This is a genomic window from Dehalococcoides mccartyi 195 (assembly GCF_000011905.1).
Lineage (GTDB): Bacteria > Chloroflexota > Dehalococcoidia > Dehalococcoidales > Dehalococcoidaceae > Dehalococcoides > Dehalococcoides mccartyi.
This window is the reverse complement of record NC_002936.3, coordinates 633,781-691,451: the sequence shown is the minus strand read 5'-3', so window position 1 is coordinate 691,451 and position 57,671 is coordinate 633,781. Positions and strand designations below refer to the sequence as shown.

Annotated in this window: 55 protein-coding genes, 7 tRNA genes and 1 riboswitch (2 of these 63 only partly in view); of the genes, 33 read left to right on the top strand and 29 right to left on the bottom strand. The window is 48.7% G+C overall.

Annotation, left to right across the window (positions count from 1 at the left end):
- Both rplT and hpt read left to right on the top strand, forming a co-directional pair.
- Nucleotides 1-353 carry the 3' portion of a 50S ribosomal protein L20 gene (gene rplT / locus DET_RS03915; protein WP_010936485.1) on the top strand. 7 nt of this gene lie to the left of the window's left edge, so only the last 353 of its 360 coding nucleotides appear in the window; its start codon lies beyond the left edge, outside the window; the stop codon is at nt 351-353.
- A gap of 108 nt (nt 354-461) precedes the next feature.
- Nucleotides 462-1,883 carry a hypoxanthine phosphoribosyltransferase gene (gene hpt / locus DET_RS08880; RefSeq protein WP_080505022.1) on the top strand — a complete coding sequence of 474 codons (1,422 nt, stop codon included), beginning with the start codon at nt 462-464 and terminating at the stop codon, nt 1,881-1,883.
- 387 nt (nt 1,884-2,270) lie between these two features.
- Here hpt and DET_RS03905 read toward each other — a convergent pair.
- Both DET_RS03905 and DET_RS03900 read right to left on the bottom strand, forming a co-directional pair.
- Nucleotides 2,271-2,347 (bottom strand) — tRNA-Arg (locus DET_RS03905).
- Nucleotides 2,348-2,381: 34 nt separating this feature from the next.
- Nucleotides 2,382-2,939, bottom strand: coding sequence for a COG2426 family protein (locus DET_RS03900; RefSeq protein ID WP_041223355.1), 558 nt, complete (start codon nt 2,937-2,939; stop codon nt 2,382-2,384).
- Nucleotides 2,940-3,104: 165 nt separating this feature from the next.
- Here DET_RS03900 and dxs point away from each other — a divergent pair, with 165 nt between their 5' ends.
- The 7 genes from dxs (at nt 3,105) to DET_RS03860 (ending at nt 11,307) form a co-directional block, all read left to right on the top strand.
- Nucleotides 3,105-5,006 (top strand): 1-deoxy-D-xylulose-5-phosphate synthase, encoded by a 1,902-nt coding sequence (dxs, locus tag DET_RS03895; RefSeq protein WP_041223354.1) that lies wholly within the window; start codon nt 3,105-3,107, stop codon nt 5,004-5,006.
- Between the two features lie 100 nt (nt 5,007-5,106).
- Complete coding sequence (locus DET_RS03890; protein ID WP_010936480.1) at nt 5,107-6,300, top strand: phosphoglycerate kinase; 1,194 nt, start codon at nt 5,107-5,109, stop codon at nt 6,298-6,300.
- Nucleotides 6,293-7,498: a 2,3-bisphosphoglycerate-independent phosphoglycerate mutase gene (locus tag DET_RS03885; protein ID WP_041223353.1), complete on the top strand. Its 1,206-nt coding sequence runs from the start codon at nt 6,293-6,295 to the stop codon at nt 7,496-7,498. Before DET_RS03890 ends, DET_RS03885 begins: the two co-directional genes overlap by 8 nt.
- 11 nt (nt 7,499-7,509) lie before the next feature.
- A complete protein-coding gene (gene tpiA / locus DET_RS03880) occupies nt 7,510-8,265 on the top strand; it encodes a triose-phosphate isomerase (protein ID WP_010936478.1) in 756 nt (251 codons plus the stop codon).
- A gap of 60 nt (nt 8,266-8,325) precedes the next feature.
- Entirely contained in the window at nt 8,326-9,303 is a 978-nt protein-coding gene (gene miaA / locus DET_RS03875) for a tRNA (adenosine(37)-N6)-dimethylallyltransferase MiaA (protein WP_010936477.1), read from the top strand.
- Nucleotides 9,300-10,154, top strand: a complete 855-nt coding sequence (gene dapF / locus DET_RS03865) for a diaminopimelate epimerase (protein ID WP_010936476.1) — start codon at nt 9,300-9,302, stop codon at nt 10,152-10,154. The genes miaA and dapF overlap by 4 nt, the downstream gene beginning before the upstream one ends.
- Complete coding sequence (locus DET_RS03860) at nt 10,141-11,307, top strand: LL-diaminopimelate aminotransferase (RefSeq protein WP_010936475.1); 1,167 nt, start codon at nt 10,141-10,143, stop codon at nt 11,305-11,307. The genes dapF and DET_RS03860 overlap by 14 nt, the downstream gene beginning before the upstream one ends.
- Before the next feature lie 617 nt (nt 11,308-11,924).
- Here the strand turns inward: DET_RS03860 and DET_RS03855 are convergent.
- Together DET_RS03855 and hflX are read right to left on the bottom strand one after the other, a co-directional pair.
- A complete protein-coding gene (locus DET_RS03855; protein ID WP_010936474.1) occupies nt 11,925-12,128 on the bottom strand; it encodes a hypothetical protein in 204 nt (67 codons plus the stop codon).
- 9 nt (nt 12,129-12,137) lie between these two features.
- Nucleotides 12,138-13,346, bottom strand: a complete 1,209-nt coding sequence (gene hflX / locus DET_RS03850; RefSeq protein ID WP_041223352.1) for a GTPase HflX — start codon at nt 13,344-13,346, stop codon at nt 12,138-12,140.
- 146 nt (nt 13,347-13,492) lie between these two features.
- Between hflX and DET_RS03845 the strand changes: the two genes are divergently transcribed.
- Complete coding sequence (locus DET_RS03845) at nt 13,493-14,290, top strand: SDR family NAD(P)-dependent oxidoreductase (RefSeq protein WP_041223351.1); 798 nt, start codon at nt 13,493-13,495, stop codon at nt 14,288-14,290.
- Between the two features lie 71 nt (nt 14,291-14,361).
- Here the strand turns inward: DET_RS03845 and DET_RS03840 are convergent.
- A tRNA-Ile gene (locus DET_RS03840) sits at nt 14,362-14,436 on the bottom strand.
- A gap of 16 nt (nt 14,437-14,452) precedes the next feature.
- Nucleotides 14,453-14,839, bottom strand: coding sequence for a zinc ribbon domain-containing protein (locus tag DET_RS03835; RefSeq protein WP_010936471.1), 387 nt, complete (start codon nt 14,837-14,839; stop codon nt 14,453-14,455).
- A 149-nt stretch (nt 14,840-14,988) separates the two neighbouring features.
- Here DET_RS03835 and DET_RS03830 point away from each other — a divergent pair.
- Nucleotides 14,989-15,063 (top strand) — tRNA-Gly (locus DET_RS03830).
- Nucleotides 15,064-15,098: 35 nt separating this feature from the next.
- Here the strand turns inward: DET_RS03830 and DET_RS03825 are convergent.
- From DET_RS03825 to DET_RS03775, 11 genes are all read right to left on the bottom strand, one after another.
- Entirely contained in the window at nt 15,099-16,568 is a 1,470-nt protein-coding gene (locus tag DET_RS03825) for a dihydrolipoyl dehydrogenase family protein (RefSeq protein WP_010936470.1), read from the bottom strand.
- Between the two features lie 411 nt (nt 16,569-16,979).
- Nucleotides 16,980-17,057: transfer RNA gene (locus DET_RS03820), tRNA-Pro, on the bottom strand.
- 107 nt (nt 17,058-17,164) lie between these two features.
- Nucleotides 17,165-17,833 (bottom strand): 2Fe-2S iron-sulfur cluster-binding protein, encoded by a 669-nt coding sequence (locus DET_RS03815; RefSeq protein ID WP_010936469.1) that lies wholly within the window; start codon nt 17,831-17,833, stop codon nt 17,165-17,167.
- A gap of 12 nt (nt 17,834-17,845) precedes the next feature.
- Entirely contained in the window at nt 17,846-19,717 is a 1,872-nt protein-coding gene (locus tag DET_RS03810) for an NADH-quinone oxidoreductase subunit NuoF (protein WP_010936468.1), read from the bottom strand.
- A complete protein-coding gene (locus tag DET_RS03805) occupies nt 19,710-20,189 on the bottom strand; it encodes a complex I 24 kDa subunit family protein (protein ID WP_010936467.1) in 480 nt (159 codons plus the stop codon). Before DET_RS03805 ends, DET_RS03810 begins: the two co-directional genes overlap by 8 nt.
- Nucleotides 20,165-21,106: a pyruvate synthase subunit PorB gene (gene porB, locus DET_RS03800; RefSeq protein WP_010936466.1), complete on the bottom strand. Its 942-nt coding sequence runs from the start codon at nt 21,104-21,106 to the stop codon at nt 20,165-20,167. Before porB ends, DET_RS03805 begins: the two co-directional genes overlap by 25 nt.
- Complete coding sequence (locus DET_RS03795; RefSeq protein ID WP_010936465.1) at nt 21,106-22,278, bottom strand: transketolase C-terminal domain-containing protein; 1,173 nt, start codon at nt 22,276-22,278, stop codon at nt 21,106-21,108. Before DET_RS03795 ends, porB begins: the two co-directional genes overlap by 1 nt.
- Nucleotides 22,278-22,574: a 4Fe-4S binding protein gene (locus DET_RS03790; protein ID WP_041223350.1), complete on the bottom strand. Its 297-nt coding sequence runs from the start codon at nt 22,572-22,574 to the stop codon at nt 22,278-22,280. The genes DET_RS03795 and DET_RS03790 overlap by 1 nt, the downstream gene beginning before the upstream one ends.
- Nucleotides 22,567-23,139 (bottom strand): 2-oxoacid:acceptor oxidoreductase family protein, encoded by a 573-nt coding sequence (locus tag DET_RS03785; RefSeq protein WP_010936463.1) that lies wholly within the window; start codon nt 23,137-23,139, stop codon nt 22,567-22,569. The genes DET_RS03790 and DET_RS03785 overlap by 8 nt, the downstream gene beginning before the upstream one ends.
- Nucleotides 23,140-23,173: 34 nt before the next feature.
- Nucleotides 23,174-23,245: transfer RNA gene (locus DET_RS03780), tRNA-Arg, on the bottom strand.
- Between the two features lie 35 nt (nt 23,246-23,280).
- Nucleotides 23,281-24,555, bottom strand: a complete 1,275-nt coding sequence (locus tag DET_RS03775) for a cation:proton antiporter (protein ID WP_041223349.1) — start codon at nt 24,553-24,555, stop codon at nt 23,281-23,283.
- A 371-nt stretch (nt 24,556-24,926) separates the two neighbouring features.
- Between DET_RS03775 and DET_RS03770 the strand changes: the two genes are divergently transcribed.
- The 10 genes from DET_RS03770 to DET_RS03720 all read left to right on the top strand — a co-directional run bounded on the left by DET_RS03770 (nt 24,927) and on the right by DET_RS03720 (nt 33,568).
- A tRNA-Ser gene (locus DET_RS03770) sits at nt 24,927-25,016 on the top strand.
- A 34-nt stretch (nt 25,017-25,050) separates the two neighbouring features.
- Nucleotides 25,051-25,140: transfer RNA gene (locus DET_RS03765), tRNA-Ser, on the top strand.
- 129 nt (nt 25,141-25,269) lie between these two features.
- A complete protein-coding gene (gene dprA / locus DET_RS03760) occupies nt 25,270-26,391 on the top strand; it encodes a DNA-processing protein DprA (protein ID WP_041223449.1) in 1,122 nt (373 codons plus the stop codon).
- Nucleotides 26,392-26,397: 6 nt separating this feature from the next.
- Nucleotides 26,398-28,509, top strand: coding sequence for a type I DNA topoisomerase (gene topA / locus DET_RS03755; protein WP_010936459.1), 2,112 nt, complete (start codon nt 26,398-26,400; stop codon nt 28,507-28,509).
- Nucleotides 28,510-29,433 (top strand): tyrosine recombinase XerC, encoded by a 924-nt coding sequence (xerC, locus tag DET_RS03750; RefSeq protein ID WP_010936458.1) that lies wholly within the window; start codon nt 28,510-28,512, stop codon nt 29,431-29,433.
- A complete protein-coding gene (locus DET_RS03745; protein WP_010936457.1) occupies nt 29,430-30,518 on the top strand; it encodes a M24 family metallopeptidase in 1,089 nt (362 codons plus the stop codon). Before xerC ends, DET_RS03745 begins: the two co-directional genes overlap by 4 nt.
- Before the next feature lie 15 nt (nt 30,519-30,533).
- A complete protein-coding gene (gene efp / locus DET_RS03740) occupies nt 30,534-31,094 on the top strand; it encodes an elongation factor P (RefSeq protein WP_010936456.1) in 561 nt (186 codons plus the stop codon).
- A gap of 2 nt (nt 31,095-31,096) precedes the next feature.
- Nucleotides 31,097-31,756: a PHP-associated domain-containing protein gene (locus DET_RS03735; protein WP_010936455.1), complete on the top strand. Its 660-nt coding sequence runs from the start codon at nt 31,097-31,099 to the stop codon at nt 31,754-31,756.
- Nucleotides 31,757-31,758: 2 nt separating this feature from the next.
- A complete protein-coding gene (locus DET_RS03725; protein ID WP_010936454.1) occupies nt 31,759-32,580 on the top strand; it encodes a phosphoribosylglycinamide formyltransferase in 822 nt (273 codons plus the stop codon).
- A gap of 1 nt (nt 32,581) precedes the next feature.
- The gene (locus DET_RS03720) at nt 32,582-33,568 is read left to right on the top strand and encodes a carbohydrate kinase family protein (RefSeq protein WP_010936453.1); all 987 of its coding nucleotides are present in this window, start codon (nt 32,582-32,584) and stop codon (nt 33,566-33,568) included.
- Nucleotides 33,569-33,650: 82 nt separating this feature from the next.
- On the opposite strand, the gene DET_RS03715 is transcribed toward DET_RS03720, so the two are convergent.
- The 5 genes from DET_RS03715 to DET_RS03695 all read right to left on the bottom strand — a co-directional run bounded on the left by DET_RS03715 (nt 33,651) and on the right by DET_RS03695 (nt 38,368).
- Nucleotides 33,651-34,253 (bottom strand): ATP-dependent Clp protease proteolytic subunit, encoded by a 603-nt coding sequence (locus tag DET_RS03715; RefSeq protein ID WP_010936452.1) that lies wholly within the window; start codon nt 34,251-34,253, stop codon nt 33,651-33,653.
- A complete protein-coding gene (tig, locus tag DET_RS03710) occupies nt 34,250-35,596 on the bottom strand; it encodes a trigger factor (RefSeq protein WP_010936451.1) in 1,347 nt (448 codons plus the stop codon). The genes DET_RS03715 and tig overlap by 4 nt, the downstream gene beginning before the upstream one ends.
- A gap of 19 nt (nt 35,597-35,615) precedes the next feature.
- Nucleotides 35,616-37,412, bottom strand: a complete 1,797-nt coding sequence (gene aspS, locus DET_RS03705) for an aspartate--tRNA ligase (RefSeq protein ID WP_010936450.1) — start codon at nt 37,410-37,412, stop codon at nt 35,616-35,618.
- 76 nt (nt 37,413-37,488) lie between these two features.
- Nucleotides 37,489-37,824 carry a hypothetical protein gene (locus tag DET_RS03700; protein ID WP_041223348.1) on the bottom strand — a complete coding sequence of 112 codons (336 nt, stop codon included), beginning with the start codon at nt 37,822-37,824 and terminating at the stop codon, nt 37,489-37,491.
- A complete protein-coding gene (locus DET_RS03695) occupies nt 37,787-38,368 on the bottom strand; it encodes a hypothetical protein (RefSeq protein ID WP_010936447.1) in 582 nt (193 codons plus the stop codon). The genes DET_RS03700 and DET_RS03695 overlap by 38 nt, the downstream gene beginning before the upstream one ends.
- Nucleotides 38,369-38,497: 129 nt before the next feature.
- Here DET_RS03695 and DET_RS03690 point away from each other — a divergent pair, with 129 nt between their 5' ends.
- The 12 genes from DET_RS03690 (at nt 38,498) to trxA (ending at nt 51,510) form a co-directional block, all read left to right on the top strand.
- Nucleotides 38,498-40,291: a formate--tetrahydrofolate ligase gene (locus tag DET_RS03690; RefSeq protein ID WP_010936446.1), complete on the top strand. Its 1,794-nt coding sequence runs from the start codon at nt 38,498-38,500 to the stop codon at nt 40,289-40,291.
- A gap of 37 nt (nt 40,292-40,328) precedes the next feature.
- Entirely contained in the window at nt 40,329-42,251 is a 1,923-nt protein-coding gene (locus DET_RS03685; RefSeq protein WP_010936445.1) for an ASKHA domain-containing protein, read from the top strand.
- On the top strand, nt 42,248-43,030 hold the full coding sequence (locus tag DET_RS03680; protein ID WP_010936444.1) for an AAA family ATPase: 783 nt from the start codon (nt 42,248-42,250) through the stop codon (nt 43,028-43,030). The genes DET_RS03685 and DET_RS03680 overlap by 4 nt, the downstream gene beginning before the upstream one ends.
- Nucleotides 43,030-43,920: a bifunctional 5,10-methylenetetrahydrofolate dehydrogenase/5,10-methenyltetrahydrofolate cyclohydrolase gene (locus DET_RS03675; RefSeq protein ID WP_010936443.1), complete on the top strand. Its 891-nt coding sequence runs from the start codon at nt 43,030-43,032 to the stop codon at nt 43,918-43,920. The genes DET_RS03680 and DET_RS03675 overlap by 1 nt, the downstream gene beginning before the upstream one ends.
- A 35-nt stretch (nt 43,921-43,955) precedes the next feature.
- Nucleotides 43,956-44,897 carry an acetyl-CoA decarbonylase/synthase complex subunit delta gene (locus DET_RS03670; RefSeq protein ID WP_010936442.1) on the top strand — a complete coding sequence of 314 codons (942 nt, stop codon included), beginning with the start codon at nt 43,956-43,958 and terminating at the stop codon, nt 44,895-44,897.
- Nucleotides 44,898-44,956: 59 nt separating this feature from the next.
- Complete coding sequence (gene acsB / locus DET_RS03665; RefSeq protein WP_010936441.1) at nt 44,957-47,158, top strand: acetyl-CoA decarbonylase/synthase complex subunit alpha/beta; 2,202 nt, start codon at nt 44,957-44,959, stop codon at nt 47,156-47,158.
- A 20-nt stretch (nt 47,159-47,178) separates the two neighbouring features.
- The gene (gene acsC / locus DET_RS03660; RefSeq protein ID WP_010936440.1) at nt 47,179-48,525 is read left to right on the top strand and encodes an acetyl-CoA decarbonylase/synthase complex subunit gamma; all 1,347 of its coding nucleotides are present in this window, start codon (nt 47,179-47,181) and stop codon (nt 48,523-48,525) included.
- An 18-nt stretch (nt 48,526-48,543) separates the two neighbouring features.
- A complete protein-coding gene (locus DET_RS03655) occupies nt 48,544-49,188 on the top strand; it encodes a DUF3786 domain-containing protein (RefSeq protein ID WP_010936439.1) in 645 nt (214 codons plus the stop codon).
- A gap of 70 nt (nt 49,189-49,258) precedes the next feature.
- Entirely contained in the window at nt 49,259-49,933 is a 675-nt protein-coding gene (locus DET_RS03650) for a response regulator transcription factor (RefSeq protein ID WP_010936438.1), read from the top strand.
- Nucleotides 49,934-49,949: 16 nt separating this feature from the next.
- The gene (locus DET_RS03645) at nt 49,950-50,906 is read left to right on the top strand and encodes a sensor histidine kinase (RefSeq protein WP_234943842.1); all 957 of its coding nucleotides are present in this window, start codon (nt 49,950-49,952) and stop codon (nt 50,904-50,906) included.
- A 13-nt stretch (nt 50,907-50,919) separates the two neighbouring features.
- Complete coding sequence (locus DET_RS08775; RefSeq protein ID WP_234943841.1) at nt 50,920-51,096, top strand: hypothetical protein; 177 nt, start codon at nt 50,920-50,922, stop codon at nt 51,094-51,096.
- A gap of 90 nt (nt 51,097-51,186) precedes the next feature.
- Nucleotides 51,187-51,510 (top strand): thioredoxin, encoded by a 324-nt coding sequence (gene trxA / locus DET_RS03640; protein ID WP_010936436.1) that lies wholly within the window; start codon nt 51,187-51,189, stop codon nt 51,508-51,510.
- A gap of 77 nt (nt 51,511-51,587) precedes the next feature.
- Here the strand turns inward: trxA and cobU are convergent, their stop codons facing one another.
- The 7 genes from cobU to DET_RS03600 all read right to left on the bottom strand — a co-directional run.
- On the bottom strand, nt 51,588-52,154 hold the full coding sequence (cobU, locus tag DET_RS03635) for a bifunctional adenosylcobinamide kinase/adenosylcobinamide-phosphate guanylyltransferase (RefSeq protein ID WP_010936435.1): 567 nt from the start codon (nt 52,152-52,154) through the stop codon (nt 51,588-51,590).
- Between the two features lie 53 nt (nt 52,155-52,207).
- A complete protein-coding gene (gene cobC, locus DET_RS03630) occupies nt 52,208-52,810 on the bottom strand; it encodes an alpha-ribazole phosphatase (RefSeq protein ID WP_010936434.1) in 603 nt (200 codons plus the stop codon).
- A gap of 19 nt (nt 52,811-52,829) precedes the next feature.
- Complete coding sequence (cobS, locus tag DET_RS03625) at nt 52,830-53,594, bottom strand: adenosylcobinamide-GDP ribazoletransferase (RefSeq protein WP_010936433.1); 765 nt, start codon at nt 53,592-53,594, stop codon at nt 52,830-52,832.
- Nucleotides 53,595-53,631: 37 nt separating this feature from the next.
- Entirely contained in the window at nt 53,632-54,690 is a 1,059-nt protein-coding gene (gene cobT / locus DET_RS03620; protein WP_010936432.1) for a nicotinate-nucleotide--dimethylbenzimidazole phosphoribosyltransferase, read from the bottom strand.
- A gap of 155 nt (nt 54,691-54,845) precedes the next feature.
- Nucleotides 54,846-55,044, bottom strand: a riboswitch (cobalamin riboswitch).
- A gap of 15 nt (nt 55,045-55,059) precedes the next feature.
- A complete protein-coding gene (locus DET_RS03610; protein WP_010936430.1) occupies nt 55,060-56,166 on the bottom strand; it encodes a pyridoxal phosphate-dependent aminotransferase in 1,107 nt (368 codons plus the stop codon).
- Nucleotides 56,150-57,076: a cobalamin biosynthesis protein gene (locus tag DET_RS03605; protein ID WP_010936429.1), complete on the bottom strand. Its 927-nt coding sequence runs from the start codon at nt 57,074-57,076 to the stop codon at nt 56,150-56,152. The genes DET_RS03610 and DET_RS03605 overlap by 17 nt, the downstream gene beginning before the upstream one ends.
- Nucleotide 57,077: 1 nt before the next feature.
- On the bottom strand, nt 57,078-57,671 hold the 3' portion of the coding sequence (locus DET_RS03600) for an adenosylcobinamide amidohydrolase (RefSeq protein ID WP_010936428.1). 177 nt of this gene lie beyond the right edge of the window; 594 of the gene's 771 nt are visible here — the last part of the coding sequence; its start codon lies beyond the right edge, outside the window; its stop codon occupies nt 57,078-57,080.

Here is a 57,671-nt window from a genome sequence, read left to right as displayed (position 1 = left end):
GTATTAAAGGTGGCATAGCCACACATAAAAGACATAAAAAAGTACTGGCCTTAACCAAAGGCCACGCTTCAGCCAGACATTCGCTGTTCAAGCGGGCACATGAGTCCATGGTTCATGCCATGAGCTATGCCTTTGCCCACAGACGCGCACGCAAAGGTGATATGCGCAGACTCTGGATAACCCGTATAAATGCGGCTGCCAGAGCCGAAGGGCTGACTTATGGCGAACTCATGTCCGGCCTTAAAACTGCCGGTATTGATATCAACCGCAAAGTTTTGGCTGACATGGCCGTATCTGACAGCGTTGCATTTGCCGCTGTGGCCGCTAAAGCCGCTGCTGCTAAAGCAAACTAAATTAAAACCCATTAGACGGATTATTAACCGCTGCTCTCAGGCAGCGGTTTTTCCATTTTATTAAATTGACATACCCCACCTGCCATTTTACAATTGTGCCAAGAGAGGATGGGATTGAACAAAGAGCGGGCTTTTTACAAGGCCGTTAGCCGGTCAATTCAGAGCCTGAATACCCAAGCTGAACTGAAAGCAAAGCTGGAGGGGATTATCCGGCTGGCGGCACGGGCCAGCCATTGTGCTGTATCATTTCTCCTTATAGATACAGCCGGACAGAAGCTGTCCCATAATATTTCTTTCGGTCTGCCCCAGTTCTACCTCCACAAAGGTGTCCTCTCAGCCGCCAAAAGTATAGGCGAAACCTCAGGCACTCAAACTGTCAGCATAACAGACACACAGAACGATAGCCGTATCCAGTTTCCACAGATGGCTGCAAAGGCCGGTTTTTCTTCTATCCTGGGCAGTCCTGTTATCCATCAGGAAAAAGTTATCGGCAGCCTCAGGTTTTACTGTAAAGATTCTTATGAATTCAGTCAGCAGGATATAAATTTCGCCGAAAATATGGCACGTATAATCTCTTTGGCATTTGGCACTTTGCCTGTGAGCACAACTAGTTGGGATAAAACCGTCCCATTACCCGCTTCAGACCTGAAAATAGCCCGAAATGTCAGCTTTGCCCACCAGAGCGAAGCTGAATTTGCCCGCCTGCTGGATTTTTATAATATAGAGTGGATATACGAACCCCGTTCTTTCCCGCTTAGCTGGAAAGGCGAACAGGTGACTGAAATGTTCACCCCTGATTTTTACCTTCCGGGGATGGATATGTATATAGAGCTGACCACCCTGAAACAAAGTCTGGTCACCACCAAAAACCATAAACTCAAGCTGCTTCGGGAGCTTTATCCGGATATAAAAATAAGCCTGCTATATAAAAATGATTATGCCCGTCTGCTGGCTAAATACGGCTGCGGCCCGTTAGCCCAGACCAGAGCCCACGGCATAGATAGGGTGCTTTATACTGCTCAGGATATATCTGAAAGGGTGTCCAGCCTGGCACGCCAGATTTCCGATGATTACCGGGATAGCCGCCCGATACTTATAGGGGTGCAAAGGGGTTTTATCTGCTTTATGGCAGACCTGATACGCCAGATAGCCGTTCCGCTGGATATAGATTTTATGACTATATCCTATTACAGCGGTAGCAACGCATCTATGGTACGCATAACCAAAGATATGGATTTGGAAGTAGCAGGCAGAGATGTGCTGCTGGTTGAAGACATTGTGGATACAGGTATAACCCTGAACTATCTGTTAAACCACCTCAGGTCTAAAAATCCAGCCAGCCTAAAAGTTTGTACTCTGCTTGACCGCAAGGTAAGACGGCTGATTGACATAAAGATAGACTACGTGGGCTTTGAACTGCCGGATGAATTTGTAGTTGGTTATGGGCTGGATTACCATGAAGAATACCGCAACCTGCCGTTTATAGGCATACCCGGTATAAAAGAAACCCCGGATAATAAACCCTGCTAAAATAGCCGCCCCAGGTAGCCTATGCATTCGGGACGTTTTAACCTTGGAGCTCCTTTTCGGTTTCTACCCACCCAGTTTCTTGACAATCCTCAGAGAGGGCTCTTTAGATTACCTAGCTCCGTATTCTGGTAGAACTTACTAAGGTTATCTGGGTCAGTTTCCGTCACCATTGCTTCGGTCACCTGGGACAGTTTTAATATGACATACCAGTTGATACACCAGCAACCGTATTTAAAACTATTTACAAGAGTACAGCCGGAAAGGGCTTTCTCATACACCCTTAATTAGTTTAATATTCGCAAATCTATTAGTTATTTGATATAGATGACGCCTGAAGTAGACTGAAAATATTTTTATGCAAAAGCCGGGGAGGGGAGTGGTTCAGAGTGGCGTCCCCGGAGAGATTCGAACTCTCGACCCACTACTTAGAAGGCAGTTGCTCTATCCAGCTGAGCTACGGGGACACGATGAAATGCTACCATTTTAGCGCTTTTAAGGTCAAGTTAAACAAGGCGGTTTTCTGGAATTCATCATACGGAAAACTGCAACCCCGCTAAGCACCAACCCCGCCATCAGAGCCCCAAACCATCCCAGCAAACACAAACAGGTAACCACCACTCCCGCCACAACCACTCCTAAACTGATGTAAATCAAAGCTTCTTTGCGGTCAAGACCCAGCACCACCGCAACCAATGAGCCTGTCCACGCTCCGGTAAAGGGCAGGGGAACTGCGACTAACAACAGTAACCCGATGCGTTTATATCTTTCAACCGGGGCGCTTCTTTTTTTACCCAAATCAACAATCCAGTCGGTAAATTTTCGGATAAAAGCAAAATGCCCAAGCAGAGCCAGAACCTTCTCCAGTAAAAATAATATAAAGGGCACCGGCAGCAAGTTTCCTGCCAGTGCAATCAAGTACGCCCAATACCAGGGTATACCCAGCACATTTATAGCCAGCGGCAAAGCCCCGCGCAACTCAGAAACAGGCACGGCCGACACCAGAAAAACCAGTAACTCCGGCGGCAACCCCAAACTAAGCCAAAATTCTGACGACAAGTCCTTTTTATAACTCCTTTTGGCATTTTATATGCCCGCTGTCTCTGACAACTCTAACAAATACGGCTATGCCAGTCAATCTTTTTCTAGCTTGACTAGTATGAACACAACTGTTACTATAATTTGCATACGGGATTGGAAATTTCTATTCCGCATAACTTGCAAATGTCAAAACTGCTAGACACAATAAATAGTCCCTCAGACCTGAAAAAGCTTACTCTGGACGAATTAAGAGAGCTGGCTGTCCAAATCCGTGAAGAACTCGTTAACCGGGTGACTTTAAACGGGGGACATTTAGCCTCAAGCTTAGGCGTCGTTGAGCTTACTATTGCATTGCATCGTGTTTTTGAAAGCCCCAAAGATAAAATAATCTGGGATGTGGGGCATCAGTCTTATGCCCACAAGCTTTTGACAGGCCGCCGTGAACAGTTTGCCACTCTTAGGCAGCATGGAGGATTATCCGGCTTTACCTGCCGTGATGAAAGCCCGCATGACCCTTTTGGTGCAGGACATGCCAGCACCTCCATATCAGCCGGACTGGGCATGGCGGTAGCCCGTGACTTAGCCAAGGAAGATTACAGTGTTATTTCAGTAATCGGAGACGGGGCTATTTCCGGCGGTATGTCATTTGAGGCTATAAACAATGCCGGGCATTTGCATACCAAATTTATAGTCATACTCAACGATAACGGCATGGCTATATCTCCCTCTACAGGGGCTTTATCCAAGTTTTTAAATAACGTCCGCTTTGACCCGCGTTTTGAATTTGCCAAACGGGGTGCCAAACAGACTATTACCAATATGCCTTTCGGCAAATCAGTTTGGGCTTTTACCAAGAGCATTAAACGTAAATTTGAAAAGTCTATGCTGCCCGGCAGTCTCTGGGAGGAATTGGGCTTTATTTACCTTGGTCCGGTAGACGGTCATAATATCCGTGAACTTGAGGCCGCACTTAAATGCGCCAAGGATTTTGAATCCCAGCCGGTGCTTATCCATATGATTACCAAAAAAGGCAAAGGCTATGATGATGCTGAAGCTGATGCTGTAAAATACCACGGTATTGCACCCAAATCAGGCGGGCTTAAGAGCGGGCACGGGCTTTCCTACAGCCAGGTATTCGGACAGACATTACATAAAATCATGTCTGATAACCCCAAAGTAGTAGCCATAACCGCCGCCATGACTGACGGCTGCGGGCTGAGTGAAGTTGCCGCAGATTTCCCGGACAGGGTCTTTGATGTGGGTATTTGCGAACAGCACGCCGTCACTTTTGCAGCCGGAATGGCTACCCAAGGGTATATACCGGTAGTAGTTATCTATTCTACTTTCCTCCAGCGCAGTTTTGACCAGATAATCCATGACGTCTGTCTGCAAAAACTGCCGGTGGTCTTCGCTATTGATAGGGGAGGGATTGTAGGAGATGACGGGAAAACCCATCAGGGTATTTTTGACCTTTCCTTCATGTCTCTTATACCGGATATGATAGTCACCGCTCCATCTGACGAAAACGACCTGCAGCACCTCCTTTACACCGCTGTCAATTCCGGCAAACCTTTTGCCCTCCGCTATCCCAGGGGATTTGGGGAGGGGGTTGAGACAGAAGGAACTTTACGTAATATTCCAATAGGGGAAAATGAAGTTCTTGCCAGCGGCAGTGAAATAGCCATTTTTGCCACCGGCAAGAGTGTTGCATTTGCCAAAGAAGCTATGGAGATACTGGCCGAAAGCGGTATCAAACCTACGCTGGTAAATAACCGCTATATAAGCCCGCTTGATACTGAGCTTATTTTAAAAATAGCCGGAAACCATAAATACCTTATTACAGTTGAAGAAAACGTGCTTTCCGGGGGGCTGGGCAGCCGGATAAATACTATTCTGGCAGAGGCGGGGCTGGTTAATGCGGTCAAGATTGCCAATATCGCCGTACCGGATAAATTTGTAGAACATGGCAACCAGAGCCTGCTTCGTGCCAAATACGGTCTGGACGGGAAAGGCATAGCCCAAAAGGTATTATCCTTAATGGCTAATACCGGTGAAGCAAAACACCAGCAGATACTTTGCCCATAGAAAAACCAACTGCTGAAAATTATTACCAGCTATAACCCGAAGCCGTTCGGAAATCAGACCGGCATCGGTTATGAATAATAAGACCTTTTCAGGAGCGTTCATGGAAAACTTAACAATCAGAGATCTGGATTTCTCTGGTAAAAAAGCTCTGGTGAGAGTGGACTTCAATGTTCCTATAAACGCAGAGACCGGCAGTATAAATGATGACAGCCGCATACGGGCAGCTATACCTACTATTGATTATCTGCTGGATCACCAGGCCAAAGTTATTTTATGCAGCCACCTGGGAAGGCCGGATGGCAAGGTAGTAGAAAGTATGCGTCTTGCCCCGGTGGCAAAACGTTTGTCAGAGATACTCAGGCAGGAAGTGCTTACAGCCTCTGATTGTATTGGAGATGAGGTAACCGCAAAGGTAAACGCGCTGGAAGACGGACAGGTGCTGCTGCTGGAAAACCTGCGTTTCCACCCGGAAGAAGAAGCCAATGACCCTGCCTTTGCCAGAAAACTGGCAGATTTGGCTGATATATATGTAGATGACGCCTTTGGCACTGCCCACCGCAAACACGCCTCTATTGTAGGTGTGGCCAAATACCTGCCGGCAGTGGCCGGGCTTCTCCTTGAAAAGGAGCTTAATGCTCTGGGAAAAGTGCTGGAACACCCGCCCAGACCCTTTATGATACTGCTGGGGGGTGCCAAGGTAAGTGACAAGGTGGGCATGCTGGAAAACGTTATGGATAAGGTAGATACTATTCTTATTGGCGGAGGCATGGCTGCCACTTTCCTGAAGGCACAAGGGCTGGAGATAGGTGACTCTCTTATTGATGACAGCTTGGATACTGCTAAAATGCTGATGGATAAAGCAAAGTCTAAAAATGTTAAGATTGTCCTGCCGGATGATGTACTGATAACATTTGATAAAATAGGCCCTGATGCCAAAGCAGAAAACGTAAGCGTGGAAAACATACCCCCCACAGCCAAAATTGTAGATATTGGGCTGCTTACCATTACCCTTTTCACCAAGCAGCTTGAGAAGTGCAAAACAGTCTTCTGGAACGGGCCTATGGGCATTTACGAAATACCCCAGTTTTCAGAGGGCACCAGGGCAATGGTAAACACCATGACCCGCCTGCACGGTACTACTATTATCGGCGGCGGTTCTACAGCTGAAATTGTGACCGAACTGAATATTGCCAGTAAAATGAGTTTCGTATCTACCGGAGGCGGAGCTTCACTCAAGTTTCTCAGCGGTGAAAAATTGCCCGGCGTAGAGGTGCTTGCAAAAAAACATGAATAAATTAAACCTGATGAAAGAGCTATCCCAAGCGACCCCCAGCAAGATTGTACTGCTGGTAATAGACGGACTGGGCGGTTTACCCCACCCCGAAAGCGGGCAGACCGAACTTGAAACTGCCCATACCCCAAATCTGGACGAATTAGCCGGTAAAAGCATCTGCGGCATGTCCAGCCCGGTTGCAGCCGGTATAACCCCCGGCAGTGCCCCCGGCCATCTGGCACTTTTCGGTTATAACCCGGTTGACTGCCTTATAGGACGGGGCGTGCTGGAAGCGCTGGGTATAGATTTTGATCTGAGGCCCGGAGATGTGGCAACCCGCGGAAACTTCTGCACGGTAGATGCGCAGGGGCTGATTTGTGACCGCAGAGCCGGGCGGGTTTCAAGCACAGTCAGTGCTAAACTTTGCGCCCTTCTGGACAGACAAGAGTTCGAAGGCATTCAGGTAATTGTAAAACCGGTCAAAGACCACCGTTTGGTGGTAGTATTCCGCGGCAGCGGTTTGTCTGAAAAGGTGACTGATTCAGACCCTCAAAAGCTTGGGGCTGCCCCCAAAGAGGTCAAACCCTTAGCTGAAGATGCCGGCCTTATGGCCAGAGTAGCAAACCAGTTTTTGCAGTTTGCAGCCAACGCCCTCAAAGACCATGCCCCGGCAAACATGATACTTCTGCGGGGGTTTTCAGAAAAACCCTGCTTTACCACTATGAATGAGATTTATAAGCTTAAAACGGCCGCTATTGCCAGTTACCCCATGTACAGGGGACTTTCAAAGGTAGTGGGTATGGATGTATTACCCACCGGCCCGACCCTGAATGATGAAATAGCCACTTACAAGGCTAACTTTGAAAAGTACGACTTTTTCTTTATCCATGTAAAAGCCACAGATGCCGCCGGTGAAGACGGTGACTTTGAGCGCAAAGTAAAAGCACTGGAAGAACTGGATAAGGTACTGCCTGAAATACTGGCCTTAAAGCCGGATGTGGTGGCCGTAAGCGGTGACCATTCCACCCCGGCCGTTATAGAGGGACACAGCTGGCACGAAGTACCGGTGCTTATTTATTCTAAATATTGCCGTCCGGACAAAGTCTGCCGCTTTTCCGAAACAGACTGCCTGCAGGGCGGACTGGGACATATACCCGCCACTGATATTATGCCGCTGGCCATGGCTAATGCCCTTAAACTCGGTAAATTCGGAGCCTAGGAGCAAGCCGTATGAGACAGATTATTATTGCCGGGAACTGGAAAATGAATACCACTCTTTCCGAAGCTTGTACACTAGTGCAAGGCATGAAATATGAACTTGACCAAATAAGCGGCATTCAGAAAATAGTCTGCCCGCCGTTTATATCTTTAGCCCCGGTAAAAACCATACTGGACGGCAGCAGTATCCATTTGGGTGCTCAAAACCTTTTCTACGAAGAAAAAGGGGCTTACACCGGAGAAATTTCCCCCCTGATGCTGCAAGATATCTGCCCATATGTGATTATAGGCCACTCTGAAAGGCGGGCCTATTTCGGCGAGACCGGACAAGTAGTTAACCGGAAGATAAAAGCCGCCCTTCAGGCAGGTATAATGCCAATAGTGTGCGTGGGCGAAAAACTGGAAGAGAATGAAAACGGCCAGACCCGCCAAATACTGGAAACCCAGATGAAAGAGGCTTTAGCCGGGATTAACCCAAGCAGTATCATAATAGCCTATGAGCCTATCTGGGCCATAGGCACAGGCAAGGCTGCCACTGCAGCGGAAGCCAATAACACTATAAGTTATATCCGCAAGGTATTGGGTGATATATGGGGCAATACCGCATCCCGGATTACGCCTATTCTATATGGCGGCAGCGTAAATGAAAAAAATACTGCCGAACTTCTTTGCCAGTCAGATATAGACGGAGCTTTGGTAGGCGGAGCTTCCCTGAAAGCAGAGTCTTTTGTCAGCATATGCCGCCAGGCTGCTGATGTAAGAAAATAAACGGGGATATTAGTTAATCATAGTTTGCCTAAACCCCTTTTAGGCCCTGTAAGAGAGCCAATGAAGAGAACTGACAGCACCGCCAAAGCAACCGCCCCAAATCCGCCCTTAGCGCCTCTACTGGTCATTCTGGGCAACACCGGCTCTGGCAAAAGCGCCTTAGCCCTGAAACTGGCCAGAGAAATTCCTGCCGGAATAGTCAATGCGGATAGCCGCCAGATATATTCCCAGATGGATATAGCCACCGCCAAACCCACACCGGCAGAAATGTCAGAAATACCTCACTACCTGTACAGTTTTATCCAGCCTGACCAGCCTTTCAGCCTGGCGGAATACCAGTCACTGGCTTATCAGGCCATAAATAAGCTGCATACCCAAAACCGTTTGCCAATACTGGTTGGGGGAAGCGGTCAATACCTGAAAGCAGTCCTTGAAGGTTGGAGTATTCCCCAGATAGCCCCTGACGAAACTTTCCGGGCGGCCATGTTTGAAAAAGCCGAAAAAGAAGGGGGGGCGTCTATTTTTGCAGAACTTGTAAAACAAGACCCCCAAGCAGCAGCCAAAATAGACCCCCGCAATATCCGCCGGGTTGTACGGGCACTGGAGGTTATAAATAAAACCGGTGCTGAATTTTCCAAGCTGCAGACTAAAAACCCGCCTCCGTACAGAGTACTTAAAATCGGTATTCATTTAGCCCGTGAAGAACTTTACCGCACCGTTGACTTGCGGGTGGGAAAAATGTTAGAACAAGGGCTGGAAGCGGAAGTCCGCCATCTGCTGGAACAGGGCTATGCGGCTACTTTACCGTCTATGTCCGGCATAGGTTACCGCCAGATAGCCAAATATATAGGGGGTGAAATCAGCCTGAGTGAGGCAATTGAGCAAATGCAGTTTGAAACTCACCGCCTAATCCGCCAGCAGAATACTTATTTCCGGCTGGCTGACCCTGATATACACTGGATAACACTGGAAGAAAGCATGGATAGCGGGATTATCAATTTAGTCCGTAATTTCCTGGCTGACGGAGGAAAAGAATGAAATTTACTAAGTTACAAAGTGTAGGTAATGACTTTGTGCTGATAGACCCTCAGGGTGAGGATAAAGACTGGTCAAAACTGGCACTCCACATGTGCCACCGGCATTTCGGTGCCGGGGCTGACGGGCTGATGCTTATTTTACCTTCAGCCAAAGCTGATTTCCGTATGCGGATATTTAACGCGGACGGCTCTGAGGCCGAAATCTGCGGCAACGGTCTGCGTTGTCTTATTCATTACATAGCTGCCAACAATCTGATTGGCAACAGGGATGAACTAAGCATTGAGACTCTGGCAGGCATACGCAATGCCCAGATATTTGCCGACGGGCGGATACGTACCACCATGGGTAAACCCATGTTTGAAGCCCACCAAATACCTGTTGCCGCCGAACCGGACCCCAAATACTATAACGGGCAGCTTATTTCTGACTTTCCGTTAAATATCAATAACCGCAGATTACTCCTTTCCCTGGTATCCATGGGCAACCCCCATGCCATACACTTTTGCACCAAATCTGTAGAAGAATTCCCCCTAGGTGAAGTTGGCCCACTGGTGGAAACTCATAAAGCCTTTCCCAAACGCACTAACTTTGAGGTTGCAAACATTCTGGACAGTGAACATATCAAAGTACGTGTTTGGGAACGGGGGGTAGGGGAGACTCTGGGCTGCGGCAGCGGAGCATCTGCCGTGGCGGTTGCCGCCCAAATACTTGGGTATGTCGGAAAATTTGTTTACATAAAGTTACCGGGCGGAACACTGGGCGTTGAGTGGGATGGCCATAATGACGTCTATCTGACCGGAAAAGCTGAAATTATATACACGGGAGAATGGTTGAAAGATGAAACTGTCTAAACGGATTGAAAATCTGCCGCCGTATCTTTTTGTCCAGATAAGCAAAAAGATAGCTGAGAAACGCGCTAAAGGCGAAGAGGTAATCAGTTTCGCTATTGGCGACCCTGATTTACCGACGCCCAAACATATACTGGCGGAACTTTGCAAAGCGGCTGAAGACCCGGCTAATCACCGCTATCCCGAAACCGAAGGATTGCCGGTGTTGCGTAAGGCTATGGCAGAGTGGTATGAAAAACGGTTCGGGGTAAAACTAAACCCTGATACCGAGGTATTGCCTCTTATAGGGTCAAAAGAGGGCATAGGGCACGCTGCCTGGTGCTTTCTTGATCCCGGTGATGTTGCACTGGTGCCAGACCCGGCCTATCCGGTATATGCCATCAGCAGCCAGCTGGCAGGCGCAGAGGTATTTTATATGCCGCTGAACAAAGAAAACAACTTCCTGCCGGACTTTAACGCCATACCGCAAGATGTACTTTCTAAAGCCAAAATTCTCTGGATAAACTATCCCAACAATCCCACCGGTGCAGTGGCAGGCTTGGACTTTTTTAAGGAAGCAGCGGAATTTGCCGCTAAACACAATCTGGCAGTCTGCCATGACGGACCGTACTCTGAAATAGCTTTTGACGGCTACAGACCTGTAAGTTTTCTTGAAGCTGATGGTGCCAAAGAGGTAGGGATAGAGTTTCATTCTCTTTCCAAAAGCTACAATATGACCGGCTGGAGGATTGGCATGGCCGTTGGCAATGCCAAAATGATAGACGCCCTGCGGCGGTTTAAATCCAACCTTGACTCAGGTATTCCTCAGGCTATCCAGCTGATGGCAATAGCGGCTTTGAACGGCTCCCAAGATGTGATTAGCCAGAACTGCGCCGTATATCAGCGCCGCCGTGACCGCCTGGTGGAAGCCCTGCGCAACATCGGTATGGAGGTTACAGCCCCAAAAGCCAGTTTATATATCTGGGCACCTGTACCCGAAGGCTATACTTCAGCCAGCTTTGCTACTGAACTTCTGGATAAAACCGGTGTTGTAGTTACACCAGGTACGGGGTATGGCACATCCGGCGAAGGGTACATAAGGTTATCACTGACCGTACCTGACGAACAACTGGAAAAAGGCATTGCCAAGCTTGCCAACTTCAAGAGCCAAGCATAGATAACAGATAAGTAACGGTACTAATAACGACCCGCTTCGGCACAAAAAGAATCCCGGAGTGAGTCGTTATTTATTAAGTAAACAGCACAATCAGATAGGGGGGTTTTAATCAGCACCTAATCAGGATTGCATAAATTCTTTATGACTAAAATTTATTTCAGATGGAAACTCAAAACGGAGGCTAAAACTTGCACAAACCGAAATATTTGTAATATATTTTTAACTGCATTATTTATGTTAAGTTGTATTTTTACTCGTGTTTATTACATAACATATATAGTGCGAACCATTCCAAAGCTTAATTTTAAGGGTTCCACCACAAACCAATAATCAGGAAAATAGTTTATATATATTTTGTAATATATCTCTGACTTTTGCTTACAGATAAATACATGGATATTTTAGAAAAACTGTTCAGAAAATTTAGCCAATACCCTACAGGCCTTGACCCCGCTGCTCAACAGCAATCACACTGCCTAAAACCTACTAATAGTAAGTTATGCTGATGTTAATTGAGCATAATACATTAAAGGGTAATAATTTATTAAGGGGATTGTATTGCCCACCCTTACAAAAGCCCTAGATTTGGATTCTAGAGGCTTGTATATTTCATACGTTTATTCGGCTGTATCTCCCGTCTGGCCAAGCTCATTTAGCTTGTTCAGAGCCTTTGTTTCTTCTTCATCTATAGCTGCTAAATCATAATAGAAATAATAGTCTTCACAGGCACCCTTTTTGGACAATAATTCTCTCCGGCGGCTAAGCACCTTTGATAATTCATCCAGACAGGACATCATACTATCAGCCAGTTCTTTTTCCATTTATCACCGTTATTTCTTTCCGCCGACATCTTCATCATAAACCGCGTATCCGGGATTAAACCCCATGCCAATCAATTTTTCTTTCAGCCTGAGGTTAAATTCAGCTAAGCCCCAGTGCTTCGCAGCTGAAATAAGCACTGTATCTTCCGCCACCGGGCATTCCGCCTTCAATAAGCTTAAAGCCTCATCTTCAGTCCATTTGCGGCTGTTATCCAGCTTCAGGTCTATCTTATTCATAGCCGTCAGGCGGGGTTTTTCAGCTACCCCCATATCTCCAAGTATTTTTTCCACTGTCTGGCACTGTTCAAAGGCATTTTTCGCTGTTATGTCAACCACGTGCACCAGCAGGTCTGCCTGGTTTATTTCTTCCAGCGTAGCCCTAAAAGCCTTCACAATAGCCGGGGGTAACTTCCGGATAAACCCTACTGTATCTGTCAGCAGTACATTACCAAGTCCGTTTATATACATTCTCCTGGTAGTCGGGTCAAGCGTGGCAAAAAGTTTGTTTTCAGCCAATACATCAGCTTTGACCACCGCATTAAGCAGGCTGCTCTTACCGCTATTTGTATAACCAACCAGGGAAACCACCGGCACGCCCCGCATACGCCTTCTCTCCCGGTATAAGTCCCGGTGAGTTGTTACGTCGTCCAACTGTTCTTGAAGGTTGCGTATCTTGGTACGGATAATACGTTTATCGGTTTCAAGCTGTGATTCACCCGGGCCTCTGGTGCCTATCCCGCCGCCAAGTCTTTCAAGATGACTCCATTGGCCGGCCAGCCGGGGCAATATATACTGCATTTGAGCCAGCTCTACCTGAAGCTGACCCTCACGGGTATGGGCATGTTTAGCAAATATATCCAAGATGAGCGCTACCCGGTCAATGACTTTAACCCCTAGCGCTTCTTCCAGTAATCTCTGCTGAATAGGCGAAAGTTCATCATCAAAAATGACCAGGTTATAGCCAAGTTCTTTTTTCAATTCAACCAGTTCATCCAGTTTGCCTTTTCCCAGGTATGAGTTTCGGGCAGGTGCCTGAAGTTTCTGGGTCAAACGCCCTACCACTGTTGCACCGGCAGTAAGCACCAACTGAGCTAACTCATCTAAAGAATCCTCTATATCCCAGTTTGCGTTATTATCAGTATCCACCGCCACCAGAACAGCTTTTTCCGGCTGAATTATTACGCTATTTATAGATGCCTTATTAATAATAGCCTCCAGTTATGTAAAGTAAATACATATTTATCTATTATATACCATATTGCTCACATAATTAAGTTAAATCAGGTATTGACACACACCCGCCTGATAAATCAAAATAAATAAGGGCTAGTACCAATGGATTAATACTGTTAGGAGGAAAGACCATGATGACCGTAGCCGAGTTATTTGACCTAAGCGGCAAGGTGGCTATTGTAACCGGTGGTGCAATGGGTATTGGAAAAGGTATTTCCATGCGTTTGGCCGAAGCAGGTGCCAGTATAATGATTCCGGACTTAAACCTTGAAGTCGCCCAAAAGACCGCAGCTGAAATTAAGGCTCTCGGAGGCAAGGCGGCGGCAATCCAGGCTGATGTAAGTAATATAAGTGATGCTCAAAAAGTCGTAGATGCCACCATCAAAGAATTTGGCGACCTGAATATTATGGTGAATAATGCCGGCATTTATCGCTTTATGCCTGCCATAGATATGACCGAAGCCATGTGGGATAAAACCCTTGGCATAAATCTTAAAGGGCTTATGTTTTTCTCACAGGCAGCCGCCAAAGCCATGATAGCGGCAAAACACGGCGGTAAGATAATAAACATTGCCTCTATAGACGGCTTCCGCCCCACCGGCAACTTATCTCATTATGACGCATCCAAGGGCGGGGTAATAATGCTGACCAAGGCTATGGCACAGGAATGGGCACCCCATGGCATACTGGTTAATGCCGTTGCCCCAGGCGGTATAAACACTCCCGGCGCTTCCGCGCTGACGCCCAGCGGAAGTATGTCAACCGAACAATTAATGGAGCTATCAAAATCTTTTGTAGAAAAGCTGCCGCTCAAACGGATGGGCGAACCGGACGATATCGGCAAAGTAGTCCTTTTCCTGGCCAGCGCAGCTGCCGATTATATGGTCGGCGGGGTAATTGTAGCTGACGGCGGCGCTCTTCTGGTCTAAAAGACCTAAGAGTAATTTCTTAAATAACAAGAGGGGGAGTTTTCACTCCCCCTCTTTGCTTTCTATATATATGGTGGGCTCGGTAGGTTTCGAACCTACGACCAAGCGGTTATGAGCCGCCCGCTCTGCCCTTGAGCTACGAGCCCTCAGGATAAAACTGTTTTATACTTCGCGTCCGGTAAAACCAGTGCCGTAATCTTTGACCTTCTGTTCTTTAGCCTCTTCCTGTTTGGCATATTCCACCCAGGCTTCAGGCCCTTTGCCGCAGGTTTTTTCACGCTCTTCACGCCATTTTTTCAACGGATCAGGATTTTTAATTTTATCTTCAGCTACTTTTTGCTGGGAAATCCACATCTTTTCATTAGCAGAGTCTCTGCGGGATTCAGCTCCATCTTTAGCAAAAGCCACCCCATGGGTAAAATCCGAAATAATACGGGGTGCATCCGCATTGCAAACAGGGCAAGTAGCAGACAAACTGGACTCACTCCGTGGCCTCATAAGTTCAAAGACCTTGTTACACTTTGAACATGAATATTCATAGATTGGCATGAGTTACCTCCGATGAACTTGTTGTCTTTAATCTGCAAAGAATTCTAACACGTTTTATATCTTCGTTCAAGCAGAAAAGCTGCTGTCTTTACTCATAAAACACCTTTGACATGTCAGGGTGTTCAGGTTAGAATAACCATACAAAATCAGCGGGAGTAACTCAGTGGTAGAGTTCCTGCCTTCCAAGCAGGCTGTCGCGGGTTCGAGCCCCGTCTCCCGCTCCATACTTTCCCCCTGTTTATATATCTAACTGAAAGCCTTACAGCCGGCTTATCACTGTATCCAGCCTGTCCTTATAACCAGGCCAGTAGCGCAGTACCAGCCTGACAAATGGATTGCGCTGCATTTTTATTGTATAGCTGATATCCGCTGCCCGTTTTATTATCCCTTCTTCATAAGTAGGATAAATATGGGGAATGGTATGCAGTTTTGAAAGCGGCTTATTCAGGCACTTTACTATTTGCAGTTCATGGACAAGGTTTTCGGCATGAGAACACAGCAGATGTGCCCCTATCAGCCTGTCATTTTTATCAAGTATAAATTTACACAGACCGCGGGTATCATGGTCCATAACCGCCCGGCGCACTTTAGTAAGCGGATAGCGGATAACCCGCACATTATTACCATATTTCCGCCGGGCTTCATCCTCGGTTAAACCGATATGAGCCATTTGAGGTTCGGAATATGTTACCCAAGCCACATCTTCATACCTAATGCTCTGCTTAAACGGCAAGCAGGCGTTACTTGCCGCCAAAATAGCCTGTTTTTCAGCCATCATACCCAGTTGGATAGGTCCGGCCACATCACCGGCTGCAAAGATGTTTGAAGAGCTGGTTTGAAGCCTGTTATTGATACTGATACCCCGGGGGGTATACTTAACACCAGCTTTTTCCAGTGCAAGACCGGCTACATTTGCCCGTCTGCCTACTGCTACCAGCACCGTCTCGGAAGATATTTCACTAATCTTGCCTTCACGCGTCTGCATTTCAAGTTTCAGACTGCCATCAGTCTGACTTTGAAAGCGAACAGCTTTAGTGGATATATGAATATTTAAGTTTTCTTCAGCATTCAGGTATTCCAGTAACAAGGCACTTAGTTCGGTATCGTCCTTCGGCAATATACGGTCTGCCATTTCAATGATATCTACTTTGCAGCCCAGCCAGGCAAAAGCCAGCCCCAACTCAATACCGGCCGGACCCCCGCCTAACACTATCATAGAAGATGGTATAGCCTTTATGTCAAAGACAGTCTCATTAGTATAATAGGGTATATCAGACAGTCCTTCTACTGGGGGAATTGCCGGGCTTGAGCCGGTTGCAATAATAAAGTGCTTGGCAGATATAAGCTGTCCGTTTAGACTTACCTGATGCCGGCCGTTGAATACCGCCTCACCATTTAATATATCTATGCCCGTGTTTACTAAACTTGCAAAATCATCAATCCGGGAAATATTTTCCAGCACCGAGTGCAGGTATGGCATAACATTTTCTGTTTGCAAGTTTACGCTGGCCAGTTTGGTACCGCTGCGGTTATAGTTGTTTAATTGACGGATACGCAGACCCAGCTGGAGTAAAGCCTTAGACGGCACGCAGGCATTCCAGGTACAAGCCCCGCCCAGCTTACCCTTCTCCACTATGGCCACTTTTTTGCCAAGACCATTTGCAAAAACAGCGGCAGTAAATCCAGCCAGCCCGCCACCGATAACCACCAAATCATATTGATATTTCATATCTGTTCTCTTTCTGCCTGGCAAATCTCTTAACCCAACACAGAATCTAATCCCTCCCCCACCCCGTTCACACTCTATATCAGCGAACCAATCTTTATATTATGTAATCTACAGCCAGGCAAATGTTAATTTTATTCTATCAGGCACTAGCGGCAAGTCAATGCTTTTTTGAGTAAAAAAGAAACTAAGCTTACAAACTAAAATATCCATTCTGAAACTTGGCTGTATATCTTCTTAAGGCAGTCAAATGCAATTAACTCTGGCACAAGAGGGCAAAAACAGCTTTTAAAGTTAGTCTAAATATGAAGAGTTAGTCTGAAATAAAGAGGCACAAAACAGAAGCCAGGTAGACTGGAATATACAGATTGGAAACATATGGAAGGCCAGGATAGAGTTTAGAAAAAAAGGGCCTGGTCGGGGTGAGAGGATTCGAACCTCCGACTTCAGCGTCCCAAACGCTGCGCGCTAACCAGACTGCGCTACACCCCGCAGGCGCCAGTATAACAAAGCTATATTATAGGGTCAAGGACGATTGCCCCAGGACTAGCGGCAATCAGGGCAGATATCAAAAAACTCTGCCGGAACCTCGGTGGTATTCAAGATATGCTTGACCTGTTTTTCGGGAATCCATTCGGCGCCGCACTTGGCACAGCGCTTAAGTTAAAGCTGACCTGGCAGTTAGGCCAGGTAATAGTACGCATACCATTCCCGTCTTCCATCTTTATAGCCCCGGTTGGGCAGATATAAGCACACGAACCACAGGCAATACAATCTGTTTTATCTTCGTAATAGGGCAAGGCTACTTCACGGCTGGTGCCCCTGCTTACCAGGCTTATAGCGCTCTTACCCACTACCTCAGAGCAAACTCTGGTGCAAAGGGCGCATAAGGTGCACAGATTTTCAGGTTTTTCACTTTCAAACCGGGAGCAGGTAACCCCCAGTTTCTTAGCCATAGCCTGAACACCCTCGGACTGGGGACAGCGTGCCAGCAGCAGCTCTATAACAGTCTTGCGGATATTGGCAATCCGCTCATTCTGGGTGCTGACAGCCAAACCCTCTTCAACCTCATACAGACAGGAAGCCACCAGTTTTTTGCGGCCTTTCCGCTCAATTTCCACCATACACAAACGGCAGGCTCCATAAGCTGAAACCGCTTCATCTACGCATAGGGTAGGAATAAAAATACCATGCCGGTTGGCTACTTCCAGTATTGTCTGACCTTCTTCTGCCTGATATTTCTTGCCGTCTATGGTTAAATTTATCATAGCCACCCTACCTTATCTGATTTCTACGGCGTGGAGCTTACAAGCATCAAAACACGCACCGCATTTAGTACATTTGCTCTGGTCAAGTATGACCGGCATCTTTTTACCCTGTGAAATAATAGCCCCTGTCGGACAGGCTTTGTAACATAAACCGCAGCCGGGGCAATTGGCATCAATGATGTTATAAGTTATAAGGGCTTTACATTCCTTAGCCGGACAGGTCTTCTGGCGGATATGGGCTTCGTACTCATCACGGAAGTATTTAATGGTAGATAAAACCGGATTAGGAGCACTGCCGCCCAAAGCACATAAAGAAGCGTCCTGTATCGCTTGTGAAAGCTGCTCCAGAAGCTCTATATCTCCCTCTTCGCCTTCGCCCTTGGTTATTCTTTCCAGAATCTGGCGCATACGCTTGACACCCTCACGGCAGGGTACACATTTGCCGCAGGATTCTCCTTCAAGGAAGCTCAGGAAGTAACGGGCAATCTCCACCATGCAGTTATCTTCGTCCATAACAATCATGGCACCCGAACCCATCATAGAACCGGCCTTGGTAAGTTCATCAAAGTCTACCGGCAAATCCAGCATACTTTCGGGCAGACAGCCGCCTGAAGGGCCGCCGGTCTGAATAGCCTTGAATTTTTTGCCTTTGGGAATGCCGCCGCCTATATCATATACAATTTCCCGAAGGGTAATACCCATGGGAACCTCAATCAGGCCGGTATTGTTTACCTTACCCACCAGTGAGAATATCTTGGTTCCCTTGCTGCCCTCTGTACCTATTTTGTTAAACCAGTCTGCTCCTTTTTCTATAATCAGGGGTATATTAGCCCAGGTTTCCACATTATTCAGGGTGGTAGGCTTGTCATGCAGACCCTTTTCAGAGGTATGAACATACTTGGCACGGGGTTCGCCGACCTTGCCCTCCAGAGAGGCCATAAGGGCCGTGGACTCACCGCAGACAAAGGCACCGCCACCCCGGTTGATATGGATTTTCAGGTCAAAGCCGCTGCCCAGTATGTTTTCACCCAGCAGACCATAGTCTTCGGCCTGTTTTATAGCCAAAAGGGCGTGCTTTACAGCCATAGGATATTCATCACGGATATAAATATAAGCTTCATGAGAGCCAATAGCATAAGCACCGATAATCATGCCTTCTATAACGCTATGGGGATTGCCCTCCATAAGTGAGCGGTCCATAAACGCACCCGGGTCACCCTCGTCACAGTTGCAGATTACATATTTTACCGGGTCATGGGCGTCCCGGCAGGACTTCCATTTCCAGCCGGTGGGGAAACCGCCGCCGCCCCGTCCGCGCAGTCCGGATTTGATAACCTCTTCCACAATTTCTTCCGGCTTCAGGCCAGATATAGCCTTGGCCAAGGATTTATAGCCGCCCACCGCCAGATAGTCATCTATAGAGGTAGGGTCTATATTGCCGTTGTTGCCGAAAACCAGACGCATCTGTTTTTTATAGAAAGGCACATCATGTTCATGCACCTTTTTGTCTTTGGTCATGGGGTCAACATACAGCAGGCGTTCAATAACTTCATTGTTTTTTATGGTTTTTTCAATGATTTCTGGTATATCTGAAATCTTCAGGCGCTGATAAAAAATATTCTGGGGGCGGATAACTACCAGCGGGCCGCGTTCGCAAAAGCCGTGACAGCCAGTAGTTCTGACCTCAACCTTATCTCCCAAACCGGCTTTGGAAAGCTCTTCCTCAAAGGCATCGGCAACTTTTTTAGCCCCGTAAGCCTGGCAGCCGGTACCGCAGCAAATAGCAATAACCGTCTTTTGGGAATTCCTGTCTTTAAGGATTTCCTGCCGTTTGGCCTCAAGTTCGGCTACACTGTTAAACTTTTTAATTGCTGTATTAATCATCCTGGCATCCCTCAATCAAAGGTTTGACCTTTTCAGTAGTCATATTGCCTACATACTGCCCGTCCACTACCACCACAGGCCCCAAAGCACAGGCGCCCACGCAGTTTACGGCATCAAGGCTGAATTTCATGTCTGCGGTATTTTCACCGGCACAACAACCCAGTTTTTCAACCAGTTTATCCAGTATCTTATTAGCACCGCGTACGTGGCAGGCAGTACCCATACATACATGAATAGAGTGTTTGCCCTTGGGTTTCAGGCTGAAAGCCTTGAAGAAAGTGGCCACACTGTAAACCTGGCTCATGGGAACACCCAAGCCCTCGCTTACGGTCTCCAGAGCGGGACGGGGAAGATAGTTGAACTCAGTCTGGATATCCTGCAGTATAGCTACCAGCATACCCTTGTCTTTGGCATATTTATCCAGAATATTTTTAACTTTTGGCGCTACTATTTCTCTAGTTTCGGTGCACATGCCGCCCTCTCTGCAATCTTATTGTATTCCAGCTGAACTCTTTCCTGAATAAGGTCCAGAGATTCTTCTGTCAGGTGGCGGAACCGCCGCTGAAGACTGGTGTACTCACGCAAAGGCTTAAGCTCAGGCGTTTCCATGCTCATTTTGTACTGGCCGTTAACAACCTCATACAGCGGGAAAACACCGGTTTCAACTGCCAAACGCCCTATCTTCACGGTATCTTCAGTGGCACAGCGCCAGCCGGTGGGACAAACAGATAAACAGTGTATATAGGCCGGACCGTCAGCCGCCAGGGCCTTACCTACTTTTTCAATCATATCAAAAGGATAGCTAGGGCAACAGGTAGCCACATAAGGAATATTATGGGCCACAGCTATGGCCGGCATATCTTTTTTCCATGAGAACTGGCCTTTGCCTACTTTACCGGCCGGTGAGGTAGTGGTGGACGCACCGAAAGGGGTAGCCGAGGAACGCTGGATACCGGTATTCATATAAGCTTCATTGTCAAAACAGATATAAGTGAAGTTATGCCCGCGTTCCATAGCGCCTGAAAGTGCCTGAAGACCAATATCCACAGTTGCACCGTCACCGCCAATGGCTACAATCTTTATATCCCTGTCCTCTATCCTCTTTTTCCGTTTAAGCACCTTTATAGCTGACTCAACGCCAGAGGCAACTGCGGCTGTATTTTCAAACAGGGTATGTATCCAGGGTAAACGCCATGAGGTATACGGGTACTGGGAAGCGATAATTTCCATGCAGCCGGTGGCATTCACTATTATGGTGTTTTCATCCATAGCCTTGGTAGCCAGACGAACTGCCAGAGCCTCACCGCAACCTATACACCCGCGATGACCGGGGGCAAATAACTCACGCTTGGGCAGTAGCTTGGGAACAAATACTGAATAGTTCTGCATCACGCCCTCACTCCATATATTTCGTATTCGTTGGGACTGCCTTTTTCAGCAATCTCCAGACCTCTTTTCATGATATCTTCAAAATTGGCAACAGTTATATCCCGTCCGCCCAAACCGCCGATAATGCTGACAATCTTGGGCTTTTTCTCCAGCGGATACAAAGCAGCCTTAATTTCAGAGCAGACCGGCCCGCCCGGACCGCCTATTGACAGAGCACGGTCCAGAACAATAAGGTTTTTGGCATCTTTAACCGCGTCCCGCAACTCTTCAAACGGGAAGGGACGCCACAGCCGCAGCCTTACCAGACCGACACTCATACCATCATCACGCATTTTATCAATGGCGGCCATGGCAGTCTCAGAAAAACTGCCCATGGTGAACAACAGGTTCTCAGCACCTTCGGTGCGGTAGGTTTCAACCGGTTTGTAAGAACGGCCAAACTGTTTTTCAAAGTCTTTCCAGACTTCCAGAATAACGGCTTTAGATTTTTGAAAATCCTGTTCCTGGGCCCACTTGGCTTCGGTGAAGACCACCGGAGGGGCAAAGTCACCCATAGCATGGGGGTTATCAGGATTCAGGGCATAGGGGTAATCATTAACGCTAAGGAAAGCATCTACCTGTGCTCTCTCAGGCATATCAATAGGCTCAATAACATGGGACAGATGGAAACCGTCCAGGTGAACCATAACAGGTAAAAGCACCCTCTTATCTTCGCCTATTTTAAAAGAACAGATAGCGTTATCAACTACTTCCTGCCCGTTTTCAGTAAATATTTGTATCCAGCCTATATCCCGGCAGGACATGACGTCAGAGTGGTCACCCCAAACTGAAAGGGGGCCTGAAAGAGCCCGGTTGGCAACCGCCATTATGACGGGCAGCCGCATGGATGAAGCCACATAAAGCACTTCGTGCATGAGCTCAAGCCCCTGACCGGCAGTGGCGGTAAAGGTGCGGGCACCGGCTGCCGCCGAGCCCAGGCAGGCACTCAGAGCCGAATGCTCAGATTCTACCGGGATATATTCGGCATCCAGTTCTCCATCGGCCACCATCTCGGCCAAATGCTCAACAATATGTGTCTGAGGAGTAATGGGATAAGCGGCAATAACATCAGCATTGCAAAGCCCGACTGCCTCACTCAGAGCGATAGAAACTTCTACGCCTACTCTGGCCATTATTTCTCCTCCTCATCCTTCATAACAATAGCCCCGGTGGGACATTCATGGGCGCAGATACCGCAACCCTTACAATAGAAAAGGTCGGCCTCAAAAAAGCCCTCTTTGGTTTCATTTATACAAGCTTCGGGGCAGAATACATAACACAAGCCGCACTTGATACATTTTTTAAAATTATGCACAGGCAGCTGGGAACGCCAGTCACCAGTCTTATACTGACTGGCATTTCCGGGTTCACTGACTATACAGCCAGGGGTCATTTCCTGCCAGGTAATCTTATTTTCCTGTTTAGCCAACTTTAAGCTCCTTTACAGCGGTCTCTTCCAAGGCCTTTTTCATAGCCGCCATATTTTTGGCAGCCAGCTTTCCGAAGCGGTGTTTCAAAGGTTCTTCGAAGTCTTCTATACCTGCCAGACCGGTAGCCTTGATAAGAGCGCCAAGCATGGTTGTATTAACGATATTGACACCCAGTAATTCTTTGGCAATAGCGGTGGCATCCACTGTGGCTATTTTCCAGCGGTCACCATATTCAGATACGAAATAATCCAGCGGTTTAGTGGTATTTATAATAAGAGTACCGCCTTCTTTAAGCCCGGAAATAACGTTGCCGATAATAACCAGACTGGGGTCAAGTACTACCACAATATCCGGCTCGCTTATACCGGAACGCTCACGGATAGGTTTATCATCACTGATACGGTTGAAAGATTGAACCGGAGCTCCTCTGCGTTCAGGCCCGAAACTGGGGAAAGCCTGGGCATATTTTCCCTTGCCAATTGCCGCCTGAGCGATAAGCTCGGCTGAGGTTACCGCACCCTGACCGCCACGCCCATGCCATCTGATTTCAATAAAATGTTTCATGTCTATGGTGGTAATCCTCCCCGTTTTATAAAAGTGCCCCTGGAGAGACTCGAACTCTCGCCACCAGCTTCGGAGGCTGGTGCTCTATCCACTGAGCTACAGAGGCATAGTACCCAATTTTACCTTAAGCTATGTTTTTACTCAAGGAAGCTCTTTGCCGTTAGCTTCAGCTTTAGGTTTGAATAAAGGTTTTATCATAAGGGGCATAACGAGGGTAGTCAAAATACTGACAGCTACCGCAATGCCGAAAAGGTCACGGGTGATAGCCCCGGCAATAAGTCCCGCCCCGGCTACGATAAGACCCACTTCACCTCTAGGTACCATACCTACACCGACAATCAAAGCACCTTTATGACTGGTCTTGCCCACAAACCGGGCGGGAAAATAACAGCCGATAATCTTGCCGATAATGGCCAGCACAACTATAACCAGCGCCGGAACAATTACTGCCCAGACTTCCTTCAAATCCACCTGCATACCCAGGTAAGCAAAGAAGAACGGGGCAATAAAAAGCATTATCGGGCGGGTTTGATGGAGTATTTCTTCTTTTTCCGCGGTGGAAGCAAACATAAGCCCGGCTACATAAGCACCAACTACCGGATGCAGACCCACCAGCGTGACCATATAGGAAACCAACAGACCCACAATCAAGGCCATGACTGGCATAGTGCCGGAGGCCTTAAACGGGGTAAGTATATATTTTGAAATATATTTGTGGCCGTACACACCCAGCAAAAGTATACCCAGCCAGACTGCAAAGCCGATAACACCGGTGCCTATAGCACTTAAGGCATTGATACTGCCGCTCTGAGCCATGGAAATAACCACAGACAAAATGACCAGACCGATAATATCATCCACCACGGCGGCAACCAGAATAATAGTGCCCTCACGGGAACTGAGTTTACCCATATCCATTAGTATGCGTACCGTGATACCGATGCTGGTGGCAGTCAGAATAGCACCGATAAAGAGCCATCCGGCAATATGCAAATCAGGGAAAAAGTACATGGCGCCAAAGACACCCAAAGCAAAGGGTACAACAACCCCGCCAATGGCTACCATAGCGCCGGTAAAGCTGTTTTTAATAAATGAGGCCACGTTTGTTTCCAGACCCGCCACAAACAGCAAAACCACAACCGCTATCTGCGAAATAATTTCCATAGGGGCAAATTCGCTCAGATGTTCACCATTCTGGCTGAATACCCCGTCAATAAGGGCAAAGTTCAAAATAACCGGGTCATTGGCAAAAAGGAAATGCCCCAGCAGAAAGGGTGAGATGATAATACCGGCCAAAAGTTCACCGATAACTGCCGGTTGTTTCAGAAAGCGTTCTGCAAAGGCTCCGCCCAAACGGGCAACAAGCAAAATAAGCCCAAAAGAGAGTATAAATTTAAAATAGATTTCTGTTTCCATACCAGTCACTTAAGAATAATTTGATCTATTTTAGCAAAAATACGGCTGATAATCTAATTTATGAGCTGCTATTGCAGAATAACCAAAGGGAAATATATTTTAGAAGAATAAATTTTACCGACTGCCTGCCCGTCAGAAACCCCGGTCCGTCCTGTTTGTTTAAATTTTTCACAGGTATGAGCAATAAGTTCATCCGTCATCCACGAATACCCGTAATAACATTGGCACCTTTACACCCGGCAATACTATCCGGGAAATATATGAGACAAATTTGAATTCGGGGTGGGTTTCATTATATCATTACTCCTGCATTTGGATACATTCCTGATTGGCTTTTAATTTTGCTTGCATTCAAGTAAAATATAGCCTCCGGAGAGGTGTCCGAGTGGTTGATGGTGCTGCTCTCGAAAAGCGGTCTCCGTGAAAGCGGAGCGTGGGTTCGAATCCCACCCTCTCCGCCACAGGGTTTAATAAAAGAATACTTGCAGACAATACGGAGAGGTGCTGGAGTGGTCTATCAGGCACGCCTGGAAAGCGTGTGTCGCCGCAAGGTGACCGTGGGTTCGAATCCCACCTTCTCCGCCATTACATTTAAACACTAAAGCCTTCATAGTTTTGAAGGCTATTTTTTTGCCGTCCAGCCAGCGCATCTCTTCCTTAATAATGTTTTATTGTTTGGATATTGTGCCTGTGCTAGAATTCCCAAAGAACAAGATGCAAAACCAAGACTGCAAATACGCCATAGGATTCAGTTATATAAACGGGGTCGGCCGGGTGCGCCTGAACCTGCTGGAAAGCTATTTCGGCAATCTGGAAAGTGCCTGGCACGCCGGTAAGGAAGCGCTGGTATCAGCCGGGCTTGATAACTCTCTGGCGGAAAATATAGTTGCTTCCCGCCCCAAAATAGACCTGCCTAAAACCCTTGAAACTTTGAAGCGGCACGATATTCAGGTATTCACCCATACAGATAGTGATTACCCTGCCAGACTTAAGCAAATACATGATTACCCTCCCCTTATTTTTGTAAAGGGACAGCTTTTGGGGAATGATGAACTGTGTCTGGGGATAGTGGGCACCCGCCAGCCCACCGTCTACGGCAAACTGACCACCGAAGAACTGGCCGAATCACTGGCACGATCAGGCCTGACTATAGTTTCCGGTCTGGCCAGAGGAATAGATACAGTTGCCCATACTGCCGCCCTTAAAGCCGGCGGCAGAAGCATTGCGGTTTTCGGCTGCGGACTGGATATAATTTATCCATCTGAAAACAGCTGCCTTGCCCGCCAGATAGCTGAAAACGGAGCCCTGGTAAGTGAACACCCGCCCGGAATCCGCCCCCGGCCCGAATTTTTCCCCCGCCGCAACCGTATACTCTCAGGCCTTTGCCGCGGAATACTGGTAACCGAAGCGGGAGAAAACAGCGGGGCTGTGATAACCGCCAATTTTGCACTTGAACAAAACCGCGAGATTTTTGCCGTTCCGGGGAGTATACTATCAGCGGCTTCAGTGGGAACAAACCGTCTTATTCAGGAAGGAGCCAAGCTGGTTTGTTCCGCCAAAGATGTCCTTGAAGAACTGAATATAGGCCTGCTTTCAGTGCCGGATAACACTACCAAAGCTGTACCTGAAAACCAGACCGAAAGCCTGATACTGGATAAACTGGGCTATGAGCCAATACATATTGACCAGCTTTGCCGTGAGTGCGGCCTGGGGATAGCCTTGGTCAGCAGCACTTTGGCCATAATGGAACTAAGAGGCCAGGTCCGCTCTGCCGGAGGCATGAATTATGTGCGCACCCGTGAAAAGAAAGAAATCTACCAGCTGGAGATGAATTAAGCTGTCATGAAAGAAAAACTTGTTATCGTTGAGTCACCTGCCAAAGCCCGTACTATCAGCAAAATGCTGGGCAAAGACTTTAATATTATGGCCACCATGGGGCATATACGGGATTTACCCAAAAGCACCCTGGGCGTAGATGTTGAAAACAGTTTTACCCCCAAGTATGTCTCCTTAAAAGCCAAGGCCAAGGTCATAAAGGAACTCAAAGACGCAGTTAAAAATTCCAAGGCAATCTACCTGGCTACCGACCCTGACCGCGAAGGTGAGGCTATTGCCTGGCATATATCCGAAGTTACCAAAGCAAATCTGGCTAAGCCCAAACGGGTAGTCTTTCACGAGATTACCAAAGAAGCCATAGATAAGGCTTTTAAAAACACCCGCGAACTGGATATGGATTTGGTAAATGCCCAGCAGGCCCGGCGGGTGCTTGACCGGCTGGTAGGTTACAAATTAAGCCCGCTGCTCTGGCGAAAGGTACAACGGGGGCTTTCAGCCGGGCGGGTGCAGTCTGTTTCCCTGAAAATAATTGTTGACCGCGAACGGGAAATAGAAAAATTTGTATCTGCCGAATACTGGAATATAGAAGCCCTGCTGAATAAAAAGGTTAAATCAGCCGCTTTCAAAGCTTCTCTGGCAGGTTATGTAACCAAAGGCAAACTGGAGATACATAACGAATCTGAAGCCGAACAAATTAAAAAAGAACTGGAAGTATCTGACTATCAGGTACTGAAGATAAAAAAGAAATCAAATCTCAGGCAGTCCCCCGCCCCCTTTATTACCAGCACCCTTCAGCAGGAGGCCTGGCGGAAGCTCCATTTTTCAGCCAAGCAAACCATGGTGATAGCCCAGCAGCTGTATGAAGGCCTGAATATAGAGGGCGAAGGGGAAGTGGGTCTTATTACCTATATGCGTACTGACTCTACCAACGTAGCCCGTACCGCCGTAGCCGAAACCCGTGATTATATAAGTGAAAAATACGGCCCGGCTTACCTGCCCAAACAGGCCAGAGTATTTTCAAGCAAGGTTAAGGGAGCACAGGAAGCCCATGAAGCTATCCGCCCTACCCGTATAATCCGCACCCCTGACTTGATAAAAAAGAGCTTGTCTACCGAACAGTTCAAGCTTTACCAGCTTATCTGGCAGCGTATGATGGCCAGCCAGATGAGCCCGGCCGTCTTTGATAATACTACAATAGACATAGAGGCCAAACACCAGCCCTCAAAAACCCGCTACCTGCTTAGAACCACCAGTTCGGTAAATACTTTTCCGGGTTTTACCATTGTATATATAGAAGGCAAGGACGAAGATGAGGAAGCGGCGCAGTCCAGCCTACCGCCCATGGAAGAAGGCGAAGAGCTGAAGCTGAAAAGTCTGGAAGCCAGCCAGCATTTTACCCAGCCTCCTCCCCGTTATACAGAGGCCACGCTAATCAAGGCACTGGAGCAATACGGCATAGGCCGCCCCAGCACCTACGCCCCCACTATTTCCACAATACAGGAACGGGAATACATTACCAAGCTCAAAGGCAGCCTGAAACCCAGTGAACTGGGAATGCTGGTAAATGACCTGCTGGTAGAGTATTTCCCGGATATTATCGGTATAGATTTTACGGCCGCCATGGAAACCGAACTGGACAAAATAGCTACTGAAAAACTGGACTGGGTGCCTATAATCAGGCGGTTCTACGAACCTTTTATAAAAGAGATAGAAGCCGCCAGTGAAAAAATTGAAAAAATTAAACCGCCGGAAGAAGAGCTGGACGAGCTTTGCCCCGAATGCAATGCCAAGCTGGTAGTAAAACGGGGGCGTTTCGGTAAATTTATTGCCTGCTCGCGTTATACCAAAGAAGAGGGCGGCTGCCGTTATACCCGCTCATACCAGATAAAAACAGGTGCCAAATGCCCTGAGTGCAATTCGGATATAGTTGAAAAATACAGCAAAAAGGGCAAGATATTTTACGGCTGTGCCGGTTACCCGAACTGCAAATTTGTATCTTTCTACAAGCCGCTAAGCAAACCCTGCCCGGAATGCGGCGCCCTTATGATCAAGAGCGGCAAGAACTGGGCTAAATGCACCAAGTGCGGCAAACGCAAAAAACTTGAAGATGAAAGCTAAATGCAGGAGAATTTTAACAAATACCTTGAATATCTGACGGTAGAAAAAAATGTTTCGGCTTATACCCTTAGAAACTACCGCACAGATTTGATTGGGTTTGTTAACTACCTGATTGAAAAAAAAGTGAGTTCTTTTGACAAGGTAGACCGCTATATTTTGCGGGATTATATGTCCAGCCTGATAGAAAAAGGGATTGTTAAGGGCAGTATCGCCCGTAAACTTTCAGCTGTACGTTCTTTTTACCGTTACCTTATGCGGGAAGGTCTTATTCAGAAAAACCCCACCCTAAATGCCTCCAGCCCCCGTCTGGATAAACGCCTGCCGGAGTTTCTGACTACCGCTGAAGTTAATAAACTGCTGCGGATACCTGATTCCTCCACCCCCCAGGGTTTGCGGGACAAAGCATTTATGGAGCTGCTTTATGCCAGCGGCCTGCGGGTGAGTGAGCTGGTCAAACTGGATATAGAAAACCTGGATTTGCACTCCCACCAGATACGGGTCTGGGGCAAAGGGTCTAAAGAACGCATAGTTCTGATGGGTCTGCCTGCAATCCAGTCAATCCAAACCTATCTAAACCTGGGCAGACCTTTGCTGAAAGGCAAGCGGAATACTCCGGCTTTATTCCTTAATCCAAACGGCGGCAGACTGAGTGCCCGCAGTTTTCAGGAAAGGCTGGATAAATTGGCACACCAAGCCGGTATTGAAAAACACGTACACCCCCACATGCTGCGCCATACCTTTGCCACTCACCTGCTGGACGGCGGGGCAGACTTAAGGGTAGTACAGGAGCTACTCGGCCACTCAAACCTTTCTACTACCCAGATATATACCCATGTTACCAAAAGCCAAGCCCGCAAAGTCTATATGTCCAGCCACCCGCTGGCCAAACCGCAGAATGATATTTCGGGGAGTGAAGACGAATGAAACAGTTAAACACCCGGCTTGCACTCCTGCGAAAGCTTATGGCCGAAAATGAGCTGGATGGCCTGTTGGTGTCCAAACCTGAAAATATTTTTTATCTGTCCGGCTTTACCGGCGGCGAAGGCCATCTGCTTATCACCCAGACACATGCCTTTATTGCGGTGGATTTTCGTTACTACGAGCAAGCGGAAAATGAATCCCCTGAATATACCTTATGTAAAGTTACTAACGGAATGTCCCGCTGGCTGCCCGAACTGTTAAGCTCCGAACATATCCGCCGTCTGGGTTTTGAATCTTTCTATATTACTTTTGAAGAATACAGCAAACTAAAGACCGCACTCAGCAAAGGCGGTTTAGATATTTTACTTACAGAAACAGCAGACTTGGCAGGCAAACTGCGGCAGATAAAATCTGAAAAAGAAATAGACGCTATCAAACAGGCCGCCGCCATTGGTGATGCCGCTTTCTCCGCCCTGCCCTCCCTGCTAAAACCGGGTATAACCGAACAGCAACTGGCCTGGGAACTTGAGAAATTTATGCGAAACCACGGCAGCCAGTCTATGCCGTTTGAGGTTATTGCCGCTACCGGGGCAAACTCCGCCCTGCCCCATGCCCGAACCCGCCCGGCCGCTGTGGTTTACGGACAGCCCCTGCTCATGGACTACGGGGCAAAAGTAAACTGGTACGCCAGTGACATGACCAGAACTGTATTACAGGGGAAAGCGGATAGCCAATTTAAGAAAATATATGATATAGTTCTGGCCGCCCAGCAAAAAGCCATAGACCAAATCACCTCCGGAATGACCGGACAGGAGGCTGATACTATAGCCAGAGATGTTATTGAAAAAGCCGGCTACGGTGCCAATTTCGGGCATAGTCTGGGACACGGGGTGGGACTGGAGGTGCATGAAGCACCCCGCCTCAGCCCCAGAAGTACGGATATACTTGAAGACGGAATGGTTTTCAGCATAGAGCCGGGCATATACCTGCCGGGCTGGGGAGGCATCCGTATAGAAGATACCTGCACCCTTAAAAATGGTAAAATAGAATTGCTCTCAAAATCAGATAAACAAAACCCCTATATTTAAAGAAGAAAGGTTTATATGGCCACTGGAAACGAATTAAAGAAAAGCTGCATCATCCAACAGGAAAACGGCCTGTTTCAGGTCATGGATATCCAACATGTCAAGATGAAACACACTGCCCTGCTCCGTCTGAAACTCAAAGACATACGGGACGGGCATACTATGGAACAAACCTTTCAGTCAGACGAAAAGTTCAATCTGGTAAATCTGGAATACCGCCATATGCAATTTTTATATAATGACGAAAACGTTTACCATTTTATGGATGATAAAACTTTTGAGCAGATAGCTCTAAATAAAAGTGTCTTGGGTGACGCTGTCAACTACCTGCTGGAAAACGGCAGTGTCAGGGTAATGACCTTTCAGGAAGAAGCCATCGGGGTTGAGCTGCCGGCATCGGTTAACCTGAAAATTGCCCATACCGAACCGGGTTTTAAGGGTGACACCGCCGCCACCACTACCAAACCGGCTACTTTGGAAACGGGACTGGTGGTACAGGTGCCCTTATTTATAAATAACGAAGACCTAATCAGGGTAGACACCCGCAGCGGCCAATATCTGGGAAAGGCAACCAATTAGTAATGTTAAAAGCTGATTTACACGTCCATACCAATTATTCTATGGACTCAAATACCAAACCCGAAGATTTGATAAAGAGGTGTCTTGAAAAAGGCATAAACTGCATTTCTGTGTGTGACCACGGCACAGCCGAGGGAGCTTTAATGCTGGCTAAAAACAGCCCCATCAAAATAATAGTCTCTGAGGAAGTGCTTACCCCCCACGGAGAGATTATGGGTATGTTTCTCAAGGAGAGCATACCCAGCGGAATATCAGTAGACGAATGTGTATCCCGGATAAAAGCCCAGGGCGCTCTGGTCTGCATTCCCCACCCTTATGACAAGCTAAGGGGTTCGGCTCTGATAGATTCGGAACTGGAAAGGCTGGCTTCCGAAGGGAAAATAGACGTGCTGGAGGTATTTAACTCCCGCACCCTGCTGAACGGAAGCCTTAAAAAAGCCCGCAAACTGGCCAAACAGTATGACCTGCCCACAAGTGCCGGCACAGATTCCCATACCCTGCCCGAAATAGGCACTACCTACGTTACCATGCCTGATTTCAATACCCCCAAAGAATTTATAGCCGCCCTCAGGCAGGGGCGGATAACCGGCCGCCAGAACCGCATGGTACGGATACGGGCGCTGATTCGCAAACTTTCCAAATATATCAAACCGGAGAAATAAGCATGTTTGAACTGGGCTGGTTTTCAACCGCCAGAGGCAAGGGGTCACGCAATCTGCTGACTGCCGTACTGGACAGCATCCAAACGGGAGAGCTTAAAGCCAAAATAAGTTTTGTCTTTTGCAGCCGCGACCCCGGCGAATCAGCCGAAACAGACGCTTTTTTTGAACTGGTAAAAAGCCATAATATACCGCTTATTACCTTTTCCTACCAGAAATATAAGGCCAAGGTAAACGGCAGTGACGAAACTCCCGGCGGCAGCCTGCCCCAGTGGAGACTGGACTATGACAGCGAAGTCTTAAAACGCCTTAGGCCGTATAATCCCCAGTTATGCGTACTGGCCGGCTATATGCTGATAATGGGGCCGGAAATGTGCAGCCGGTATAACATCATCAATCTGCACCCCGCCACCCCCTGGGGACCAAAAGGCACCTGGAAAGAGGTCATCTGGGAGCTTATCCAGCAAAAGGCTGCCGAGACCGGGGCTATGATACATTTGGTAACACCTGAACTGGACAGAGGGCCAGTGGTCAGCTATTGCCGCTTTTCTATTCAGGCAGAGGCCTTCAAACCGCTGTGGGATAGTATTTCAGGGCGGACGGCAGCTGAAATAAAAGCGGAAGAAGGGGAAGAAAATGCCCTCTTCAAAGCTATCCGCCATCAGGGCACTATCCGTGAACTGCCGCTTATAGTCCGCAGTATAAAAGCCATAAGCGAAGAGCGGGTTAATATATGCAAGGGACAAATTACGGATAACCGCGGCCAGGCCATAGCGGGATACGACCTGAGCAGCGAAATTGACCGCATAATTCAGGGGAGAGAATGATATGACTGCTTATCGTCTTGAGGCTATCGGCCTGGGGGCGGTGCATGTGGACCATATATACACTGTGGAACAGATACTCCATGACGGAGAATGCGTGGTTACTGAATCTGCCTCGTTTCCCGGCGGTTCGGGTGCCAATACCATACACGGGTTATCCCGTCTGGGATTAAAATGCGGCTTCATAGGGGCCGTGGGAAATGACCCTGACGGCAATCTGCTGATTAGTGATTTTGAAAATGCGGGTATAGATAACCGTTACCTGTTAGTAAAAAATGAAGCCCAAACCGGCTCTGTGGTTTCGCTTAGCGAATCTTCAGGACGCCGCTCAACTTACGTCAATCCCGGCGCCAATAACTACCTTGACCTTTCTGATGTAAATCTGGAATACCTAAGCCAGGCCAAGCTGGTGCATATGTCCACCTTTTTTAACCAGAATGAGTTTGCCCTGTGCCATGAAATAGCGGAACGGCTGGCACCGGATATACTTTTCAGTTTCTCACCGGGGTCTCTTTTTGCCGCCCAGGGGATTAAAAAGCTTGCCCCCATACTTTCCCGCACCAATGCCCTTTTTACCAACCAGCAGGATATAGAAAAAATGACCCAGAAAAACTATCAGCGGGCGACAGATATGTGTATCCGCAGCGGGTGTGAACACGTGGTAGTGACTTTGGGTGAGAGCCGCCGCTTCCAGCGAAAAGGCAAAATAACCCTGCAGACTTACATACGGGACAAAGACCACGAATGCCATATGGAGTCAACCGTCAGCCTCAGGAAAGATATCCGCACAGTAGTGGATACAATCGGCGCGGCAGATGCGTTTACTACAGGTTTCCTGTTCGGGCTTATGGAAGAAAAGCCTATTGAAGAATGCGGTTTGCTGGGGGATATTTCTGCCCGTTTCTGTATAGGCAAGCTGGGTGCCCGCTCAGGCCTGCCTGACCTTGAGGCGCTGAAGGAGCGCTTTGGTATGCACTATTTTACCAGCTGATTCATTATCTGGCTGAAAGAAAAACGCCCCCTCTGTTACGAAGGGGCGTTTTTCTTTTAGATACGAAACAACCGGTTATTAACTATTTGTTTTCGGGTTTCTGCAAAATCTCATCTATCAGGCCGTATTCCACAGCCTGCTGGGCATTCAGGTAATAATCACGGTCACTGTCATGGATAATTTTTTCCATAGGCTGGCCAGTGTGTTTTACCAGGATATTCCTGAGGATATCCTGCTGGCGCATAATCTCACGGGCGGCAATTTCAATATCTGAGGCCTGTCCCTGAGCACCCCCCATAGCCTGATGCATATGGATGGTGGCATTGGGCAGAGCATAGCGTTTCCCCTTAGCACCGGCACACAGCAAAACTGTAGCCATGGAAGCCGCCACACCCACGCAAATGGTGGACACTTTGGGCCGGATAAGCTGCATGGTATCATACATGGCAAGGCCGGCAGATATTACGCCGCCGGGGCTGTGAATATAAAGGCTTATGTCCTTGTCAGGGTCTTCACGGTCAAGAAACAATAGCTGGGCAATAACCAGATTGGCTACCTGGTCATTTATTTGCGAACCCAGAAAGATAATCCTTTCCTTTAGCAGCAGAGAATAAATGTCAAAGGCGCGTTCGCCTCTGGCGCTGCTTTCAATAACCATAGGTACTACGTTTTCAGGGCTTATCATTTATCTGCCTCCTCTGTTTTTTCACCTTCATCAGATTTAGGTTCAACAGCCTCAAGAGCTGGCTGGAGGGCTATTTCATCTATAAAGGCCATGGTCTTACGGGCCGTAAGGAGCTGAATAAGACGATCTCTGGTATCCGGCTTATTGTAAAAAGCTTTTTCTTCTTCTTTTTTATCACCGGAATCCTGGGTAAGCCTTTCAATTTCGGCATCTACTTCTTCGTCACTGGGTATCAGATTTTCAGTAGTGGCCAGTTTGCCCAGGGCCAGCGAAGATGCCACCCGCTGCTCAGCCAGAGGGCGGTACCGCTGCTGCATATCTGCCGGACTCAGCTGGGAAAGCGTAGCCCGGAATTCTTCAGGGCTCTTTATAGTGCTTTGCAGACGCTGCAGCTGCTGTTCAATTATCTGGTCCAGCTCTGTTTCCACCATAACTTCCGGATAATCTATTTTACTCATTTTTATCAAAGCTTCAACAATCTGGTCTTCAAACTTGGCCTGAGCCTGGTCATCCTGTCTTTCCTGCATATTCTCCCGGATACGCTGGCGAAGCTCAGCCAGAGTATTGAATTCAGGGTTTAATTCGTGGGCAAAGGCATCATTCAGTTCAGGCAGTTTTTCTTCCCTGATTTCCTGAATGGTAACCTTGAAAGCAGCTGTCTTACCGGCAAGTTCCGCCCGGGCATGGTCTTCGGGGAAAACTATGGAAAACTCTTTAGGTTCGCCCACTACCATATCTACCAGATGCTCACCGAAACCGGGGGCGGGATAAATAGCTTCTTCTCTGACAGAATACTGCATATCCTCACGGTTCAGATAAGGTTCGCCGTTCAGGGTACTCTCAACTTTCATAAGCAGCATATCACCCATTTTAACAGGGCGCTCCGCTTTTTCCCAGGTAGCTCTCTGGTGGAGTACTTGGTCTATAACGGTATCAATATTTTCTTCGGTAATTTCCACCTTTTCTTTAGCGGCTCTTATGGTTTTATAATCACCCAGTTCCACTACCGGAGGCAGGGGTATGCGGGCGGAAAATACAAAAGGTTCGGTGGTGACCATGGCTATCTTGGGGGCGGCAAAGGGTTTTATTTCCTCATCATCATTTATAGCCTGCTGGCAGGCTTCGGGGACGATATCATCCACTACCTCATCCAGCATTTTTTCACGGCCGAGGTATTTTTCAAACACGTCTCTGGGGGTTTTACCCTTGCGGAAACCCGGAATTTCCACCTTTTTTACCAGACGGCGGTAAGTTTTGGACAGACCCGCCTCAACTTCAGCCGGATCCATCTCTACCGTTATGCTGGCCTGGCAGCCCTCTATCTTTTTATCTGTTACTTTCATGGCACCTCAATCTAAAAAACTATTCTTTTTCCGTTTGAATACGGATATGTAAATCCCTTATTTGCTTGTCATCTACCACTGACGGAGCCCCAAACAGAAGGTCCTGAGCGGCCTGATTCTTGGGGAAGGGTATGACTTCACGTATGGAAGTTTCCCCTGCCAGCAGCATTACAAAGCGGTCTATACCGGGGGCAACACCTCCATGGGGGGGAGCCCCGAATTCAAAAGCTTCCAGCAGGTGGCCGAAGCGTTCATCTATCTGCTCGTTATTATACCCCAGCAGATGGAATACTTTCCTCTGCAGGTCTGCCTGGTGGATTCTGATACTGCCGCCGGCAATCTCATAGCCGTTGCAAACCACGTCATAAGCCCGGCTGCCTACCCTGGCGGGGTCGGTATCCATAAGGGGCAGGTCAGACTCAAGCGGAGCGGTAAAGGGGTGATGAACCGAATCCCAGCGTTTGCCTTCCTCATCCCACTGGAAGAGAGGGAAATCTACCACAAAGGCAAAACTGAGTTCATTTTTATCACATAAATCAAGCTTTGCAGCCAGATGGTTTCTCATTTCACCCAGTACGCTGTTCACCATTTTACGGGCACCGGCCACAATCAAAATAAGGCCACCCGGCTTAGCCCCGCTGCGTTCGGCTATGGTTTTGATTTCTTCCAGAGTAAGGTACTTGGCAGATACCGATTTAACCATTTCCATAGTCAAATCTTTAAGCTCCCCGCTTTCCGCACCCAGTGAAATGGGTACCAAACCGGCCGCCCCGTACTTCTTAGCCAGATTTATCAGTTCTTCCTGCTGGCTCTTGTTGTACCCGCCGCAACCGGGAGCGGAAATGGCTTTGATAGCTCCGCCCTGGGCAGCCACATTTTTAAAAACACCGAAAGCCGAAGAAGCGCCGATATCGGTAATATCTGCCAGTTCCATACCGAAGCGAAGGTCAGGCTTGTCACAGCCGTATTTCTCCATAGCATCAGCAAAGCTGATACGGGGAAACTTTTTATTATATTTCATATCCGGGCGGACACTGGCTACCAGCCCGGTAAACAGGTCTTCCATGAGCTGCATCATATCATTTTCGTCAACAAAGCTCATTTCCATATCAAGCTGGGTAAATTCCGGCTGGCGGTCTGCCCTTAAGTCTTCATCACGGAAACAGCGGGCTACCTGATAGTATTTTTCCATACCCGCCACCATAAGCAGCTGTTTTAACTGCTGGGGAGACTGGGGCAAGGCAAAAAACTGCCCCGGAAACAAGCGGGAGGGAACCAGATAGTCACGCGCCCCCTCAGGCGTGCTTTTAATCAGAATGGGGGTTTCAATCTCTATAAAACCCCGGTCATTTAAAAACTGCCTCATAAAGCTGACAGTTTTATGGCGGATAATCAGGTTGTTTTTCATGCCCTGGCGGCGTATATCCAGATAGCGGTACTTGAGCCTTAAGCTCTCGTCCACCTCTACCTCTTCGTTAATATAAAAGGGCGGGGTTTTGGCTGTATTTAAGATTTTGGCACCTTCCGCCACCACTTCCACCAAACCGGAGAGCATACGGCTGTTTTCCGTACCGGCCGGGCGGTGGCTGACAGTGCCTTTTACCTGCAGGACATATTCACTCCGCAGTTCTTTACCGATATCCAGACAGGCAGCGGACTGTTCGGGGTTAAATACCACCTGAACAATGCCTTCCCGGTCACGAAGGTCAATAAATATAACCCCGCCATGGTCTCGGCGGCGGTGTACCCAACCTGCCAGAGTAACTTCAGTGCCAATATTTTCCTGAGTTAAGGCACAGCTATGAGTTTTAAGCATGCGCACCTTCTAAATTTAGTCAAGACAATTAGAAAAGATTATATCCTATACATTGTGTTTGTTCAAACGCTGAAAGCTATTTTTTTTCGTATTCGCCCAGCAAAAAATCCACCTCATCCAGCAGGCATTTTACAGCCGCCTCGCCGAAAGCACCCGGCTCTATATCCAGTATTACCCGGCTGTCCTTACGTTCAGACCCCATTACATACACACTGGCACAGGCAGCAGAGCTGTTTTTCACCCGGCTGAAGACCATAGTTCCTTTGAAAATGAAATCTGAAGAAGAGTCGGTTACAGAGTAATTGTCACTGCTGGCACTTTCCAGATGCCCGCCATGTTTGGTAATTAAGTCTTTAAGGGTATCAAAAAGAAGCTCAGGTTTTAGGCGGCTGTATATTTTCCGGTACTCCATGCAGGCCTTCCTCCTTTAGAAACTGTGCAAAACGGTTAACAATATTTTTATCCCTTACCAAGGCAAACTCTATGCCGTACTGGTGCTTTAGACGGTACGGCACACAGCAGCAGCGGCAGCAGTTGCAGATAGAATAAAAATGCTCTTTGCAGTGTACCAGGGTGGTCATCAGCCCGGCCTGCTGGCAGGATATAATAACCTCCAGTGCCTGCTCACGGCTGATGGGCTTAAACTTTCCAAGTGTATCCCGGTAGACATGCCCGCCCGCCCCTATTATAATCTCCGCCATAACCGGGGCATCACAGTTTTTAAAAACCTCACGGCAGCTGCACGGGCCGAGATAAATATTTTCGGACATGTCCAGTATCTCTTTGGCTTCGGACAGATTCAGCAAATACCCGCCATGCTGTTTGCGGGCATAATGGTTGGCATATTTCTTTACCAGACCGCCTGCAAGCGGCCAGCGGCTGAGTGATGCCAGACGCATATACCACTTCAGAAATGACTTCTGGCGTTTGCCGTAAAAGGGCAATAGTTCGTGCATTTTTTTATTATACCAGAACCGGCAGGAAAAGCCTTTCGTATTACCATTTTCTATACTTAAATCATTGCAAAAAAGGGGCTGTCTGATATACTGGGTTCAGTACCTTTTAAAGATTTTACGGGGAGTATTTTGACTATAAATAACCGCAAATCACACTTAAAAGACCTTGACCCCGGCCTGATGAAAGACTGGGAAATAGCCGAAAAGGCCGAAGAATTCCTGAAACCGTCAAAAATGCTGGCCGAGGAACTGGGCCTGACCGAAGATGAAATAATCCCCCACGGCAAATATGTTGCCAAAGTGGATTTTGCCGGGGTACTTACCCGCCTGAAAGACAGACCAAACGGCAAGTATATAGATGTAACCGCCATTACCCCCACCCCGCTGGGTGAAGGTAAAAGCACCACCACTATGGGGCTGGTGCAGGGGCTGGGAAATCTGGGCAAGAAAGTAACCGGAGCAATCCGCCAGCCTTCCAGCGGCCCCACCTTTAATATAAAAGGCTCGGCAGCCGGGGGAGGACGCTCCCAGTGCCTGCCGCTTTCACCCTTTACTCTGGGGCTGACCGGGGATATAGATGCTGTTACCAATTCCCACAATCTGGCCATGGTCGCCCTTCAGGCCAGGATTCAGCACGAAGCGAATAATACAGATGAATTTCTGTCCAGCCGCAGTTTAAAACGGCTGGATATAGACCCTGCCAGAGTGGAACTGAAATGGGCAATAGACTTTTGCGCCCAGTCCCTCAGGGAAATCATAATGGGTATAGGCGGTAAAACAGACGGCTACCAGATGCACTCCGGCTTCGGCATATCCGTAAGCTCCGAGGTGATGGCCATACTTTCGGTTTTTACCGGCTTGGCAGACCTGCGGGAACGCATGAGCAAGATAATTGTAGCCTACCGTCAAAACGGCGAACCGGTTACCACCGCAGACCTTGAGGTAGACGGCGCCATGACCGCCCTGCTCCTTCGGGCGGTAAACCCGAACCTGCTTCAAACTATAGAAGGCCAGCCGGTGTTTGTCCATGCCGGGCCTTTTGCCAATATTGCTATCGGGCAGTCATCTATTGTGGCTGACCGGCTGGCACTTAAACTGGCTGATTACCATGTGACCGAAAGCGGTTTCGGGGCGGATATCGGTTTTGAAAAGTTCTGGAATATAAAGTGCCGCTTAAGCGGCTTAAAACCGGATTGTGCAGTTATTGTGGCTACGGTCAGGGCTTTAAAGATGCACGGCGGCGGGCCCAAAGTAACTCCCGGCGCCCCCCTTGACCCTGCCTATACCACTCCCAATGCGGCGCTGGTGGAAAAGGGCTGCCAGAATATGCTTGCCCACATCCAGACCGTAAAAACGGCAGGCATAAACCCGGTGGTCTGCATAAACCACTTTGCCGCAGACACAGCTCAGGAAATAGATATTATCCGCCGCACAGCCGAGCAGGCAGGTGCCAGAGTAGCTGTTTCCTATCACTGGGCAAACGGCGGTGAAGGGGCAGCCGAACTGGCCGAAGCAGTGATAGATGCCTGTAACGAACCTAATGACTTTCACTTCCTTTACCCCGAAGATATGCCGCTGAGGGAACGGATTTATACCATTGCCCGTAAGGTTTACGGGGCAGACGGCGTTTCCTACACCCAGACAGCCTTGGAAAAACTTGCCCGCCTGGAAAACACGGGCAACACCCAGTTTATGCCCAGCTGTATGGTCAAAACCCACCTCAGCCTCTCGCATGACCCCGCACTTAAAGGACGCCCCGGCGGCTTTACCCTGCCTATACGTGATATACTCACCTATATGGGGGCAGGCCTGGTAGTGCCGGTGGCGGGGGATATCAAACTTATGCCCGGTACTTCGTCTGACCCCAATTTCAGGCGGATAGATATAGATACTCACACCGGCAAGGTTAAGGGCCTGTTCTAAATTGGTCTAATCTGTTTAAAGCTGATAAAATAGTAAGATGACCGAGAAGAAATTTAGCGTCTGCTTTGAGCCCGGCCATAAAATTATAAATGGCCAGAAGGGGGACAGCCTGCTTGATTTGGCTATTGCCGCCGGAACAGGGCTATGTGCCTCCTGCGGGGGCGAAGGCGTATGCGGACGCTGCCGTATAAAACTGGTGGAAGGCGAACTGGAGTGCGAAGACCACCTCCAGATAAGCGCTGAAGAGTTTGCCCAGGGAATACGGCTGGCCTGCCAGAGCCGTCTTATATCAAACGTAACAGTGGAGATTCTGGCCGAATCACGTTTTGATACCGCCCTAAGCGGTGATACTATAAGCTGCACCCTGCAAAGCCAGCCTGAACCTGCTGAAAATAAAGCCGTTTTGCCTCTCCGAAAGGTTTTTCTGAAACTTACCCCCCCGTCCGGTACGGATAACGCAAGTGACCTTGCCAGATTAAAACGTTTTCTTAAACCTGTGTGTCCGGCAGAGCCGGATATAGATTATCACCTGCTTTCGGGTCTTTCCGAAACCCTGCGGGAAAATAACTGGGAAGTAAGTGTGAGTTTGCTTAAAACCCCCGGCGGGGAAAAGATAATAAATATCCAACCGGGAGACCAGACTAAGGCAACATACGCTTTTGCTTTTGATATAGGCACTACCGGTGTCCGCGGACAGCTAGTGGAGTTTACCGAATCTAAGGTGCTGGCACAGGCAACCGAATATAACGGTCAGATACCCTTCGGGGAAGACGTTATCAGCCGGATAAACTATGCTGCCAGAGAGGGCGGTCTTATTCAGCTTCAGCGGGCAGTAGTAAACACCCTTAACAATCTGGGTAACGCCATGCTTTCCGAATACGGACTTACCGCGGAGGATATTTCGTTTGCAACCATAGCCGCCAATACCACCATTACCCAGCTGCTTTACGGGCTTGACCCCAAACACCTCAGGCTTGCCCCGTACGTACCCGCGGCAAATGAGCTGCCGCTGATACCTGCCCGCCATATAAATCTGAGCATCTGCCCGCAGGCATATATATACACCCTGCCCTGTGTTGCCAGCTACGTGGGCGGTGATATAGTGGCCGGAGTAATAAGCACCAATATCCCCCGCCGGGAAGGTTTGGTGCTGTATATAGATATTGGCACCAACGGGGAAATAGTAGTTGGTAACAAAGACTTTATGTTAACTGCTTCCTGCTCTGCCGGGCCGGCTTTTGAGGGCGGCGGCATAAAAAACGGCATGCTGGCCAAACCGGGGGCGGTAGAAGATATTGAACTGGATACCCAAAATTTTGAACCCAAACTTAGCATTATAGGCGGCGGCAGTCCCAAGGGCATCTGCGGTGCAGGTCTTATAAATACGGTATCCGCCCTGCTCAAATGCGGCCTGCTGGGGCAAAACGGCAAATATAACTCAAATATTAAAACCAACCGCCTTCGCAAAGGTGCTGACGGCTGCGAATATGTACTGGCCTTTGGCCGCGAATTCGGGCAGGGACAGAATATAACCCTTTCAGAGGTAGATATAGACAACCTTATCCGGGCCAAGGCTGCCATGTATGCCGGTTACCAGACACTGCTGGAAAGTGCTGGCGCCGGTTTTGACAACCTTGAAAAGGTGATTATTGCCGGGACTTTCGGGGCCAAACTGAATATTAAAAAAGCTATCAATATAGGCTTGCTGCCCGAACTTCCCGAAGAACGTTTCATTTTTGTAGGCAACGGCTCTTTGGCGGGTGCCAGGTTGTGTGCTTTTGATGCCAATGCCCAAACACAGGCCGCTGCCGCCGCCAAAATGATGACCAATGTAGAGCTGTCTGAAAGCACCAGCTTTATGGATAACTATATGGCGGCCATGTTCCTGCCTCATACCAAATCCAGTGATTTCCCTGAGGTATATGCCGCTTTAAGTAAATTTAACGGAGGCAATACTTGACCTATACTATTGCACTGGCAGGCAAGGGCGGGGTAGGCAAAACATCCGTTTCCAGTCTGATTATACGCCAGCTTTTAAAAAACTCTCTCACCCCGGTGCTGGCGGTAGATGCTGATGCCAACGCCAATCTGGGGGAAAGCCTGGGTTTAGACGTGCCGCAGACTGTGGGCGGGCTGATAGCCAGCTTTAACAATGTAAAATTAAACCTGCCGCCCGGCATGACCAAAGAAGCTTATCTGGAATATCAGCTGAATACCACTCTGGCGGAAAGCACAGGGCTGGATATGATAAGCATGGGCCGGGGCGAAGGTGATGGCTGTTACTGCTACCCTAACAGCATCCTGCGCAGTTATATAGACAAGCTCAGCCAGAACTACCGCTATGTGGTTATGGATAACGAGGCCGGTATGGAACACCTGTCCCGCCGCACCACCCAGAATGTAGACCACCTTTTTATAGTATCTGACCACTCGGTCAAAGGGGTGCGGACACTGGGGCGGATACGCCAGCTGGTAGATGAAATGAAACTTAATGTCAGCCAGATTTCTGTTATTATAAACATGGTCACCGGAACGCTTGACCCGCGTCTGGAAGCAGAGATTAATAAACTGGGCATAGCCTATACAGATACCGTGCCGGCAGATGAAATGATACGTGAATTTGACCTGAAGCAAACCCCCCTGCTTAAATTGCCTGACAACTCTCCGGCAGTGCAGGCAGTGGCCAAAATACTTTCAACCCGGCTTGGCATTAAAAACCGTACAGAGGTATCAGAATAATGAGCGCACATATTATAAACGGCACAGAAATAGCCGCCGCCATCCGCGAAGAAATACGCAGTGAAGTAACTGCACTTAAAGCCAAGCACGGCATAGTACCCGGTCTGGCCACCGTACTGGTGGGAGATGACCCTGCTTCGCACTCTTATGTAGACTCCAAAATAAAAATGTGCCAGAATCTGGGTATATATTCAGAGCATCACCCGCTGCCACAGAGTGCCACCAATGAGGATTTGCTGACCCTGATAGCCAGGCTGAATGCAGACCCCAAAATAAGCGGTATTCTGGTACAGGTACCCCTGCCCGTCCAGATTTCGGAAAATCTGGTCTTAAATGCCATAAATCCGGATAAAGATGTAGACGGTTTCCACCCGGTAAACGTAGGCAGAATGTGCCTGGGTGAACCCTGCTTTTTGCCCTGCACCCCCCACGGCGTTCAGGAACTCTTAATCCGTTCGGGCATAAAGATAGAGGGCACCCATGTAGTTATAGTGGGGCGGAGCAATCTGGTCGGCAAACCGCTGGCCAATATTCTGCTCCAAAAAGCCCCGGGGGCAAACGCCACAGTCACTATCTGCCACAGCGGCACTAAAAACCTGCCGCTGATAACTTCGCAGGCAGATATACTGGTATCCGCCATGGGCAAGCCCAAATTTATCACCGCAGATATGGTCAGGCAGGGCGCGGTGGTGATAGATGTAGGCACAACCTGTATAGGCTACACACCCGAAGGCAAGCGGATACTTTCCGGTGATGTTGATTTTGAAGCCGTCAAGGAAAAGGCCTTTGCCATTACCCCCGTACCCAAAGGTGTAGGTCCTATGACTATTATTATGCTTATGCTAAATACCCTGACCGCCGCCAAAAGGGCTGCCGGTCTGGTAAAATAGACAAATACTTTTAACCCCCTCATGGAGGAAAGTTTATGGCATTTGAAATACCCAAAATAAACTACAACGGCCGTATCAAGGAAATAACCCTGGGTGAAGGGCCGAAAGCCGTCACTGTAGGCGGTGAAACTTCCATGCCCTTTTACCTGTTTGAGGGGGAAATGCCCCGCAAACCTAAAATAGCCATGGAAATACAGGACACCCCGCCTGAAGATTGGCCGGAAGATGTTTTAAAGCCCTTTGGGGATGCAGTCAATAACCCGGTCAGCTGGGCTAAAAAATGTGTTGATACATACGGGGCGGAGCTTATCTGCCTTCAACTGGAAAGCACTGACCCGAACGGGCTTGACCGTTCTGCCGAAGAATCTGCCAAAATTGTCCGGGAAGTGGCAGATGCCGTGGATGTACCCCTGATAGTCTGGGGAACGGCTAACCATGAAAAGGACACCGAGGTACTCCGCAAGGCAAGTGAAGCCTGCCCTGATAAAAAGCTTATACTGGGGCCGGTGGAAGAGGGTGACTATAAGAAAATAGCCGCCCAGGCCATGGCCTATAAACATACTATTATCGCTTCGTCACCCATAGATATAAACTTGGCTAAACAGCTTAATATCCTGCTGGGCAATCTGGGCGTACCCGCCGAAGGGCTTATTATGGACCCCACTGTCAGCAGCATAGGATACGGCATAGAATATTCGTATTCGGTGATAGAACGCATCCGTCTGGCGGCGCTCACCCAGCAGGACGAACGTCTCCAGTACCCCCTTATCTGCAATATCGGGCGGGAAGCCTGGAAAACCAAAGAAGCCAAAATACCCGAAGCGGAAAGCCCGGAAATGGGCAATACCGAAAAACGGGCTATTATGATTGAAGCTATGTCCGCTGCTATTTTACTTATTGCCGGGGCGGATATACTGGTAATACGCCATCCGGAATCCATGCGGCTGGCGGGTGAACTGATAGACGAACTTAGCTAACCCCGCCCGCGTAATGCACTTACAGGTAATGCCCTGATTATCAAGGAGGGACATGAAAAATGAGTAATACAGTAGCCGAAGCTTCTATAAATAGCGCCAGAAACATAGTAAATGCCAGTTATAAAATATTTAAACAAGAACTAGCCGCAAACTGCCCTGATACAGCAGTAGGTTTCCCGAATACCGCCTATTTCCTGCCGGTTATTTACGGCATACTGGGTATTCAGGTTGAAAAACTGTCTGATATGGAGGCCGTTTTTGATAAATGCTTCAAAATGCTGCCTCCGCCGGAGGTAAAAGCCGAAGAGATAACCGAGCTGGGTGCGGTGCTGGAGGCCGGTCTGGCCACCCTGTTTGCAGAGGAAATGCTGGAAGCTCTGCGTTATCTGAGCCAGCCGGAATATTACACCAATACCGAAGACCCCACCCCGGATAATATCTGGCTGGGTGCGGCTGATGATATTATTCTGCGTAAACGCGGGGTAGAGTTTGTAGACGGCACCGCCCCCGGTTTTGCCGCCATTATAGGTGCGGCACCTGATAACGCCACGGCCGAAAGCATAGCCGCCGAGCTTCAGCAGAAAAACCTTTATACGTTTATGTGCGGTGAATCTCAAGGCAAGCGTTTTGCCAGCCAGCTGGCTGATGCCGGGGTTGAGCTTGGCTGGACACCCCGTCTGGTTTCCTTCGGGGATGAACCCACCGCCGCCATCTTTGCCTTCGGCTTTGCCGTCAGGGTAGCCCTGTCATTCGGCAATGTAGAGCCGGGCAACCGGGCCAAACTGTTTGAATACAGCCAGGAGCGCATAAAGGCCTTTGTTATGCCGCTGGGAGATATAAGTGACGAATGGTATGCCAATGCCGCCGGGGCGCTAAATTTCGGCTTCCCCATAATTGCGGACAAATCCGTGCTGCCCATTCTGCCGGGGGTAGATACGGTTGATTCAGTGCTGGCAGGCATACCTTATGACCGTATTGTCTCCAAGGCTATGGACGTCCGGGGAATAAAAGTAAATATAACCAAAGTGCCTGTTCCGGTGGCTTACGGCCCTGCCTACGAAGGCGAACGGGTACGGGGTGAACAGATATATCTGGAATGCGGCGGCGGACGCACCCAGATGGTAGAGCTGGTAACAACCGCCGGAATGGATGATGTTACCGACGGCAAAATAGAACTGTTCGGGCAGGATATAGCAAATGTGCCCGAAGGCTCCCGCCTGCCGCTGGCTATAGTGGTAGAAGCAGCCGGACACAAAATGAATGAAGATTACGAACCTATACTGGAACGCCAGATACACCACCTCCTGAACTACGCCCAGGGTGTTATGCATATCGGCCAGAGGGATATAGCCTGGCTGCGTGTAAGCAAAGGCGCAGCCGCCAAGGGCTTTTCCTTAAAGCATATCGGCTCTATTCTCCATGCCAAACTGCATCAGGATTTCGGCGGTATAGTAGACAAAATACAGATAAAACTATATACCACCCCTGAAAAAGTGGCCGAGATAAGCGGGCAGTCCAAAAAGATTTATGCCAAACGGGATGAACGCATTGAGGGTATGACTGACGAAAATACCGAGACTTTTTATTCCTGCACCCTCTGCCAGTCATTTGCCCCCAGCCATGTCTGTATAGTCAGCCCAGAAAGAACCGGGCTGTGCGGGGCTTACAACTGGATGGACTGCCGGGCTTCCAACGAGATTAATAATTTAGGGCCTAACCAGCCGGTAAACAAGGGGGCAGTTATTGATGCCAAGCTGGGGCAATGGTCAGGTATAAACCAGTTTGTAGAAAAAACATCCGGCGGGGTGGTCAGCCATTACAATCTTTACAGCATAATCCATGACCCCATGACCACCTGCGGCTGCTGCGAATGTATTGCGGCCATACTCCCCCTGTGCAACGGGGTTATGACCGTAAACCGGGAATACGCCGGTATGACCCCCTGCGGTATGAAATTTACTACTCTGGCCGGGACTATCGGCGGGGGCATTACCACCCCCGGTTTTCTGGGCCACAGCAAATACAATATTACCCAACGCAAATTTATCTCCGCCGAAGACGGACTGCTCCGGCTGGTCTGGATGCCCAAATCTCTGAAAGACGAGATACGGGAACGGTTTAATGCCAGAGCCGCCGAACTGGGTATACCGGATTTACTGGAGCGGATTGCAGACGAAAGCGTAGGCACTACCGAGGAAGAAATACTCCCCTTCCTTGAAGCAAAACAACACCCGGCGCTGACCCTTGAGCCACTTATCTAGAAAGGAGCCCGTTTGATATTATGTCACCTACCGGTATAGAGATTTATAAATTTTTGCCCCGAACTAACTGCGGCGAATGCGGCGTACCCACCTGTCTGGCATTTGCCATGAGTCTGGCAGGAGGCCGGGCTGAACTTTCTGCCTGCCCTTACGTTTCGGAAGAAGCCAAACAGAAGCTGGAGGAAGCTTCCGCCCCCCCGGTCAGGACAGTGAGCATAGGTACAGGTGATTACTCTTTTAAAACCGGCGGCGAAACTGTCATGCACCGACATGAAAAACGCTTTGAGCACCAGCCGGGTATTGCCCTGCTCATCTCAGACAGCCTGAGCGAGACGGAACAGGATGCCAAACTGGCCGCTTTCACCCGTTTTCAGTACAAACGGGTGGGTGCTATCCTGAAGCCGGATATGCTGGCACTCAGGGCAGACAGCGGCTCAGGTGAAAAATACCTGAAGCTGGTCAAACTGGCCGCCGGAAAATGCCCGGCCAGCCTCATGCTGATGTGTGCTGATACAGCCGTACTTGATGAATCTTTGAAGATTTGCGCTGAACGCAAACCGCTTCTTTACGCCGCCACAGCCGAAAACAGCAGCGAAATGGCAGAGCTGGCTAAAAAATACAACTGCCCGCTGGTAGCCAAAGCGGCTAACCTGGCAGATTTGGCTGACCTTAGCGTCAAGCTTCAATCACTGGGAATAAAAGATATTGTGCTTGACAGCTCTGCCGAAAATTTAAAACAGGCCTTATCTGACAATGTTGCCATAAGGCGCTCAGCCATTTTGAAAAAGTTCCGCCCCATGGGTTTTCCGGTCATCAATTTCCCCGGCCAGATGACCCAAGACCCCATGAAAGAATCACTGTTTGCCGGCATACTGACTGCCAAATACGCCGGTATACTGGTGCTGTCTGACTTTAGCGGCGAAACCCTGTTCCCTTTGCTGGTAACTCGTATGAACCTTTACACTGACCCCCAGCGGCCTTTGGCTACTACCGAGGGTATTTATGAAATAAACAACCCGGATGCCAATTCACCGGTCATACTCACCTGCAATTTTTCGCTGACATATTTTATTGTCTCCGGTGAGATGGAAAACAGCCGCGTACCCTGTTACCTGATGATAAAAGACACCGAAGGGCTTTCGGTCATGACCGCCTGGGCGGCAGGCAAATTCGGGGCGGATACAATCGGTAAATTTGTAAAAAACAGCGGTATTGCCGCTAAAATCAACCACCGCAAGCTGATTATACCGGGCTACGCCTCAATGGAAAGCGGTGGCTTGGAAGAAGAGCTGTCCGGCTGGGAGATAATGGTCGGCCCGCGTGAAGCCGCCCATATACCGGCCTATTTAAAGCAGTTTAAACCCTAACATAAACCGGAGGGTTAAATGATAAATTCAGGAGAAGGTTTCCGCCTGCCTGACCAGCGCAATTTTGAGCTGGCCACCCAGCGCACCCTTGAACTTAACCGCAGCCGTTTTCTGGCCACGCAGGATTTTAATAAGATATGCCAAAACTCAGGTGCGGTATTCCAGCCGCCCTTTATCCAGCTGGAATATTTCGGGTTTAAGGTAAAGGTAGACACCCGAAACGCAGCCGTAACCAGCCCTGATACAGACCTGTCACTGCGTGAAGAAGCCCTGATACTGCATTACCTGCTAAAGGCAGACAGGACACCAGTTCTGCACGAACAGATAAGCTTTAAAGAACTGCCCGAAGGTGCCAACTACCAGCCTGTTTTCTATAACAGGGTGCTCAAAGGGCTGATAGCCCTTTATACCGCAGATAAGGCTAAACTGAGCTTATCCGCTCTGTCACTAGGCGGTAAAAAAACAGACCAGGCTGATATGAGTTTCTTATTTCAAGCCCTGCCCCGACTGCCCCTCTGGCTGGTATTCTGGCAGGGAGACGATGAATTCCCCCCGGAGGGTAATATTATCTTTGACCGCTCCATTTCACACTATCTGGATACTGAAGCCATTACCGAAATCTGCCAGAACCTTGGCCACAGGCTCAGCCAAAAAACCCCTTGAAGATATGCCGTCTGATAAATGCGTTGAAGCAGCCCAGTCCTGAGTATATAATTAGAACGAGGGAAATGAAATGCAAACTACCCAGATGATAAAGGTGCTTTTGGCAGATGACCACGTAATTGTGCGTGAGGGCACGCGTGAGCTTATCCAGCGCGAATCCGGCATGATGGTCGTCGGCGAAGCCTCAGACGGGGTTGAGGCAGTGGAAATGTCCATGAAGGTTCACCCTGACGTAGTTGTTATGGATATTGCCATGCCCCGCTTAAACGGGATTGAGGCCACCAAGCAAATAAAACAGCTTTTGCCCACCACGGCTATACTTATACTTACCGCCTACGAATCTGAGCAATATATTTTGGCCATACTGGAAGCAGGCGCAGCCAGCTTTCTGCTGAAAAATGTTAAAGGTACTCAGCTGCTGGAAGCTATCCGGGCTGTATATGCCGGAGAATCAGTACTTCAGCCCTCTACCACCCGCCGGGTTATTGACCAGCTGATTAACAAAGCCACTAAGACAGAAGAGGTTTCAGCCGTAAACCCGCTGACCGACCGCGAGATAGAAGTGCTTAAGATGGCCGCCCGGGGGGTCAGCAACAAAGATATAGCCGACCAGCTTTATTTATCCAACCGTACCATTCAGACCCATCTCTCCAATATTTTCAAAAAGTTATCCGTAGGGTCGCGGACTGAAGCTATTCTCTACGGGCTTAAACGCGGCTGGTTTATTATGGAAGATTTGCCCTAGAACTTGATATTACCCTATGAAAAAAGTATTTAGTTTCTTCTACAGCCAAATCCGCCGCCTGCCCAGATTATTTGCCAATGTGCATATCTGGATACTGATACTACTTTTTACCGGCGGTTTTTTCCTGCATTACCCCCAGTTACTGCCCTTTATAGGCCAGATAGAACCTGATTCTTTTCTGTACCTGACCCGCCATTCGGTAGGACGGCTTATAATGCTGCTGCCGGTTACCTACACCGCTCTGGTATTTGGCTTAAGACCGGGCCTTCTCTCCCTGGTACTGGCTATTGCTATTATTATTCCGAATATTTTCGTAACTGATACGGTCACCCCTGATGATATTATTGAAATTATCGGCATTATTATCATCGGGCTGGTGGTAAACCTCTGGCTGGAAAGCTATGAGACTGATAAAAAACACCGCCAGCAGGCTTACCTCAAAATGGAAACAGCCCAGCGCGAACTTCAGCGTATGCAGCAAAACCTGCGTTTTTATCTTAAACAAATCACTATAGCCCAGGAAGACGAACGCCGCCGTATTGCCCAGGAGCTGCACGATGATACCGCTCAGGACCTGATTGTCATATCACGAGCCATAGACCGCTTTGTTACCCAAAACCCCAATCTGGGCGAAGACAATCTGGCTGAACTGGAAGAGCTGCAGAACCATGTAAACCGCACCTTAAGTGAAGTCCGCCGCTTTGCCCAGGATTTACGGCCTTCGGTACTAGATGATTTGGGGTTGATTCCGGCTTTGGAATGGCTGATACCTGACCTTTCAAAGCACTTCGGCATAAATATTGATATAGATGTAAACGGGGAAATCCGCCGTTTTGCCCCCGAAACCGAACTGGTGTTATTCCGTATAGTCCAGGAGTCATTGCGTAACGTAGGCAAGCACGCTCAGGCAACCAAAGCCTGGGTTTATATAGACTTCGGCAAATACAAAGCCATCCCTGACCATAAAAGATAACGGCAGGGGGTTTTTGCTGCCGGAACGGGTAGGAGATTTGGCCGCTCTGGGCAAACTGGGACTGACCGGTATGCAGGAACGGGCACAGCTTATTGGCGGGCGGCTCTCCATCCAGTCCAAACCGGAGGTAGGTACCATGGTAACAGTAGCCGTACCAAATTCCGGCAACCTGGAGGATAATGAGGTTTAAAGCCTGATGCCAGTTTCGGGCCGCCTTGACAGCAAATGAACCTCAAAGTAGTATTAAAAGAGACAGGAATATACACTAAGGAGAAACAAGATGGTAATGGAAATAACCGACCAGAGTTTTGCGGCCGAGGTACTAAAATCAGATAAACCCGTGCTGGTAGATTTTTGGGCACCGTGGTGCGGCCCCTGCCGCATGGTAGCCCCCATAATAGACAAATTATCTACTAAATACGAAGGCAAGTTTAAATTTTGCAAGCTGAATGTAGATGAAAATAAAACTACTGCCGCCCAATACCGGGTTATGTCCATACCTACCCTGCTGTTTTTCAAGAGCGGTCAGGTAGCTGACATGGTGGTAGGTGCAGTACCCGAATCTGCCTTAAGCCAGAAGATTGACCAGTTACTCCAGAAGTAAATTTTTTAATACCCTATAAACAAAAGCCCCCGTCTTTAGCGGGGGTTTTTCATATTCTTTTTACTATAAAATTGCCCCTAGCGGAGCAAAGGCTTAACCTGCATGGGCAGTCCGGCCACCATAAGGTACACATATTCCACATATGCACCCAGCATCTGGTTTGCCCTGCCCAGCAAATCCCGGTAAATTCTGGCCATGGCATTAGGGGGGATAAGCCCCGCACCCACGTCATTGGTCACCACAATAAATGACGCACCCGTCTTTTCCATAGCTTTTATAACATCGTTTATTTCTTTTTTAACCGCCGCATCCAGATAGTCAGCCGCATCACCGGTAAGCTCATCACCATGTTCAAGCATATACCGGCACATTATGTTATTTACCAGCAGGGTAATGCAGTCCAGTATAATCACATCGGCATTTTTCCCGTGAGCGCTTATTTTTTCACCCACCCCCAGACTGGCCTCTATAAGACCCCACTCAGGCGGACGGGCCTGCTGATGCCGCAGGATACGGGTTTTCATTTCATCATCACCGGCTTCGGCTGTTGCCACAAACACAATATTGCCACCTATGGATTTGGCCAGTTCCTCCGCATAACTGCTTTTGCCGCTGCGGGCACCGCCGATAAGTAAATAATTCATTTTAATGACCCTCCGGTATTATAAAAACGCCCTGCCTGAACAAAAGTTAAAAATCAGCCCAGATGGGATTTATCGTTCAGTTTTTCCAGTATAGACCCCTCGGGATAAATATCCAGAACAGTTACCGAGCCAACACCCAGCGTAAACTGCCACCAGTGTTTGTAATCAATGCCCAGAAAATGGCAGATAAGGATACGGAAAACACCCCCGTGCCCCACCAGTAATAAAGTCTCATCCTCCCGGTGCTTGGAGAGCATTTTTACAAATTTAACAACCCGCTGGGCAAAATGTTCCATGCCTTCCCCGTCCGGGAAATGCACGTCAAAACTGCCCTCAGCCCATTTCTGGGCAATATCCGGGTAGCGTTCTAAAACATCATCGTAGGTAAGGCCCTCTACCCGCCCGAAATCTATTTCCTTCAGGTCATTATTTTTATTGACTGAAAGAGGCCGCCCGTAGGCAATGGTTTCAGCAGTTTCCATGCAGCGTTTAAGAGGGCTGGAATAAATGGCATCTATCCTGACCGCAGACAAATATTCCCGCAGGGAGTTAGCCTGAGCATGGCCGGAGTCTGAAAGGCCGATATCACTATGCCCCCAGTAACAGCGGCAGTTATCTGTTTCGGTCTCCCCGTGACGCACCAGTATCAGTTTCATGCTATAAACTCCCTCTATTTCAGCTGAAATACCCGGACAAGGCCACTATAAATATCAGCGCCGCTACCTCGGTAAACTCGTTAATTGAGCCGTAAGTATCCCCGTTTAGTCCGCCAAGCCTGCGTCTGAAGAAAGATGCCAGATACATAATCAGCAGCCAGCTGCCGAACATAGCCAGCAACCCTGCCCAGCCACCCAGTATTACACAGACTGCCAGACAGAAAATGGTAGCAAGCCACAAGCTGGCTTTTGCAGACCCGCCCTTAAGCTCTTTGCCCAAACCCTGTGACCTGACATACGGGTAACAAACCACCGCATAGACCATAGCCCAGCGGCTGATTACAGGAAACAGGATAAGCCCGGTTATGAAACTGCCTGAAGGAAGGCTAACGATAGCGGCAAACTTTGAAAGTAACAGGCAGATTGCCGCAAGTACCCCGATAGCCCCCACCCCCGGCAAATGCATTACCTCCTGGGCGCGTTCAAAGGACTTGTGGCCGGCGGCAATACCGTCAAAGGTATCTGTCAGGCCGTCAAGATGCAAACCGCCGGTAATCACCACCAGGCTTACTGTCAGCAAAGCGGCCGTAAGTACATCCGGTAAAAAAAGGCTGAAAACCCAGCCCAAAACGGCCAGTATCAACCCGACAATTAAACCCACCAGGGGGTAGAAGCCAAGTGAGCGGGCAAAATCCAGATGTGACTTCTCCCCCTGCCAGTCTTCTTTCAGCCAGGGTACAGGTATATTGGTAAGAAAGCGGAAAGCCGCTAAGAATGAACCCATATATATTTCCTCAAACCGGGATTATACCAGAATACACCTAACTTTGCTTTTCGGAAACCCCGGCATCTGCAAAAGAGGCCATCTCGTGCTGGATACGGTTGGATGCTTCGATAATATTCATGGCAAGGGCGGCACCAGTGCCTTCACCCAGCCGCATATCCATTTTCAAAATAGCATCCAGCCCCATGTGTTCAAGCAAAATACGGTGTCCCGGCTCTACCGACTGGTGAGCGGCAAACATAAAGTCCTTTGCCTGCGGGCAGATAGTATACGCAATAAGTGCCGCCGCACCTGAAATAAAGCCGTCTACAACCACCCCCACTCTGTTGGCTGCCGCACCCAGTATTACTCCTGCCAGACCGCCTATTTCATAGCCGCCCACCTTGGACAGCACATCCAGCGCATCTTGGGCATTGGGTTTGTTAAGGGCAATTGCCTTGGCAATGGCATTGCGTTTCAGCTTCATCTGCTCGTCTGACGCACCGGTACCCCGCCCGGTTACCTCTTCAAGTGACCGCCCGGTAATGACAGAGCAGATAGCGGCGGAAGGGGAAGTATTGCCGATACCCATATCACCGGTACCTACCAAATCCAGCCCCTTTTTAACCTCGGCGTTTACAATCTCTATACCTGTTTCAATAGCTTTTACCGCCTGCTCGCGGGTCATAGCCGGACCGTAAACCATGTTATTGGTACCGGGGGCAATATTGCGGTTGATTATATTCGGGTCTTCCGCCATGGGGGTGGCCACCCCCAAAGCAACCACCACATTACGCGCCCCCACCTGTCTGGAAAGGACATTTATGGCGGCACCGCCATGGGCGAAATTTTGCAGCATCTGGGCGGTTACTTCTTTGGGCCAGTTGTGAAACTTTTCATCAATAATACCGTGGTCGCCAGCCATGGTGATAATGGCTTTGCGGGCAGTTTGGGGCTTAGCATTCCCCTGAATGCCTGCAAGCTGAACCGCAATGGCTTCCAGCTTGCCTAAAGAACCCTGTGGTTTAGTCAGGATATCCTGATGGGCCTGAGCCTTGGTCATGGCCTCTTTATCAAGCCCGTGTATCTTTGCCAGTGTTGCATTTAATAGTTCCATATTTTTAAAACTCCTATATTACAAACTTTGGTCATAATATCCATGGTGGTATTTCAGGCTATGCTCAGTTTATCCTCCTCTGGCGCCTGCCCAAATAAAAAAGGGGCTGGCACATCTCAAAATATCTTCAAGATGAGCCGGCCCCTTTACCATCAGGTATCCGGTTTGGTGTTAACACGTCTTCTGGCTTCCGGATTATCCCCCGGTTCCGCCCTTCCCATCAGGGTACTGCCCTGACAGTGGCCGCACAAAAAGTGCTTTAAGAAACCAAAGTCCCCGGTTACAGCGGCGGGACCGCCACGGATTCAAACCGTGTTCCGTTTGCTAATCACCATTAAAAACTATATCAGACAAAACCCTGTCAGTCAATCAGGCTGGATAAATCTCAGACTTACTTTTCAATTCAGCCGCAACCGCAAGCAGGCGTTCACACTCACTTTGGGTGCGGGGAGCAATACGGACATACTGTGGCAAGCCGAATGAAGTGCAGTCCCGCACCATAAGCCCGTGCTTAAGGAGTGCCGAACGGAAATCCGCGGCCTTTTTCACTTTCAGCAGGAAAAAATTGGTCTCGGAGGGCAGCACTCTAAAGCCCAAGCCTGCAAAACCCTGCCTGAGATACTCCTTAGAGGCCTTTATCTTTTTCTCAGATTCCGCCAGATAGCTGGGGTGACACAGGCAAACAAGCCCGGCTTTCTGGGCGGCAGAATTAACATTCCACGGCGGACAGACCTTTTTGAGGTTGGTTATTATCTCCGCCGAAGCCATGCCATAACCAAGCCTCAGCCCGGCCAAAGCGCAATCTTTGGTCATAGAGCGGATAACTATAATATTGCCCGTTTCGAGCAAATCTGTTGATTTCCAGCCGCCTTCAGCAAAGGCTATATAAGCTTCGTCCAGCACCAGCAGGGTATCAGTGCAGACGCTCAGCACTTTTTCAATATCCGCTTTGGAAAGATAAACCCCGGTAGGGTTATTGGGATTGCAGATAAATACCGCTTTGGGCTGGTGTTTTTTAATAATGCGGCAGGTTAAATCCAAATCAAACTTAAAGCCGCTCTCTTCGTCTGCCCACTGCTCAATTATATCCGCACCGGCCACTTCTGCTGCCAGTTCATATTCCCCGAAGGTGGGTTTGAGTATTAAAACCGTATCCCCCACCCCGAAATATGCCCCGGCAACCAGACGGATAATTTCCATAGAGCCGTTGCCCATAATCAGGTTTTCGGGCTTAAGTGAAAGCCTGCCTGCCAGGTATTCTTTTAGTTCGGCAGAATCTGAATCAGGGTAGCGGTCAATAACCAAAGAGCAAAGGGCGTTTTTGAGCTCAACAGGTGCCGGATAGGGATTTGAGCTTACCGAAAAATCCATAACCGCATCCGGGCTGATACCCAGTTTTCTAAGCTCGGCATAGTTCGGCCCGCCGTGGTAACACGGCTTTAATTTTTCTACCTGCGGCTTAGGCGATACGGACAAAATAAATCACTCCCGCGCTTATTAAAACCCAGATAAAGGCCGCACTGTTTATAAGCAGCAGCGAACGGCTGATAGTTTGGGGAACAAGCTCCCTGATATTATCCCCCAGTGAGTAGTGTCCCACTTTTTCCAGACAAACTTCAAGGGCACCGGCCGCAGTCGCCATTGGCCAGCCGGCATTGGGGCTTTGGGTCTTGGCGTGGTCACGCCACATTATCCGCCATGCCCCTGCCGGGCTGTAACGCCCAAATAAGCTGGCAATCAGTATGCACAAGGCAGACAGTCTGGCCGGAATAAAATTAAGCACATCATCAAATCTGGCGGCAAACTTGCCCAGATATTCGTATTTGCCGCGGTAACCCACCATGCTGTCAAAGGTGCTAACTACCCGGTAGGCCATAACACCGGGCACGCCGAATATCAGAAAGAAAAAGAGCGGCGCCACAAACCCGTCTCCGATACTCTCCGCCACAGATTCCACCGCCGCCGCCACCAGTTTGGGCTGAGGCAGTTTGGAGGTATCACGTGAAACCAGTGAGCGGAGCTCAAAACGGGCCTGGGCAATGTCATCTTTTTCTAACAATTGTTTAATCAGCAAAGCGGCCTTACGCAAGCCGGTTACCGTAAAACACATCTTGAGTAAAACGGCCGACACTATTATGTAAACTACACTGTTTACTCCATGCAGCCAGTCCAGCAGAAAATATACCGGTATAAAAAAAAGTGCCATGGCAATAAAAACCATGACTATACCGTAAACAAACTGGTAGACCCTACCGCCCTTAAACCCTGCCCGCTCAAAAAGGGCAATTACCCTGCCCATATAGGCTACCGGATGAAAAGCATTAGGCGGGTCTCCAAAAACCAAATCAATAATGAGCGCCAGCAGGAATATAAAAAGGACTTCCAACCTAATGCCCTTTTCTGCTGGCCATACGCTTGGTCAGGGCTTCTTTTATAGCCAGGGTAACACTCCGCCCCATCAGTTCACCCAGCAAAGTATGCCCGCCCACGTAGGTTGCCTTGTCACCTGTGCCGGAAACTGCCACTATCTGGTCAGTGCCGGTGCCGCTGGCTTTTAGGCCGGGGGTATAAGCACTCATGACACCCAGTTCATCCAAAGCGATAGTCTTCGCCTCAGTAGCGGTTATAAAACAGGAAGCCAGAGCAGACTGCGGCAGGCTTTCACTGGTAAGAATAATAGTATTTATAGTGCCGAAGGGTTTGAACTTGCCGTTACGGTCAATACCCGAAGACTTATCCTGCCCAATGCGTAAGGCATTAGACTCCACCCCGGCGGTAGCCAGAACCACCACCCATAAATCACCCTGTTTTTCTTCATGGAAGGCCAGATGGTCCATGGTAACCCCGGTGGATAAAACCAGCACTTTGGAAAGGGGAATGCCGATAGCACTCAGGGCTTTGGAAAAAACCTGACGGTAATAGCCATTCCAGCTTAATTTATCATTATGCAGACGCGGCCAGATAGCATCCGGCAGATAAAT

Bases quoted from the DNA above. Each gene is read 5' to 3' on its own strand.
- DET_RS03810 (WP_010936468.1), bottom strand. From the start codon at position 19,717: ATGATTAATACAGCAATTAAAAAGTTTAACAGTGTAGCCGAACTTGAG.
- DET_RS03695 (WP_010936447.1), bottom strand. From the start codon at position 38,368: ATGCACGAACTATTGCCCTTTTACGGCAAACGCCAGAAGTCATTTCTG.
- DET_RS03700 (WP_041223348.1), bottom strand. From the start codon at position 37,824: ATGGAGTACCGGAAAATATACAGCCGCCTAAAACCTGAGCTTCTTTTT.
- DET_RS03645 (WP_234943842.1), top strand. From the start codon at position 49,950: ATGAAAAAAGTATTTAGTTTCTTCTACAGCCAAATCCGCCGCCTGCCC.
- DET_RS03785 (WP_010936463.1), bottom strand. From the start codon at position 23,139: ATGAAACATTTTATTGAAATCAGATGGCATGGGCGTGGCGGTCAGGGT.
- DET_RS03670 (WP_010936442.1), top strand. From the start codon at position 43,956: ATGGCATTTGAAATACCCAAAATAAACTACAACGGCCGTATCAAGGAA.
- porB (WP_010936466.1), bottom strand. From the start codon at position 21,106: ATGCAGAACTATTCAGTATTTGTTCCCAAGCTACTGCCCAAGCGTGAG.
- xerC (WP_010936458.1), top strand. From the start codon at position 28,510: ATGCAGGAGAATTTTAACAAATACCTTGAATATCTGACGGTAGAAAAA.
- dprA (WP_041223449.1), top strand. From the start codon at position 25,270: ATGCAAAACCAAGACTGCAAATACGCCATAGGATTCAGTTATATAAAC.
- cobT (WP_010936432.1), bottom strand. From the start codon at position 54,690: ATGGAACTATTAAATGCAACACTGGCAAAGATACACGGGCTTGATAAA.
- tig (WP_010936451.1), bottom strand. From the start codon at position 35,596: ATGAAAGTAACAGATAAAAAGATAGAGGGCTGCCAGGCCAGCATAACG.
- topA (WP_010936459.1), top strand. From the start codon at position 26,398: ATGAAAGAAAAACTTGTTATCGTTGAGTCACCTGCCAAAGCCCGTACT.
- dapF (WP_010936476.1), top strand. From the start codon at position 9,300: ATGAAATTTACTAAGTTACAAAGTGTAGGTAATGACTTTGTGCTGATA.
- tpiA (WP_010936478.1), top strand. From the start codon at position 7,510: ATGAGACAGATTATTATTGCCGGGAACTGGAAAATGAATACCACTCTT.
- DET_RS03845 (WP_041223351.1), top strand. From the start codon at position 13,493: ATGATGACCGTAGCCGAGTTATTTGACCTAAGCGGCAAGGTGGCTATT.
- DET_RS03890 (WP_010936480.1), top strand. From the start codon at position 5,107: ATGGAAAACTTAACAATCAGAGATCTGGATTTCTCTGGTAAAAAAGCT.
- DET_RS03675 (WP_010936443.1), top strand. From the start codon at position 43,030: ATGAGCGCACATATTATAAACGGCACAGAAATAGCCGCCGCCATCCGC.
- aspS (WP_010936450.1), bottom strand. From the start codon at position 37,412: ATGCTTAAAACTCATAGCTGTGCCTTAACTCAGGAAAATATTGGCACT.
- DET_RS03655 (WP_010936439.1), top strand. From the start codon at position 48,544: ATGATAAATTCAGGAGAAGGTTTCCGCCTGCCTGACCAGCGCAATTTT.
- DET_RS03835 (WP_010936471.1), bottom strand. From the start codon at position 14,839: ATGCCAATCTATGAATATTCATGTTCAAAGTGTAACAAGGTCTTTGAA.
- DET_RS03885 (WP_041223353.1), top strand. From the start codon at position 6,293: ATGAATAAATTAAACCTGATGAAAGAGCTATCCCAAGCGACCCCCAGC.
- DET_RS03725 (WP_010936454.1), top strand. From the start codon at position 31,759: ATGTTTGAACTGGGCTGGTTTTCAACCGCCAGAGGCAAGGGGTCACGC.
- miaA (WP_010936477.1), top strand. From the start codon at position 8,326: ATGAAGAGAACTGACAGCACCGCCAAAGCAACCGCCCCAAATCCGCCC.
- cobU (WP_010936435.1), bottom strand. From the start codon at position 52,154: ATGAATTATTTACTTATCGGCGGTGCCCGCAGCGGCAAAAGCAGTTAT.
- dxs (WP_041223354.1), top strand. From the start codon at position 3,105: ATGTCAAAACTGCTAGACACAATAAATAGTCCCTCAGACCTGAAAAAG.
- efp (WP_010936456.1), top strand. From the start codon at position 30,534: ATGGCCACTGGAAACGAATTAAAGAAAAGCTGCATCATCCAACAGGAA.
- trxA (WP_010936436.1), top strand. From the start codon at position 51,187: ATGGTAATGGAAATAACCGACCAGAGTTTTGCGGCCGAGGTACTAAAA.
- DET_RS03795 (WP_010936465.1), bottom strand. From the start codon at position 22,278: ATGGCCAGAGTAGGCGTAGAAGTTTCTATCGCTCTGAGTGAGGCAGTC.
- cobC (WP_010936434.1), bottom strand. From the start codon at position 52,810: ATGAAACTGATACTGGTGCGTCACGGGGAGACCGAAACAGATAACTGC.
- DET_RS03775 (WP_041223349.1), bottom strand. From the start codon at position 24,555: ATGGAAACAGAAATCTATTTTAAATTTATACTCTCTTTTGGGCTTATT.
- DET_RS03805 (WP_010936467.1), bottom strand. From the start codon at position 20,189: ATGTGCACCGAAACTAGAGAAATAGTAGCGCCAAAAGTTAAAAATATT.
- DET_RS03855 (WP_010936474.1), bottom strand. From the start codon at position 12,128: ATGGAAAAAGAACTGGCTGATAGTATGATGTCCTGTCTGGATGAATTA.
- cobS (WP_010936433.1), bottom strand. From the start codon at position 53,594: ATGGGTTCATTCTTAGCGGCTTTCCGCTTTCTTACCAATATACCTGTA.
- hpt (WP_080505022.1), top strand. From the start codon at position 462: ATGGGATTGAACAAAGAGCGGGCTTTTTACAAGGCCGTTAGCCGGTCA.
- DET_RS03815 (WP_010936469.1), bottom strand. From the start codon at position 17,833: ATGATAAATTTAACCATAGACGGCAAGAAATATCAGGCAGAAGAAGGT.
- DET_RS03650 (WP_010936438.1), top strand. From the start codon at position 49,259: ATGCAAACTACCCAGATGATAAAGGTGCTTTTGGCAGATGACCACGTA.
- DET_RS03720 (WP_010936453.1), top strand. From the start codon at position 32,582: ATGACTGCTTATCGTCTTGAGGCTATCGGCCTGGGGGCGGTGCATGTG.
- DET_RS03685 (WP_010936445.1), top strand. From the start codon at position 40,329: ATGACCGAGAAGAAATTTAGCGTCTGCTTTGAGCCCGGCCATAAAATT.
- DET_RS03860 (WP_010936475.1), top strand. From the start codon at position 10,141: ATGAAACTGTCTAAACGGATTGAAAATCTGCCGCCGTATCTTTTTGTC.
- acsB (WP_010936441.1), top strand. From the start codon at position 44,957: ATGAGTAATACAGTAGCCGAAGCTTCTATAAATAGCGCCAGAAACATA.
- DET_RS03715 (WP_010936452.1), bottom strand. From the start codon at position 34,253: ATGATAAGCCCTGAAAACGTAGTACCTATGGTTATTGAAAGCAGCGCC.
- DET_RS03735 (WP_010936455.1), top strand. From the start codon at position 31,097: ATGTTAAAAGCTGATTTACACGTCCATACCAATTATTCTATGGACTCA.
- DET_RS03825 (WP_010936470.1), bottom strand. From the start codon at position 16,568: ATGAAATATCAATATGATTTGGTGGTTATCGGTGGCGGGCTGGCTGGA.
- DET_RS03745 (WP_010936457.1), top strand. From the start codon at position 29,430: ATGAAACAGTTAAACACCCGGCTTGCACTCCTGCGAAAGCTTATGGCC.
- acsC (WP_010936440.1), top strand. From the start codon at position 47,179: ATGTCACCTACCGGTATAGAGATTTATAAATTTTTGCCCCGAACTAAC.